49 protein-coding genes and 2 tRNA genes (1 of these 51 cut by a window edge) are annotated in these 57,671 nt (G+C 33.1%); 22 read left to right on the plus strand and 29 right to left on the minus strand.

What is annotated here, in order from left to right:
* Positions 1 to 123: GxxExxY protein (locus B0A66_RS23130; protein WP_244283405.1), on the minus strand; the 123-nt coding region annotated here is incomplete at its 3' end.
* Between the two features lie 760 nt (positions 124 to 883).
* Here B0A66_RS23130 and B0A66_RS06375 point away from each other — a divergent pair.
* The gene (locus tag B0A66_RS06375; protein ID WP_089049022.1) at positions 884 to 2,629 is read left to right on the plus strand and encodes an ABC transporter ATP-binding protein; all 1,746 of its coding nucleotides are present in this window, start codon (positions 884 to 886) and stop codon (positions 2,627 to 2,629) included.
* Between the two features lie 218 nt (positions 2,630 to 2,847).
* Here the strand turns inward: B0A66_RS06375 and alaS are convergent, their stop codons facing one another.
* Positions 2,848 to 5,484, minus strand: a complete 2,637-nt coding sequence (gene alaS / locus B0A66_RS06380; RefSeq protein ID WP_089049023.1) for an alanine--tRNA ligase — start codon at positions 5,482 to 5,484, stop codon at positions 2,848 to 2,850.
* Positions 5,485 to 5,704: 220 nt separating this feature from the next.
* On the opposite strand from alaS, the gene B0A66_RS06385 reads away from it, so the two are divergent.
* From B0A66_RS06385 to B0A66_RS06415, 7 genes are all read left to right on the plus strand, one after another.
* Positions 5,705 to 6,682 (plus strand): M23 family metallopeptidase, encoded by a 978-nt coding sequence (locus B0A66_RS06385; protein WP_089049024.1) that lies wholly within the window; start codon positions 5,705 to 5,707, stop codon positions 6,680 to 6,682.
* A 48-nt stretch (positions 6,683 to 6,730) separates the two neighbouring features.
* On the plus strand, positions 6,731 to 7,063 hold the full coding sequence (locus B0A66_RS06390) for a MerR family transcriptional regulator (protein WP_089049025.1): 333 nt from the start codon (positions 6,731 to 6,733) through the stop codon (positions 7,061 to 7,063).
* A gap of 33 nt (positions 7,064 to 7,096) precedes the next feature.
* Complete coding sequence (locus B0A66_RS06395; RefSeq protein WP_089049026.1) at positions 7,097 to 7,681, plus strand: LemA family protein; 585 nt, start codon at positions 7,097 to 7,099, stop codon at positions 7,679 to 7,681.
* Between the two features lie 87 nt (positions 7,682 to 7,768).
* Positions 7,769 to 8,206 carry a TPM domain-containing protein gene (locus B0A66_RS06400; protein ID WP_089049027.1) on the plus strand — a complete coding sequence of 146 codons (438 nt, stop codon included), beginning with the start codon at positions 7,769 to 7,771 and terminating at the stop codon, positions 8,204 to 8,206.
* A 3-nt stretch (positions 8,207 to 8,209) separates the two neighbouring features.
* Positions 8,210 to 9,034: a TPM domain-containing protein gene (locus B0A66_RS06405; protein WP_089049028.1), complete on the plus strand. Its 825-nt coding sequence runs from the start codon at positions 8,210 to 8,212 to the stop codon at positions 9,032 to 9,034.
* Between the two features lie 124 nt (positions 9,035 to 9,158).
* The gene (locus tag B0A66_RS06410) at positions 9,159 to 9,572 is read left to right on the plus strand and encodes an RrF2 family transcriptional regulator (RefSeq protein WP_012023964.1); all 414 of its coding nucleotides are present in this window, start codon (positions 9,159 to 9,161) and stop codon (positions 9,570 to 9,572) included.
* Positions 9,573 to 9,817: 245 nt separating this feature from the next.
* Positions 9,818 to 12,364: a TonB-dependent receptor gene (locus B0A66_RS06415; RefSeq protein WP_089049029.1), complete on the plus strand. Its 2,547-nt coding sequence runs from the start codon at positions 9,818 to 9,820 to the stop codon at positions 12,362 to 12,364.
* A 201-nt stretch (positions 12,365 to 12,565) separates the two neighbouring features.
* Here B0A66_RS06415 and B0A66_RS06420 read toward each other — a convergent pair whose 3' ends face one another.
* The 4 genes from B0A66_RS06420 to era all read right to left on the minus strand — a co-directional run bounded on the left by B0A66_RS06420 (position 12,566) and on the right by era (position 19,140).
* A complete protein-coding gene (locus B0A66_RS06420) occupies positions 12,566 to 15,313 on the minus strand; it encodes an outer membrane beta-barrel protein (protein ID WP_089049030.1) in 2,748 nt (915 codons plus the stop codon).
* A 147-nt stretch (positions 15,314 to 15,460) separates the two neighbouring features.
* Positions 15,461 to 16,771, minus strand: coding sequence for a ribosome biogenesis GTPase Der (der, locus tag B0A66_RS06425; RefSeq protein WP_089049031.1), 1,311 nt, complete (start codon positions 16,769 to 16,771; stop codon positions 15,461 to 15,463).
* 443 nt (positions 16,772 to 17,214) lie between these two features.
* Positions 17,215 to 18,231 (minus strand): hypothetical protein, encoded by a 1,017-nt coding sequence (locus B0A66_RS06430; protein WP_089049032.1) that lies wholly within the window; start codon positions 18,229 to 18,231, stop codon positions 17,215 to 17,217.
* 27 nt (positions 18,232 to 18,258) lie between these two features.
* Positions 18,259 to 19,140, minus strand: a complete 882-nt coding sequence (gene era / locus B0A66_RS06435; protein ID WP_089049033.1) for a GTPase Era — start codon at positions 19,138 to 19,140, stop codon at positions 18,259 to 18,261.
* A gap of 116 nt (positions 19,141 to 19,256) precedes the next feature.
* Here era and B0A66_RS06440 point away from each other — a divergent pair.
* A tRNA-Met gene (locus B0A66_RS06440) sits at positions 19,257 to 19,329 on the plus strand.
* Between the two features lie 222 nt (positions 19,330 to 19,551).
* Here B0A66_RS06440 and B0A66_RS06445 read toward each other — a convergent pair.
* The 3 genes from B0A66_RS06445 to B0A66_RS06455 all read right to left on the minus strand — a co-directional run bounded on the left by B0A66_RS06445 (position 19,552) and on the right by B0A66_RS06455 (position 22,459).
* The gene (locus B0A66_RS06445; RefSeq protein WP_089049034.1) at positions 19,552 to 20,148 is read right to left on the minus strand and encodes a hypothetical protein; all 597 of its coding nucleotides are present in this window, start codon (positions 20,146 to 20,148) and stop codon (positions 19,552 to 19,554) included.
* A gap of 183 nt (positions 20,149 to 20,331) precedes the next feature.
* Positions 20,332 to 20,892 carry a hypothetical protein gene (locus B0A66_RS06450; RefSeq protein WP_089049035.1) on the minus strand — a complete coding sequence of 187 codons (561 nt, stop codon included), beginning with the start codon at positions 20,890 to 20,892 and terminating at the stop codon, positions 20,332 to 20,334.
* A gap of 178 nt (positions 20,893 to 21,070) precedes the next feature.
* Positions 21,071 to 22,459: a serine hydrolase gene (locus tag B0A66_RS06455; protein WP_089049036.1), complete on the minus strand. Its 1,389-nt coding sequence runs from the start codon at positions 22,457 to 22,459 to the stop codon at positions 21,071 to 21,073.
* Positions 22,460 to 22,813: 354 nt separating this feature from the next.
* On the opposite strand from B0A66_RS06455, the gene B0A66_RS06460 reads away from it, so the two are divergent.
* Both B0A66_RS06460 and B0A66_RS06465 read left to right on the plus strand, forming a co-directional pair.
* Positions 22,814 to 23,287, plus strand: a complete 474-nt coding sequence (locus B0A66_RS06460) for a CAP domain-containing protein (protein ID WP_089049037.1) — start codon at positions 22,814 to 22,816, stop codon at positions 23,285 to 23,287.
* A 289-nt stretch (positions 23,288 to 23,576) separates the two neighbouring features.
* A complete protein-coding gene (locus B0A66_RS06465; RefSeq protein ID WP_089049038.1) occupies positions 23,577 to 24,335 on the plus strand; it encodes a GH12 family glycosyl hydrolase domain-containing protein in 759 nt (252 codons plus the stop codon).
* A 260-nt stretch (positions 24,336 to 24,595) separates the two neighbouring features.
* Here the strand turns inward: B0A66_RS06465 and B0A66_RS06470 are convergent, their stop codons facing one another.
* The 10 genes from B0A66_RS06470 to B0A66_RS06515 form a co-directional block, all read right to left on the minus strand.
* Complete coding sequence (locus tag B0A66_RS06470) at positions 24,596 to 26,044, minus strand: serine hydrolase domain-containing protein (RefSeq protein WP_089049039.1); 1,449 nt, start codon at positions 26,042 to 26,044, stop codon at positions 24,596 to 24,598.
* A 75-nt stretch (positions 26,045 to 26,119) separates the two neighbouring features.
* Complete coding sequence (locus B0A66_RS06475; protein WP_089049040.1) at positions 26,120 to 26,953, minus strand: helix-turn-helix domain-containing protein; 834 nt, start codon at positions 26,951 to 26,953, stop codon at positions 26,120 to 26,122.
* A 144-nt stretch (positions 26,954 to 27,097) separates the two neighbouring features.
* The gene (locus B0A66_RS06480; RefSeq protein ID WP_089049041.1) at positions 27,098 to 27,391 is read right to left on the minus strand and encodes a type II toxin-antitoxin system RelE/ParE family toxin; all 294 of its coding nucleotides are present in this window, start codon (positions 27,389 to 27,391) and stop codon (positions 27,098 to 27,100) included.
* Positions 27,392 to 27,395: 4 nt separating this feature from the next.
* Positions 27,396 to 27,635: a type II toxin-antitoxin system ParD family antitoxin gene (locus tag B0A66_RS06485; protein ID WP_089049042.1), complete on the minus strand. Its 240-nt coding sequence runs from the start codon at positions 27,633 to 27,635 to the stop codon at positions 27,396 to 27,398.
* A 258-nt stretch (positions 27,636 to 27,893) separates the two neighbouring features.
* On the minus strand, positions 27,894 to 28,601 hold the full coding sequence (locus B0A66_RS06490) for a DUF6090 family protein (protein ID WP_089049043.1): 708 nt from the start codon (positions 28,599 to 28,601) through the stop codon (positions 27,894 to 27,896).
* Between the two features lie 93 nt (positions 28,602 to 28,694).
* Positions 28,695 to 30,260, minus strand: coding sequence for a T9SS type A sorting domain-containing protein (locus tag B0A66_RS06495; RefSeq protein WP_089049044.1), 1,566 nt, complete (start codon positions 30,258 to 30,260; stop codon positions 28,695 to 28,697).
* Between the two features lie 46 nt (positions 30,261 to 30,306).
* On the minus strand, positions 30,307 to 31,122 hold the full coding sequence (locus B0A66_RS06500) for a DUF5694 domain-containing protein (protein WP_089049045.1): 816 nt from the start codon (positions 31,120 to 31,122) through the stop codon (positions 30,307 to 30,309).
* 273 nt (positions 31,123 to 31,395) lie between these two features.
* Positions 31,396 to 31,869 (minus strand): hypothetical protein, encoded by a 474-nt coding sequence (locus B0A66_RS06505; RefSeq protein WP_089049046.1) that lies wholly within the window; start codon positions 31,867 to 31,869, stop codon positions 31,396 to 31,398.
* Positions 31,870 to 31,874: 5 nt separating this feature from the next.
* A complete protein-coding gene (locus tag B0A66_RS06510) occupies positions 31,875 to 33,617 on the minus strand; it encodes a C15 family peptidase (protein ID WP_089049047.1) in 1,743 nt (580 codons plus the stop codon).
* Between the two features lie 180 nt (positions 33,618 to 33,797).
* Positions 33,798 to 34,346: a hypothetical protein gene (locus B0A66_RS06515; protein ID WP_089049048.1), complete on the minus strand. Its 549-nt coding sequence runs from the start codon at positions 34,344 to 34,346 to the stop codon at positions 33,798 to 33,800.
* A gap of 190 nt (positions 34,347 to 34,536) precedes the next feature.
* Between B0A66_RS06515 and B0A66_RS06520 the strand changes: the two genes are divergently transcribed.
* Entirely contained in the window at positions 34,537 to 34,941 is a 405-nt protein-coding gene (locus tag B0A66_RS06520) for a helix-turn-helix domain-containing protein (RefSeq protein ID WP_089049049.1), read from the plus strand.
* A 201-nt stretch (positions 34,942 to 35,142) separates the two neighbouring features.
* Here the strand turns inward: B0A66_RS06520 and B0A66_RS06525 are convergent, their stop codons facing one another.
* The 4 genes from B0A66_RS06525 to B0A66_RS06540 form a co-directional block, all read right to left on the minus strand.
* Positions 35,143 to 35,331, minus strand: coding sequence for a hypothetical protein (locus B0A66_RS06525; protein WP_089049050.1), 189 nt, complete (start codon positions 35,329 to 35,331; stop codon positions 35,143 to 35,145).
* A 449-nt stretch (positions 35,332 to 35,780) separates the two neighbouring features.
* Positions 35,781 to 36,290: a GNAT family N-acetyltransferase gene (locus tag B0A66_RS06530; RefSeq protein ID WP_089049051.1), complete on the minus strand. Its 510-nt coding sequence runs from the start codon at positions 36,288 to 36,290 to the stop codon at positions 35,781 to 35,783.
* Positions 36,274 to 36,567: a type II toxin-antitoxin system TacA family antitoxin gene (locus tag B0A66_RS06535; protein WP_089049052.1), complete on the minus strand. Its 294-nt coding sequence runs from the start codon at positions 36,565 to 36,567 to the stop codon at positions 36,274 to 36,276. Before B0A66_RS06535 ends, B0A66_RS06530 begins: the two co-directional genes overlap by 17 nt.
* Positions 36,568 to 36,955: 388 nt before the next feature.
* Entirely contained in the window at positions 36,956 to 39,340 is a 2,385-nt protein-coding gene (locus B0A66_RS06540) for an outer membrane beta-barrel protein (RefSeq protein ID WP_244283404.1), read from the minus strand.
* Between the two features lie 59 nt (positions 39,341 to 39,399).
* On the opposite strand from B0A66_RS06540, the gene B0A66_RS06545 reads away from it, so the two are divergent.
* Entirely contained in the window at positions 39,400 to 41,112 is a 1,713-nt protein-coding gene (locus B0A66_RS06545; protein WP_089049053.1) for a histidine kinase, read from the plus strand.
* The gene (locus B0A66_RS06550) at positions 41,109 to 41,804 is read left to right on the plus strand and encodes a LytR/AlgR family response regulator transcription factor (RefSeq protein ID WP_089049054.1); all 696 of its coding nucleotides are present in this window, start codon (positions 41,109 to 41,111) and stop codon (positions 41,802 to 41,804) included. The genes B0A66_RS06545 and B0A66_RS06550 overlap by 4 nt, the downstream gene beginning before the upstream one ends.
* Before the next feature lie 37 nt (positions 41,805 to 41,841).
* Here the strand turns inward: B0A66_RS06550 and B0A66_RS06555 are convergent, their stop codons facing one another.
* Both B0A66_RS06555 and B0A66_RS06560 read right to left on the minus strand, forming a co-directional pair.
* A complete protein-coding gene (locus B0A66_RS06555; RefSeq protein WP_165766588.1) occupies positions 41,842 to 42,234 on the minus strand; it encodes a HEPN domain-containing protein in 393 nt (130 codons plus the stop codon).
* Positions 42,235 to 42,248: 14 nt separating this feature from the next.
* Positions 42,249 to 42,749 (minus strand): hypothetical protein, encoded by a 501-nt coding sequence (locus B0A66_RS06560; RefSeq protein WP_089049056.1) that lies wholly within the window; start codon positions 42,747 to 42,749, stop codon positions 42,249 to 42,251.
* A 403-nt stretch (positions 42,750 to 43,152) separates the two neighbouring features.
* Between B0A66_RS06560 and B0A66_RS06565 the strand changes: the two genes are divergently transcribed.
* From B0A66_RS06565 to B0A66_RS06580, 4 genes are all read left to right on the plus strand, one after another.
* Positions 43,153 to 43,224 (plus strand) — tRNA-Glu (locus tag B0A66_RS06565).
* Positions 43,225 to 43,639: 415 nt separating this feature from the next.
* Positions 43,640 to 45,217 carry a hypothetical protein gene (locus B0A66_RS06570; RefSeq protein ID WP_089049057.1) on the plus strand — a complete coding sequence of 526 codons (1,578 nt, stop codon included), beginning with the start codon at positions 43,640 to 43,642 and terminating at the stop codon, positions 45,215 to 45,217.
* Positions 45,214 to 45,990 (plus strand): hypothetical protein, encoded by a 777-nt coding sequence (locus B0A66_RS06575; protein WP_089049058.1) that lies wholly within the window; start codon positions 45,214 to 45,216, stop codon positions 45,988 to 45,990. Before B0A66_RS06570 ends, B0A66_RS06575 begins: the two co-directional genes overlap by 4 nt.
* A gap of 288 nt (positions 45,991 to 46,278) precedes the next feature.
* Positions 46,279 to 46,815, plus strand: a complete 537-nt coding sequence (locus B0A66_RS06580; protein ID WP_089049059.1) for an STM3941 family protein — start codon at positions 46,279 to 46,281, stop codon at positions 46,813 to 46,815.
* Between the two features lie 73 nt (positions 46,816 to 46,888).
* Here B0A66_RS06580 and B0A66_RS06585 read toward each other — a convergent pair whose 3' ends face one another.
* Together B0A66_RS06585 and B0A66_RS06590 are read right to left on the minus strand one after the other, a co-directional pair.
* On the minus strand, positions 46,889 to 47,371 hold the full coding sequence (locus B0A66_RS06585; protein ID WP_089049060.1) for a helix-turn-helix transcriptional regulator: 483 nt from the start codon (positions 47,369 to 47,371) through the stop codon (positions 46,889 to 46,891).
* 85 nt (positions 47,372 to 47,456) lie between these two features.
* On the minus strand, positions 47,457 to 48,062 hold the full coding sequence (locus B0A66_RS06590; protein WP_089049061.1) for a hypothetical protein: 606 nt from the start codon (positions 48,060 to 48,062) through the stop codon (positions 47,457 to 47,459).
* Positions 48,063 to 48,332: 270 nt separating this feature from the next.
* Here B0A66_RS06590 and B0A66_RS06595 point away from each other — a divergent pair, with 270 nt between their 5' ends.
* Complete coding sequence (locus B0A66_RS06595; RefSeq protein WP_089049062.1) at positions 48,333 to 50,051, plus strand: alpha-keto acid decarboxylase family protein; 1,719 nt, start codon at positions 48,333 to 48,335, stop codon at positions 50,049 to 50,051.
* A 42-nt stretch (positions 50,052 to 50,093) separates the two neighbouring features.
* Positions 50,094 to 52,088, plus strand: coding sequence for a flavin monoamine oxidase family protein (locus B0A66_RS06600; protein WP_089049063.1), 1,995 nt, complete (start codon positions 50,094 to 50,096; stop codon positions 52,086 to 52,088).
* A gap of 139 nt (positions 52,089 to 52,227) precedes the next feature.
* Here the strand turns inward: B0A66_RS06600 and B0A66_RS06605 are convergent, their stop codons facing one another.
* The gene (locus B0A66_RS06605; RefSeq protein ID WP_089049064.1) at positions 52,228 to 52,629 is read right to left on the minus strand and encodes a hypothetical protein; all 402 of its coding nucleotides are present in this window, start codon (positions 52,627 to 52,629) and stop codon (positions 52,228 to 52,230) included.
* 31 nt (positions 52,630 to 52,660) lie between these two features.
* Positions 52,661 to 53,215 (minus strand): hypothetical protein, encoded by a 555-nt coding sequence (locus B0A66_RS06610; RefSeq protein WP_089049065.1) that lies wholly within the window; start codon positions 53,213 to 53,215, stop codon positions 52,661 to 52,663.
* A gap of 244 nt (positions 53,216 to 53,459) precedes the next feature.
* Between B0A66_RS06610 and B0A66_RS06615 the strand changes: the two genes are divergently transcribed.
* Both B0A66_RS06615 and B0A66_RS06620 read left to right on the plus strand, forming a co-directional pair.
* A complete protein-coding gene (locus tag B0A66_RS06615; protein ID WP_089049066.1) occupies positions 53,460 to 56,723 on the plus strand; it encodes a T9SS type B sorting domain-containing protein in 3,264 nt (1,087 codons plus the stop codon).
* A gap of 356 nt (positions 56,724 to 57,079) precedes the next feature.
* On the plus strand, positions 57,080 to 57,671 hold the 5' portion of the coding sequence (locus B0A66_RS06620; RefSeq protein WP_089049067.1) for a Ppx/GppA phosphatase family protein. 503 nt of this gene lie beyond the right edge of the window; only the first 592 of its 1,095 coding nucleotides appear in the window; the start codon lies at positions 57,080 to 57,082; the stop codon falls past the right edge of the window.

Below are 57,671 nucleotides of genomic sequence, written 5' to 3' on the forward strand. Positions count from 1 at the left end.
TCTTTGGGTTAACTCATAATATAAAATTGCTTCATAAACAGATTCCAGCAATCCTGGACCAAGTTTTACATGAATCTTATAACATACATCAACTACAATAGCTGAAATCTCATTTTCTGTCATTTTCCACTTTCTACATTAAAAAAGCTAAAAATATTATAAATCAAAAACTTATTTAGTAATAAAAAGCCATAAGTTAAACAGCAAACAAACGCGCTAAGACGTGAAGAACATACAAATACCAAAACTTAAAAAAGTTGGCAACTCTGCTGTTTCGTGTGAAAATATAAATTAAAAATAATTAGTAAATTAAATAGCACGCAAAGGCGCTAAGACGCGAAGGACACAAGTATAAAAACTTAAAAGACTTTGCGACTCTGCGACTTTGCGTGAAAATACAAACTAAAAATAATTAGCAAGCAAAGGCACTAAAACGAAAAGGGCACAAGTATAAAAACTTAAAAGACTTTGCGACTCTGCGACTTTGCGTGAAAAAACAAAATAAAAATAAATAACAAACAAAGGCGCTAAGACGCAAAGTACACAAGTATCAAAACTTAAAAACTTCGCGACTCTGCGACTTTGCGTGAAAAAACAAAATAAAAACAATTAACACGCTAAGACGCAAAGGACACAAGTATCAAAACTTAAAAGACTTCGCGACTCTGCGACTTTGCGTGAAAATCAAACTAAAAACAATTAACACGCTAAGACGCAAAGGACACAAGTATAAAAACTTAAAAACTTCGCGACTCTGCGACTTTACGTGAAAACACAAACTAAAAATAATTAGCAAAATAAAATTTAGTTTTTTAATAACGAAAAGGAACTTTACAAAGTCAAACTATTCACTACTTTTGCATCTCTAAATTTAAACTCACCTATGAAATTACTATATTCTTATATAATCAAACATAAAATGCTTTTGTTTTTTGCTTTGATTATGGCCGCTATAAACATTTGCTTCAGCTTATCAGACTCTATTATTACAGGTAAATTAATGCAGGATTGCGGTGTTGGACTGCACAAATACAAAGGAAATGAAATGGGATTTATAAAGTCTTTATCTTTCTGGCTTGGTCTTTCGCTTGGTGCAGCGATGATCTCGCGAATTACCAAAAACTTTCAGGATTATTTTACCAATGTGGTGATACAACGTACCGGAGCTCAAATGTATACTGATGGAATAAAAAAATCACTTGATCTTCCTTTTGCTGAATTTGAGGATCAGCGTAGCGGTGAAACGTTAAGCAAACTAACCAAAGTACGTTCTGATTCTGAAAAATTGATTACACTTTCGATCTCTTTGATTTTTCAAACTGTGATCGGATTCATATTTGTTATTCTTTATGTTGCCCGAATTGATTATCGTATTTCATTAATCTTTTTAGTTACAGCACCCATTATAGCTCTAGTAAGTTCTTATCTGGGTAAAAAGATAAAGGTTGTTTCAAGAAAAATTGTTAATCAGACAAACGCTTTGGCAGGTTCTACGACGGAAAGTTTACGAAACATTGAACTTGTAAAAAGTCTTGGACTAACGTATCAAGAAGAAAAACGTCTTAATCTGAATACCTTTAAAATACTTCAACTTGAATTACAAAAAATTCGTTTCATCAGAAGTTTAAGTTTTATTCAGGGTACAACAGTACATTTTTTAAGAACTTGTGTTGTCTTTACGTTGTACTATTTCTTATTTGGAGGAAAAATTATTGTAGGTGATTTATTGACAATGGTATTCTTTACTTTTTTCATTTTTGGACCTTTACAGGAATTAGGGAATTTTATTATCGCACTTAACGAAACTAAAGTTTCAATGGAAAACTTTAAAACATTATTGAGCGCTCCAAAAGAGTTTCGTCCAGCATCGCCTAAACATGTTGGTGCTATTCAATCTTTACTTTTCTCTAACGTAAGTTTTCAGCATAAAACTGCCAAATTTAAAGCGGTAGAAAACATTAATTTCGATATTAAACAAGGAGAAACAGTCGCTTTTGTTGGACCTTCCGGTTCAGGAAAAACTACTTTAGTTAAGCTTCTTGTTGGATTGTATACTCCTGCTGAAGGTAGAGTGCTTTACAACGGAATTGATTCCACAGAAATTGATTTACTGGATCTAAGAAAACAATTAGGATTTGTTACGCAAGATGCCCAATTATTCTCAGGAACAATCCGTGAAAATTTATTGTTCGTACGACCAAGCGCTACCGACGAAGATTTACACGACGCGCTAAAAAGAGCAAGTTGTGAAAAATTACTTCGACGTGCCGAGGATGGTTTAAATACCACAATTGGTGAAGGCGGAATTAAAGTTTCCGGGGGAGAAAAACAACGTTTGTCGATTGCCCGTGCTATTTTAAGAAATCCAAATTTATTAATTTTTGACGAAGCTACTTCTGCATTAGATTCTATTACAGAAGAAGAAATCAATGCTACGATCAGAAACATTTCTGACAAAAACAGAATCACAGTTTTGATTGCGCACCGACTTTCAACTGTTATGCATGCTGATAAAATATTTGTTTTAGAACAAGGTAAAATCATCGAATCTGGAAAACACAACGATTTAATTCTTGAAAAAGGATTGTATTACGCAATGTGGCGTCAGCAAATTGGAGAACGTAAATAGTTTTTTTATGCTTTGTTGTTTTGTTAACCTTGAAAAAGAAAAAATCACGCAAAGGCGCAAATTTTTTGACTCAGTCTTCCGATATTATCTATGAACTAATTTTATTCTCGGTCATACTTAAAAAAAAGCATAAACTTAAAAAACAACATCTATAAAATAAAAAAGTCGCAAAGCTTAAAAAACTTTGCGACTTTGCGTCTTTGCGCGAAATAAAAAAACTATTTCACAAACTCAACTGCGTGAGACAAAGCCTCAGCAATTCCATTTGCATTCTTACCTTTTCCGGATGCGAAGAAAGGTTGTCCCCCTCCGTTTCCATCAATATATTTTCCTAGTTCTTTAATAACTGCATTTGCATTTAAGCTTTTTGCGGCTACCAATTCTTTAGAAATAAAACAATGAATGTTTGGCAAACCATCTTCGATTGATGCTAAAACTATAAATGAGTCAGCTTTAGAATTTCCTAATACAGAAGCCAATTCTTTAGTCGATGCCATACTTAAATCAACTTGTTTCGCAAGAAAATTTATTCCATTAACTACTTCAAAATTTTTCTCAAGTTCGTTTTTAAGAGCTCCAACTTTTTCTTTAAGCAATTGCTCAACCTGTTTTTTCAATTTAGCATTATCATCTTGTAATGAAACCACCGCTTTGATAGTATCCTGTGGATTTTTTAACGCTTCGTTGATTTCCTGTAATGTCGATTCCTGCTTCGCAAAATAATCCTTTACACCTTGGTTGGTTATCGCCTCAATACGACGAATTCCTGCCGCAACAGCACCTTCACTTTTGATTTTGAAATGCCAAATCTCCGCTGTATTCTTTACGTGCGTTCCTCCACAAAGCTCCATACTTTCGCCAAATTTAATTGCACGAACAGAATCACCATATTTTTCACCGAATAAAGCCATTGCACCTTCGTCTAAAGCTTGTTGAATCGGAATGTTTCTTCTTTCAATTAATGGCAATTGCTCCTGAATTCTTGCGTTTACAAAATCTTCAACTTGTTTTAGTTCAGCATCTGTAACTTTACTAAAATGCGAAAAGTCAAAACGTAAATAATTTGGATTCACCAATGATCCTTTTTGCTCTACGTGTGTTCCTAAAATCGCACGCAATGCCTGATGCATTAAGTGTGTCGCAGAGTGATTACTTTGAGAATCAAAACGTAATGCTGTATCTACTTTAGCAGTAAAACTAGCATTTATATTTTCCGGCAATTGTTTTGCAAAATGCAAAATCAAATTGTTTTCTTTTTTAGTGTCAATAATTTCAATCGTTTCATTCGCAGAAACCAAAGTTCCTTTGTCTCCAACCTGTCCTCCTCCTTCTGGGTAGAATGGTGTGTTATCTAAAACGATTTGGTACAGAATACCGTCTTTTTTACTATCAACTTTACGAATTCTTGTAATTTTTACATCATTCTCTAATTGATCGTAACCTACAAATGTTTCTACATTTCCAGGAATCAATACAGACCAGTCTTCTGTTGAAACTTCTGATGCTGCACGTGAACGATTTTTTTGTTCCTGCATTGAGGCATCAAATTCTTCTTCATTAAAAGACATTCCCTTTTCTTTCAGAATCAAAGCTGTTAAATCTTTAGGAAAACCAAAAGTATCGTATAATTCAAAAGCTTTTGCTCCTGATACTTCTGAACCTGAAGTTTGTGCAATTACGTTATCCAATAACTGTAATCCCTGATCTAATGTTCTTAAAAAAGAAGCTTCTTCCTCACGAATAACATTGGTTACCAATTGTTGCTGTGATTTTATCTCCGGGAAAAATTCTCCCATTTGATTCGCTAAAACTTCAACCAATTTATTGATAAAAGGCTCTTTAGTGTTTAAGAACGTAAATCCGTAACGAATAGCACGACGCAAAATTCTACGAATTACATAACCTGCTCCTGTGTTAGATGGTAGCTGTCCGTCTGCAATTGCAAAAGCAACCGCACGAACGTGATCTACAATTACACGAATCGCAATATTGGTTTTGTTTTGTTCCTCGCTAATGTTTTTAATTTCATCAGCGGTATATTTTAAACCTGTAATTTGTTCTACTTTCTCAATAAGAGGTGTAAAAACATCTGTATCATAATTCGATGTTTTTCCTTGCAATGCCATACACAAACGCTCAAATCCCATTCCGGTATCAACGTGCTGCGCAGGAAGTTTTTCTAACGATCCATCAGCTTTACGGTTGAACTCCATGAATACATTATTCCAGATTTCTACCACTTGCGGGTGATCATTGTTGACTAAACTTTTCCCTGTAACCAATGCTTTTTCTTCCTCTGAACGTAAATCAACGTGAATTTCAGAACAAGGTCCGCATGGCCCCTGGTCTCCCATTTCCCAGAAATTATCTTTTTTGTTTCCAAGAATAATTCGATCTTCATCGATTAGCGTTTTCCAGATATCCCAAGCTTCCTGATCAAAAGGCACATTATCTTCTTTGCTTCCTTCAAAAACAGAAACATAAAGATTTTCTTTAGGGATTTTATATACTTCAGTCAATAAAGTCCATGCCCAATTGATTGCTTCTTTTTTGAAATAATCACCAAAAGACCAGTTTCCTAACATCTCAAACATGGTGTGGTGGTAAGTATCAAATCCTACATCTTCAAGGTCATTATGCTTACCTGAAACACGAAGACATTTTTGAGTATCGGCTATTCTTTTACTTTTTGGAGTTCCGTTTCCTAGAAAATATTCTTTAAACTGGGCCATTCCCGAGTTATTGAACATTAAGGTTGGATCGTCTTTAAGAACGATTGGAGCTGAAGGAACAATTAAATGTCCATTACTTTTAAAAAAGTCTAAAAATTGTTTACGTACGTCTTGTGATTTCATATTTAATTAGAAAATGTGTCAATTGAAATGTGATAATTTGAAAATGTGTCAGTTAGAAAATGAAATAAAATTTTAATTATAATTATTTATCTCCCTAATACGTTATCTAATTATCTAATTGTTTTTTATTATTGCGAAAAAGCTGTGGAACATCTGAAACATTTATTAAATTTGTTCGACTAACTACTTTACAAGCTGCAAAAATAGGGTATTTTAAAATATGGCGAAAGTAAAATATTATTACGACTCAGAAAATCTGGCTTATAAGAAAATAAAAACCAGAAAAAGAATTAAATTCGGTTATGCAGTGCTGTTTTTAGTGGCTTCGTCCTTGTTTGGATTTTTAGTATTTGTACTTTTAATAAATACATCTTACTTCGAAACGCCAAAAGATCGTCTACAAGCCCGCGAAATTGAAAACCTGCAATTGCAATATTCCATTTTAAACAAAAAGATGGATGAGATTGACGCTGTGGCAGAAGCCATAGAAGACCGGGATGACAACATTTACAGAGTATATTTTAATAAAACCGAAATTCCGGACTCGATCAGAAAATCCGGCTTTAGAGATATTAAGCGTTATAAAGATTTGGAAGGATATAATAATTCTAAATTAGTATTAACCACAACCAAAAGAATTGACAAGCTTTCGAAACAATTGGCAGTTCAATCTAAATCTTTAGATGAAATTTTGAAGCTGGCAGGTGCAAAAGGAAATTTATTGTTGGCCATTCCTGCCATTCAGCCAGTACAAAACGAAAATTTAAGACGCGTTGCTTCTGGTTTTGGATACAGAACAGACCCTTTTACTAAGGTACGTAAAATGCATAACGGAATGGATTTTGCCGCCAACACAGGCGCTCCCATCTATGCTACGGGCGATGGAGTTGTAGTACGGGCAGATAACGCGGCTTCCGGATTTGGAAACCATATTGTGATCAGGCACGGTTTTGGATATGAGAGTTTGTATGCACATTTAAGTAAATACAATTGCAAACCCGGACAACGTGTCAAACGTGGTGACATTATTGGATATGTTGGAAGTACAGGACGATCTGAAGGACCACATTGCCATTACGAAGTACACAAAGATGGTCAGGTTGTAAATCCGCTGAACTTTTACTATGGTAATATTTCTGCAGTAGAATACGTGGCGATTTCGCATTTAGCGAATCTGGAAAACCAATCATTGGATTAATACTGCGAAAAGTAGTAAGTTTGGAATAAAAATAGAAAAAATTAAATCATGCATATTGAGCTTTCAAAAGATAAAAGATATTACAGCATTGGCGAAGTTGCCAAAGCCTTTAATGTCAATGCATCTTTGATTCGATTCTGGGACAGCGAATTTGACATTTTGAAACCTAAAAAGAATGCTAAAGGCAACAGAATGTTTACGCCAGAGGATATTACCAACCTGCAATTGATTTATCATCTGGTTAAAGAGCGTGGTTTTACGCTCGATGGTGCTAAAACACACCTAAAAGAAGGGCAAAAGAAAACGTTAGATAAATTCGAAATAATACGTAAATTAGAGACCATCAAAACACAATTAACAGAAATTAAAAACGAACTATAACTAATCAATAAACAAAACTTAAATCAAACAAATATGAAAAAATGGTTAATCCTTGGAGGAGTTGTTGTGGCTTTTATCGCTATCATCGCATTTTGGTCAATCGGAATTAAAAACAACGGTTTAAAATACAACCAGGCTGTTAATAAAGAATGGGGAAATGTTAATACAGCATACCAAAGAAGAAATGATCTTATTGGAAATTTAGTCAATACTGTAAAAGGTGCTGCAGACTTTGAAAAATCTACTTTAACAGCTGTTATCGAAGCACGTGCAAAAGCAACAGCCGTAACAATTGATCCAAGTAATGTTACTCCTGAGCAATTAGCTCAATTTAACCAGGCTCAAAGTGGTGTGTCTTCATCATTATCAAGATTATTGGTTTCTGTTGAACAATATCCAACATTAAAAGCTAATGAAAATTTCTTGAAATTACAGGATGAGTTAGCGAGTACAGAAAATCAAATTCTTACTGCAAGAACTCGTTTTAACGAATCAGTACAAGAATACAATGGTTACGTTCTTGCTATACCTAACAACTGGTTCTTAAGTCAATACAAAGAAAAACCTTATTTTGAAGCTGTAGCTGGTGCTGAAAAACCGGTTGAAGTTAAATTCTAAAATTAGATTATCAGATTGTTAGACTTCTTAGATTATTAGATTTAGAAGTTTAAAGATCAATAAAACAAATAATCAAACATAACTCCAATGTCAAAAGTAGAAGATTTTTTAACCAAGGAAGAAGAACAAGAAATTGTTGAAGCTATTTGTCTGGCTGAAAAAAACACTTCTGGTGAAATTAGAGTACATATAGAAAAAACAACTTCTAAAGTCCCTTTTGACAGGGCTTTAGAAGTTTTTCATCAATTAAGAATGGATGAAACCCGTTTACAAAACGGTGTTCTCTTCTATTTTGCCATCGACGATAAAAATTTTATAATTTGCGGAGATAAAGGCATAAACGATGTTGTTGCTACGGATTTTTGGGATTGTACCAAAGATACCATGACAACTCAATTTAAAGCAGGACAGTTTAAACAAGGTATTGTTGATGGTATTTTGAATGCGGGAGAGCAATTAAAAAAGTATTTCCCAAGGTCTGAAGAAGACACCAATGAATTATCAAACGAAATCTCAAAAGGTTAACTAATGAAAATTTTTCCAAATAAAACATCAAATTCCAAAGGAATTTTTCGATTAAGCCTTTTGTTATTCACGTTGTTTACCTGTAATTGTATCTTTGCACAGTTTACAATTCCCGAAAAACCTAAATTTCAGACTTCTGTATACGATTACGCTAATGTGTTGAGTGCGACAGAGAAACAACAATTAGAAGAAAAACTAATTCGTTACTCTGACTCTACTACAACTCAAATTGTAGTCATTACGATCGAAAGTCTGCAAAACGAAGATGTAAGTCAGCTTGCCACCAAATGGGGGCAAACCTGGGGAATTGGAGGAACAGCAAAAGATGACAATGGCGTTGTTATTTTATTGGCTAAAAAAGAAAGAAAAATTGCTATCAATCCTGGATATGGCGTTGAAGATCGCCTGACCGCAGGACTTGGAGGAACAATTATTCGTAATATCATTATTCCGGAATTTAAGGCAGGAAGTTTTTACAACGGTCTTGACAAAGGAACAGATGCTATAATTGATGTTTTTAAAGGAAAATTTAAAGGCGAAAGAAAACAAACCAAAGGAAAAGATTTTCCAATCTTGCCCTTTATTGTTATTGTTGTAATTGTATTAGTTTTGCTTTCAAGAAATAAAAAAGGCGGAGGCGGCAATTCCGGAAATAACAGCGGAGGCGGTCCTAGTTTATTAGATGTTATCATTTTAAGCAATCTTGGCAGAAGCGGAGGCTTTGGCGGAGGAGGCGGTTTTGGTGGCGGATCATCTGGCGGCGGAGGCTTTGGAGGTGGTTTCGGTGGAGGCGGATTCTCCGGAGGAGGTTCAAGCGGAAGCTGGTAAAACATTAATTTTAAATTTATTTTATGTTTTTTTGTTTCAGGTTTCTTTTGTTTCAGATTAAAGCAAAAGAAGCTTTTAAATTAAAATTCATAATTTATAATTCACAATTCATAATTCAATATAGATGTTATCACATAAAGCAAAATACGCCCTTAAGGCCTTACTTTATTTAGCAGAACAAGACGAAAATCACATTTCCAGAACGGTGGAAATTGCTGATGGCGCCAATATTCCTAAAAAGTTTTTAGAACAAATTTTACTAGATCTAAAAAGAGGACGTTTTGTAAGCAGTAAGCAAGGAAAATTCGGCGGATATTATTTGATAAAATCCAAAAACGATATTACACTGGCAGAAATTCACCGTCTATTCGACGGTGCAATTGCCCTATTGCCATGTGCTTCTTTAAATTTTTACGAGCCTTGCTCCGATTGTAAAACCGAGTCTGAATGCAGTCTGAGACACGGTTTAATGCTGATTAGAGACAAAACTTTGAAGGCAATGGAAGGCATTACTATAGCTTCGTTGGTGAAGAAATAAAAAAATATTTTTTAATCCCTAGTAAATCGATAGAATTTATATGTATATTTGCAAAAATATTTAACTAACCATTTTCAAAATTTTAACTATGGGACTACATTACAGTTTATTCAGTGTGTCAAAAAATCTTTTGCAAAGCAATTATAGTCAATTCACTACGGTGAAAAACAATTTATTTTTAATGTGTACGTGTTGGTAAAAAAAATTTAATTTAAATTCTACTAATCACATATACATACTATAAAATGAAGACATCTATTAAAAACATACTTACACTATTAGCACTAATTACCTTCTCTTTTTCATTCGCACAAAACATCGAAGGTACCGTTACAACTACAGAAAATACGCCTCTACCCGCAGCCAATGTGGTAATAAAAGGAACTACTTTTAGCACTGTTACAGATACAGAAGGAAAATTCATAATTGATTCCAGAGGAAAATTACCTTTAACGTTATTAATCCAATACGTAGGTTATAAAACCACAGAAATAGAACTTACTGCTATTCCGGCATCCCCTTTAACTTTAACCTTAAAAGAAGAAAACGAACTTATAGAAGTGGTGGTTTCATCAAGAAGAAGAATCGAAAAAGTTCAGGATGTGCCTATTGCAATCTCTGTAATTACAGGTAAACAAGCAGAACAAACAGGAGCCTTTAATGTTAACCGTATTAAAGAATTAGTTCCTTCTGTTCAATTGTATTCATCAAACCCAAGAAATACAGGAATCAACATTCGTAGTTTGGGTTCTCCTTTCGGATTAACAAATGACGGTATCGATCCTGGTGTTGGTTTCTACGTAGACGGTGTGTACTATGCGCGTCCGGCAGCAACAACATTAGATTTTATCGATGTAGAGCAAATTGAGGTACTTCGCGGACCACAAGGATCATTGTTTGGTAAAAACACAACTTCGGGAGCTTTTAATATTACAACGCGTAAACCAAGTTTTACTTCTGGTGCAGACTTTGAAGTAAGCTACGGAAATTATGCTTTTTTACAAGCAAAAGCTTCGGTTACTGGAGCCTTAACTTCAAAAATCGCAGGTCGTATCTCTTTCTCAGGAACACAGCGCGATGGATTAATTGACAACGTGGCAACAGGAAGAGCTACCAATACCTTAAACAATCAGGGAATTAGAGGTCAGTTGCTCTATACACCTTCAGAAAATACAAATATTATATTCGCAGCAGATATTACAACCCAACGTCCTGACGGATATGCTCAGGTAGTTGCGGGTGTTGCGCCAACACAAAGAGCTGCATACCGACAGTTTGATGCTATTACTGCCGATTTAAATTATAAATTGCCTAGCTTAAATGCTTTTGATCGTAAAATTGATCATGATACACCTTGGCGTTCTGGACAAGACATGGGTGGTGTATCGCTTAACATAGATACTAAAATTGGAAACGGAACACTTACCTCAACTACCGCATGGCGTTTTTGGAACTGGGATCCGTCAAATGACAGGGATTTTACAGGATTACAGGTTTTGGCTAAATCTCAAAACCCAACAAGACAAATTCAGTTTACTCAAGAGGTTCGTTACGCAGGTCAGCTTGCTTCAAATTTAAGTGGTGTTGTAGGTGTATTTTTTATCGATCAAACCTCACAAACTGATGGTACAGAAGAATCCGGTAATGCGCAATGGAGATTTTCTAAAAGTTCAACAAGTGCGTTATGGGAAACTCCGGGTCTTTTTGAAGGATACGGAATCAAAACTGATGCACGCATCAGAGCATCGAGTGCTGCTGTGTTTGGTCAGTTAGACTGGGCTATTACAGATCGTCTGCACGTATTACCGGGTATACGCTACAATTATGACAAAAAAGATGCTGATTACGCTCGTACTACTTACGGAGGTCTTCAGACTACTGATCCAGCATTGCTTGCACTAAAAAGACAAGTGTATTCAGATCAGGCTTTTTCATCAAATACAGATGATACCGATTTTTCAGGAAACATTACCGTTTCTTATAAAGTATCAGACAAAATCAATGCTTACGGTACTTTTGCAAAAAGCTACAAACCTGTTGGGGTTAACGTAGCGGGACTTCCGTCGAATTCAGCCGGACTTCCTTTACTTGAACTTGCTGTAATCAAACCGGAAGAAGTAAATCATTATGAGGCGGGTATAAAAACGTCTCCTTTCAAAAATTCAATCTTTAACTTAACGTTCTTTAATACAGACATTAAAAATTTCCAAACGAATGTTCAGGCAGCTGAATTAGGCGTTAATCGTGGTTATCTTGCAAATGCTGGTAAAGTAACTGTAAAAGGTGCTGAATTAGATGCGAGCATTTTTGTAAATGAACACTTAACGCTTAATGGCGCTGCTACTTATACAGATGCTAAATACGTGACATTCGTTAACGCTCCGCTTCCATTAGAAGAAACGGGGGCTCCGGTATCTTTTAAAGATGTTTCGGGAAGTGCTTTGCCAGGGGCTTCAAAATGGGCAGGATCTTTAGGTGGAGAACTTTCTGATCATGCAAAATTCTTTGGAAATGCGGGAAGAATTTTCGTAGCTGTCGATTCGTATGCACGTTCTGAATTTTCATCGAGCCCGTCTGCTTCAAAATATTTAGTAGTACCTGGATATGCTATTTTCAATGCTCGTTTAGGATTCCGTGCTTCACAAGGACTATCTGTTCAATTCTGGGGACGTAACCTTTTAAACAAAGATTATTACGAGCAATTATTGCCTGCAGGTGGAAACACAGGACAATATGCTGCCGTTTTGGGTGATCAAAGAACTTATGGAGTAACTTTGAAATATTCTCTATAAGAATTTAGTTAGTTACACAAACATTAAGCGAGGTAAGTTTTTATAAACATACCTCGCTTTTTTTTATATTTTAATTTTTGAAATTCTATAATTAGACGCACAGCAGTGCGCCTCTACGGTAAAACATTTGAACCTAAAAAATATACGTATCGACAGAAAAACCTTTGTCCCTTTGAACCTCAGAACCTCAGAACCTTCCTCCTAACCTCTTTTCTTTCTCCCTTTTTCATTAGAGACAAAATTTCCTATTTTATACGCTAGTGAAAACATTACATAACGTTTCAAAACCGTATTTTCTTCATCGCGAATAGAAGTCGACGAAATAGTTCTTGTTGCACTTTGGTTTTGGTTTAAAACATCATATACTTTAACTTTTGCATACAATTTTTTATCAAAAAAACCATAAGACAAACTGGTATTCCACAGGTAGAAATCCTTTTTAAAATCACTTGAAATACTTGAATTATACGTATATCCAAAATCATTTCCGAAAATTAAATTAGACGGCCAATACGTTGTGGTCTGCAAATTGACTCTGTGAATAACATTCGAACTCGCATCTCTCGAATAATTCTCGTATTTGGTTTCATTATAAGACAAACTATACGATGGTGAAATCGTCAGCACGTCTCCGTATTCATACGTTAAATAGGCTTTTGGAGTAACAATTGCAGATTTTGCATTATACAAGACAGCATTCGTAAATCCTTTATCAAAAGAATAACTTCCTGCCAGTCCCAAACCATATCGCAAAACATGCGCATCAATCTTTATCGATTGGTTCCAATTTGCGCCAACAGATGTCATGTACGTTCCCGAAATATTAACATACGTTGTAGTTCGTTTTCCGCTATCATCATAAATAGAGGTAGAAACCACATCATTGTTATAGTAATCGGCTCTGGCGTAAACGCTGTAACCGGCGCGGGTACGGAAATCAAAGTTTTTGAAATCTATTGTTGCACTGTTTTTCTCAATCGGATTTAAGTCCGGATTACCTGTAATCGAGTTTAACGGATTGGTTAAATTGACTACCGGCATTAATTGCGTTGCAGACGGAAGCGCATTCGAATAATCGTATTTAAAAGTCAAATTTTTAGAGCGGCTGAATTTATAACGCAACTGCACATTTCCAAAAGGTAAAACATATTTTCTGTTCAGATCGGTTTGCTGGTTTAAGTACAACGAATGGTTGTCATACCCCACAATCGAAGTTCTGGAATTCATATTCAGCGTAAACTTGCTTTTCTGCCAGGTCAGTCCCATTTTCGGACTAACGCTGCTTTCTCTCGAAGTTGTATAATTCGTTAAAGATTCATTTAGAGAAGTGTACGATTGTGTACCGGCATCAAAATCAAATGTTTTTAAATCGTTTACCGTACTTGCCCAATCAAAATCAGATCCAAAGCGAATGCGCAACGAATCCGTTACAGGTTCTGTGTATTCAACATCAAATGAATAAGCATCATTGCTTGTATTATTTTTACTGTTTTGATTTCTTTCGTCATTAGGTTTATTGTCCTGATAAAAAATGGTTTCAGAAACATTAAATCCATCCGAATCATTTTTGCTGTTACTGTTATTAAAAACAAAACTTAGATTCCGTGCCTTCTTGTCAAAAGCTTTATTAAAATTAATGCTATTCGTAAAATTAGTGGTAGAACCTTCGGTGTACGAATCCGAAGTACTTTCGTTTAATTCATTTCCGTTTTCATCTTCAGAAAAAGACGATGATGATGCCCGATTGTTCGAACGCGACTGATTTAGCTTTGGCGCAATAACCAATCTTGTTGTTGGATTAATTTTATATTCTAACTGAAAATTGGCGTTGTTTCCGGTGTTTTCGTTTCGCGTAGTAGCATCGGCCAAAGTTCTGATGTTTCCTGTTGGTAAAAAACTCGTTTGCTCTGACTTGCTGTTGTTTTTATTAATCGAATTCGAAAAATTGTAACTGCTCATAAACTCCAAATCCTTAGTCCAATCATCAGAATAATTTATTCCCGCCAAATGCGATTGCGTAATACCTCGTCCGCTTCCGGAGTTTTGAGCTCCTCCTCCTTTGCTGTTTCTTCCACCTCCCATATTATCAAAAACATCATCCATAGAAAATCCGGTTGAGTTTATGTTGTTCGACGATGCCAGAACACTAATCTTTTGTTTGTTCTTAAAAAAGTTCATGATTAAACTGCTTTCGTAGCGATCGTCAGAACCATATCCACCCAGAATTTTTCCAAAGAAACCTTTATTCTTCTTTTCATCAATGGTGATATTAACACTCGAAAAATCCGAAGTCGATTCCTGTTTCGAAAGTTCTTCCTTCTTCGTTTTATAATCTGAAACCTGAACCTTCTTTATAATTTCAGCAGGAAGGTTTTTTAACGCTATGGCGCCATCTTTATCAAAAAAAGTCTTTCCGTTTACTAAAAACTGATTTACCTCTCTTCCGTTAACCGTTATTTTTCCGTCATTATCCACATCAAAACCAGGTAATTGTTTCAATAGCGCTTCCACATTCGAATCCGGACGTACTTTGTATGATGCTGCATTAAACTCTAACGTATCTTTTTTAATAGTAATCGGCGCTGCTTCGGTTTTAATGACCACATTGTCTAAGGCATTTACACTTTCCAGCAAATAGAGCTTTCCGAAATCTTTGTTTTCTGTAAGTCCTTTTTCTTCTTCAAAAAAAGGCTGATAACCCATATAATTTACTTTTAGAAAAACAGGCTTATCTATTTTTTTCATGTTGATGCTAAAAAAACCGTTTTTATCAGTTGTAGCATATTCAATAATAGTAGAATCTTTTACCGTTGTAAAATAAACAGTAGCCATTTCAAGAGGCAATTGTGTGTTGATATCTACTACCGTTCCTTTGACGATAATAGAATTCTGAGCACTTGCGGCAAAGCACACAAAGAAGAACAGGAAATACGAATATAATTTGGTCATATATATATTGGTTGAATCAATAAGACTGCAAAAGCGATAAATGGTTTAATTACGAGCCTATTTCTCTAACTGCAAAACGACACAAAACATTGCATCGTTTACAAAAAGACATAAAAAAAGTCCTCATTACTGAGGACTTCTATACTATTATTTTTCTCTGATATAAATATCGATTGGCACTCCTGAGAAGTCCCAATTTTCTCTAATTTTATTTTCAAGATATCTTTTGTATGGTTCTTTTACGTATTGTGGCATATTCGCAAAAAACACAAACTGAGGTGTTAGCGTTGGCAATTGCATACAATATTTAATTTTCACATATTTCCCTTTTGTTGCCGGTGGCGGATAAGCTTCGATTACCTTCAACATAAATTCATTGAATTTAGAAGTTGGGATTCTTTGCTTTCTGTTTTCAAAAACCTGTACCGTTGCTTCCAATGCTTTCAATAAACGTTGTTTCGTTAAAGCCGAAACGAATAATATTGGCACATCTGTAAAAGGCATTAATTCTTTACGAATTTTCTCTTCGTAATCACGAGTCGACATCGTATCTTTTTCAACCAAATCCCATTTGTTTACCAGGATTACAACACCTTTACGGTTTTTTTCAGCCAGCCAGAAAATACTCTGATCCTGACCTTCAAATCCACGTGTCGCATCGATAACCAAAATACAAATATCTGCATGTTCGATAGCACGTACAGAACGCATTACAGAATAAAACTCAAGATCTTCTTTTACTTTAGCCTTACGACGGATTCCCGCAGTATCCACCAAATTAAATTCAAAACCAAAACGGTCAAATTTTGTATCAATTGCATCACGCGTTGTTCCAGCAATATCCGTAACCATGAAACGTTCTTTACCAATCAAAGCATTGATAAAACTAGATTTTCCGGCATTCGGACGTCCTACAACAGCAAAACGAGGTAAAACTACTTCTTCCTGAACTGGTTCTGGTTTTTCCGGGAAAGATTCGATCAAAGCATCTAATAAATCTCCGGTTCCGCTACCTGAAATACTCGCAAAAGTAAAATACTCTCCTAAACCAAGGTTATAGAACTCAATTGCATCTTTCTCACGCATTGCGTTATCTACCTTATTTACAGCCAATAAAACCGGTTTTGTCACCTTACGCAATAAGCGCGCAACAACATCATCCATTGGTGTAATTCCTTCTTCTACATCAACCACAAAAATAATAACATCGGCTTCGTCGATAGCAAGCTCAACTTGTTTGCGGATTTCACCTTCAAAAACGTCATCAGATCCGCGAACGTATCCACCCGTATCTATGACAGAAAATTCTTTTCCGTTCCACTCGCTTTTACCGTAGTTTCTATCTCTGGTAACTCCAGAAACCGAATCTACAATAGCTTCTCTTCTTTGTATCAGCCTATTAAAAAGGGTTGATTTCCCTACATTAGGTCTTCCTACTATCGCAACAATGTTATTCATTTTTTTGAATTTTAGATTCCGGATTTTAGCTTTTAGATTTTTAGTTCCCTAAAATTCTATCACTTATAAATCCAAAATGCCTTATTTTAATTTTTTGCAAAGGTAGTCTTTTTTAGTTTGCAGTTATCAGTTTTTAGTATTCAGTTAAAAAACGGATTAATTCACTACCTCTTTTTCCATTATTTTTATTGGGGGATTGGGAAAATTATAGATTAAATGATTGAAAAATTTAATGATTGAAAGATTAAATAATCTATGCTGAAAAACTACAATTAAACAACTTAACGATTAACCGATTAAACCTTTTTTCAGGAGCTAATCCTGCTATCCGCTACAATCTTTTGTTCCGCTAAAGAAGCGTCACAAAAGGATTTCCGCTTCTATCAGGGCTAGGACATTCGTGTTTTAAAAAGTGATGTTTTTAATGTATTCCTAAAAAGTCATTAATTACATGAACTGTAAACATATATAGGCCTTGCTCCCATTTGATAAGACGTAAACGTTCCCTTATTTGATAATCTTAACGTGAAATTTTCCTTTTTACGGGCGTCATAAAACTCGATTTCTCGAATTTTAATTTTTTTAGAAAGCGCTGTAGCAGAATCGATCTTGTAACTTGTAAACGAAAATGGTTTGTCTCCAAAATCGCAATACGTCAATTCTTTTTTATCAAAATCAATATATCCTTTGTTTTCTATGTCACAAAACCTCTTGTTTTCTGCTAAAAATGCTTCAACCTCCGTTTTAGTATCAATTTTAATAAATTCTTTTTCCGGCTCCGTAAACATAACATCATCGACCGTATCCTGACTAATGGCTACTAATTGCTTTTTGTCTTTATAAATTCTAAAATACAAAGTCAAAACTCTGCTACCGTCTTTAGACATTGCATCTGCTCTGTAATTACAGGTCTTTTCAAGAATTCTGTACGGTTTTTTATCTTCATCAGATCGATTACTATAATCATCTTGGAAATCATCTAAACTGAATTTGTTTTTGTAATCCCTGTAAAAAAATCCCGTTTTCGCGAATTCAGTATCTCCAATATATTCCGGAAACTTCTCAAAAAATATAGCATCAGAAATTTTAAAATCGAACCATTCAATCCAATCATCAATTACAGTAGAAAAACTCAAAATAGGATAAACTCCATCTTTAGCAAATATTGCCAAACCATCATTTTTATCTACAAACCGATTAATTTTTGAAGCCTTGTTGGTATTAAATTCTTTTATAAAAGTACTTAAAAACAATTCTACATCCTTTTTAGAACATGCCGTAGTATCAAAAAACACCTCATTTTCAACAACTGTCGAATCTTCTTTTACTGCTAACTCCGTTTCTTTAACCAAAGATTCTGCCGCAACTTTTTTCTCTTCTGGATAAAAAAATTGCGCCAGACCGCAAACTACTACCAATACACAAAATATTTTCACAGAGTGCTTGTACGAAACTTGCATAATATTGTGTCTTTTTAAAAGAACTAGTTATTGGTTATATCCAAATCGTTTTAGCATATTGGCATTGCTTCTCCAGTTTTTATTCACTTTTACATAAAGTTCAATGTGAATTTGTTTTCCGAAGAATTTCTCTAAATCAATACGAGAATCCATACCTACTTTTTTCAAAGCGGCACCTTTGTGTCCAATGATAATTCCTTTTTGCGTTTCGCGCTCCACCATAATCACAGAACGAATTCTGATAATTTTTTCGTCCTCAAAAAACTCTTCTGTAACGATTTCAACCGCATACGGAATCTCTTTGCTGTAATTCAACAAGATTTTTTCACGAATGGTTTCGTTTACAAAGAAACGTTCCGGTTTATCTGTTAATTGATCTTTTGGATAATATGCTGGTGATTCTGGCAGTAATTCAATGATTCTTCCAAAAACTTCCGGTACATTAAAATTCTGTAAAGCAGAGATTGGGAAAATTTCAGCATTTGGCACTTTCGCTGTCCAAAACGCTACCTGCTCCTCTAATTGTTCCTGATTTGAATTGTCAATTTTATTCAACAATAACAAAACCGGAATTTTAGCGTGTATGATTTTATTAAAAAAAGCTTCGTCCTTTAAGTCCTGCTCGCCTATCTCGACCATGTAAACTAAAATATCAGCATCTTCGAAAGCCGATTTTACAAAGTTCATCATCGACTCCTGCATTTCATAAGCGGGTTTAATGATTCCGGGCGTATCCGATAATATAAGTTGAAAATCCTCGCCATTTACGATTCCAAGAATACGATGGCGTGTTGTTTGTGCTTTTGATGTAATGATCGATAATCTTTCCCCAACAAAGGCGTTCATCAATGTTGATTTTCCAACGTTTGGATTCCCGATGATGTTTACAAAACCTGCTTTATGTGACATTTGTGAATTATTTAATGCGCAAAGGTAATCATATCAACTCAATACAGAAAATAAAACATTTTTTAAAGTTTTCATTGGATTTCTCAAATATCGGCGTATCTTTGCACCCGAAACATCGCGGGATAGAGCAGTAGGCAGCTCGTCGGGCTCATAACCCGAAGGTCACAGGTTCGAGTCCTGTTCCCGCTACTAAGACAAAGCTTCAGAGAAATCTGGAGCTTTTTTTTATTATTATTTTTCCTGATTTAGATTGCGGGTACCAAGTCAGAGACGTTCACAAAGCTTTCTAAAAGAATACTTCGGGCAGCGAGTTTGGGAGTAAATTAAGCCCATTATTCGGATCTGCCAAATCTTCCAAATACAAAAATAACTTTTTATTAAGCCTAATGCCCAAATTGCTTGTAGCGTGTGTTAGCGGTAGTTATTTTCTATGCGTTGTTTTAAACTTTTTATTTTTTTATTGATTGAATAAAATATTCCAACGAAAACTAAAAACACAATGATTTTTAGAAATAATGAAAGCACCAAATTCGAAGGATAAATTCCAATTTCGTTATACATTGTCCAAGAACTTGGGAGATAATCTCTATGAAATGATGTAATTATTATAATCATTCTTTCTATTGACAGCATCAATAAAATACTAAATAATATTCGCAGAAAAATGTTTCCCCTAATAGTTTTGAATCGCAACAATTGGGTGATTATTACCCAAAGTAAAGGTTGAGTCCAAAATCCAAACCAATATTTTCCAAACATTCTATTCAAAAGTTCGATTTTGTATTCTTGGTTCAGAATATTTAATTCAACTAATATTCCGATAATCCATAGTATTAAATACAGTATTCCAATGAAGGAAATAAAGCGATTAGATTCTTCATCAATATTTTTGAGAATTGGTTTTCTAATAAAGATTGAGGAAATGAAGTATAGGAAAGTGAATAACCCAAAAGCTGTAAAAAAATCTATTTGAATTAGTTGTAATGTGAAAATTATTTCTTCTATCATTATTATGTCATTGAGTTTTTCATTCAGCGGGTTAATTACCGTTAACGTTCTGGCACTACAGCGGGTTTGGGACTAAATTAAGTCCTATTTTCGGATTTGCCAAATCATCCCAAATAAAAAAACTAACTTTCCATTAAAGCAATTGCCCAAATCCGTTATAGTTGCTGTTGTGCGATCACTTTTTTAAAATTTTATACTATCTCGTTGGCATGAATACCTTGAAAGTTCTATAGGAGTGTATTTTTCTTGTTTTAATTTAACATTTGACATATCATATACGCCGTTATCTATTTCTTTTGCTCCAACACCAATATACGGATTTGTATTTATATATATAATTTTGAATACTTTATCTGCTTTTTTACAAATTGGACAAATTACTTTACCTTTTAAATTTAGTTTGTACTTTACTGGTAGTGAAAATGCTAGATTTAAGGAATCTGTTTGGATATTTACTATTCTTTTTAGAAATATTGTGTCACTCCCAATTCCTATGCAATAAAAATCAATCTTATCATTCGTCTTTGAAATAAATTTCAATTTGAATTTACCAAAAGTGTCTGTTATTGTTTCAGCTAAAATAAGGTTATTAGTTTTTACCAAAATTCTCAATCGAGAAACATTGATTTCAGATTTTTTAGGTTTCAATTTACCGAAAATTTCCACTGAATTTTGACCGCATGTAAAGCTTAGTAGAATTAGAGCAACTAAAATTGAACTTATAAGCTTTATTAGTATTTTCATTTAATATATTTTATTAAGTTTCGCTCAGTTAAAGTGTCGCACAACGTTCTGTCGCTTGGCGAGGTTGGGGATTAAAGATGCGGGATTTTTCGGTTAAAGACAAATTTTGCAAATACAAAACCATTTTTCCATTAAGCCTAATGCCCAAATTGCTTATAGCATATGTTGGTGGCAGTTTCTATTTTGTCCGTTTTGCTTCTATCTTTTGTCCGTCCTGTAATAAAAATAAATTTGAAATTTCTCCTTTTTCGTTCTTTTCAAACTGAATTTGTGCATTTACTACTTTGTAGAAAAATAACATTTCACTTTCTGCAAATATCGGGAACGCATTTTGTTTTGTTAATTGTGAAAAAAGTTGGTCTTTATCTAATGAAATTTTGATTTCATAATCTTTTTTAACTTCATAAGTCCCCACAAACTTTTGAAGTTCTTCAGTTGTAATACTAATTTCTTTTCTGATTTTTTCAACAGGCAATGGTTTATTATATAGAATACTTCTAATTGCTTTAGAAGGAATTGAAACGTTGCTGTGATTTTGAAGTATTATTATTGTCTTATCATTTGTAAGATGTCTATCGATAAAAGTTACATAACCTGGCCAACCTCCATCATGGTTTGCAATTTTTCCAAAATCAGCACTTTCTTCAATTCCCCAACCAAAACCATAATTTCTTTTAGCTCCGTCTTTTAAAGTTGCTAATTCAAAAACGGCTTTCATTCCCTCTTTTGTGAGTAGTTTATTGGTATATAATGCTCTATCCCAAATCAATAAATCGTTTACAGTTGAATTAACTGATCCGTCTCCAACAACACCATCAAGCCAAATAACGATTTTAGTTTCTTTCAATTCCTCTGGTAAAACATATTTTTTCAAACTATCTGAGTAAACATAACCAAAAGCATAATTGTCAATTTTCTTTGGCGATAATCTACGATTGTACACAAAGGTATTTTTCATTTTCAAAGGTTGGAAAATAGCTGTTTTTAGGTATTCAGCGTATGTCAAACCCGATGCTTTCTCAATTATTGATGCCAATAGTGTATAGCCCGTGTTGCTATATTCCCATTTAGTATTTGGCTCAAATAATAATTTTGGTTGATGTTTACTAAATATAGTAATTATGTCTTTGTTAGTGGCAATTTTAGATTTATCAAATAAACTATCCATAAGCTGCATATAGTTTGGCAGACCTCCGGTATGATTTAATAAGTTTCTTATAGTTACACCTTTATAAAAAGAAAGTTCTGGTAAGTATTTATTGATGTCATCGTCCAGATTCAATTTCCCTTTTTCTTTAAGTATCATTATCCCCATAGCTGTGAACTGCTTTGAGCAAGATGCCAATTCAAAAATCGAATTTTCGTTCAATTTTTCTTTTGTTGTTTCGTTTGCAAGTCCAAAACTGTGGCTATAAATAACTTTGCCTTTTTCTGCAATTAGAACATTTCCATTGATTTTCTCTTTTGAATAAAGAGAATTAAGTAAACTGTCAATTTTTTGAATTCTGTCTTGTCCAAATGTAAAGTGTCCAATTAAAAGAAGTCCGATTGTAATTGTTAATTTCATTTTTTATTTCTGGTTAATTAATGTAGGTATTAGGTATCTCACAATTGCAACAAACTTATTTATATGCGTGATAAACTTCAATATATTATTATCAAATATATACTTTTTCACTTCACTTTGTATCACACGAAAGTAGTATTGCGGAAGCGAAGGATAAATTAACTGTAAATTTTATTTTCTATTTCGATCTCCAAAATTCAACCTTTTTTCTATAAATTAACAGTGCGTTTCTATTAAATCGGTTGAGTTCCTATTTTTTATTGTTTAGCGACTATAAAAAGACAAAATCCAATCTGCGTATCTTGTATCATAACCATTATTTATATTAGATTTTTAAGTAACAATTATTTTTCAATGTCTACAAAATATTTTATTTTTTTGAGTTTAATATCATTATTTTTTTCTTGTGATAATAATGATGATCTTGTTATTGATACAAATGTTACTGATCCTATTTTGATTGAAGTAAATAAATTAAGAATAACCGGATGTAAGTGTGGAGACGAAGATATGCCGCCTGTACCCGAACTAGTAAGTAACTCAATATTAGCTCAGACTGCAGTTAATTATGCTCATGATATGTATGTACGAAATTATTTTTCTCATATATCACCAGAAGGCACAAGTCCTGTTCAAAGAGCTAGTATATTAGGTTATACAGGAAATTACGTAGGAGAAGTAATTGCTCGAAATTATGATAATCCTGTAAATGTTGTAACTGGATGGAAGAATAGCATAGACCACTGCAAAGCCATGATGGACAGTACTTATGTTGAAATAGGAGCAGGAAAATCCGGTAATGTATGGGTTGCTAATTTAGGAAAATAAAGTAATCTAGTCTCCTATCCTCCTTTACGCTTATTTATACAAAAAATCTTCAACTTACAAATTACTTCGTTTAGGCTTCCTGTTAATTATGAAATTCGCATTTTTCCTGCTTTAATTATAGTCATTTTAACCATAACCAAATAAGATTAGTACTTTTAAAAATGAAATTAGCGTTTTTTTATAATAATAATTTAAAAATTACATCTTCTGTAATAAAATACTTAAACAAATAACCAAATATCAATATCTTAGTACATCCCTTATTTATCAACTATCAAACTACTAATTTATGAAGAAAACTCTTTTATTTGCTGCATTATGCAGTATGTTTATCAGTTGCGAAGCAACCGATGTTAACAACGAAGCTGAAGTTAAAGCAAACTGGTCATCATCTGCTCAATATGCAAACTGGTCAAATGGCGGTTATACTGTGTATAATAATATCTGGGGCTCTGGAGCTGGCAGCCAGTCTATATGGGCAAACAGTTACAGTCAATGGGGAGTTTGGGCAAATCACCCTAACACGGATGGAATTAAATCATACCCAAATTCTACCAAATATATTGGTAAAGTACTTAGTAAAATAAACACGCTTACTACTAGTTTTAATGCAACTACTCCTTCAGGAGGTGCTTGGGAAACCTCTTATGACATCTGGGATGTTGCTAAAGCGCATGAAATAATGCTATGGATGAATTATACCGGAAATGCAAATGGCACGGGTAATGTAAAACCAATTTCATACAATTATTCAGCGACTGGGGCTGCAATTGCAGTGTTTACTAATGAAACTATTGGTGGTCATACCTGGAATGTATACAGAGGAAATAACGGCTCTAATAATGTATATTCATTTTTACGCACTACAAAAACAAATAGCGGTACTATCGATGTCAAAGCGATTTTGAATTGGATAAAATCTAAGGGATGGATTGGTGATATCAATGTTGGTGATGTACAATTCGGGTTTGAAATTACATCGTCTTACGGCACAAATGCAAACGGATTAAATTATACCTGCAACAGTTATTCTGTTACCAGCAACTAATTTTTTTCTTTTTAATATTAAATAAAAGCCTGCAAAATAGATACTTCGCAGGCTTTACCATTTTTATAATAACTTTGACGGAGTTGTGAACTAAATGATTTACATTAGTTTTTTACAATATTACAATTAAGATGCTAATGCAAAATCGCATGATAATCATCAAAAAAACTGATGAAATATTGGAATGCTTCCCCCTATTAAAACAATATTTTATTTAGATCAAAAATGCGAAATCAGAGATATTCGCACAGCTCCAAAAATTATTTCATTAACAATTTATATTTTAATTTAGCATCATTGTCTTCCGGCTCTTTTTGCATGTATAACTTTAGATATTCAATCGCTTGTTTTTTTTGACCTGAAACTCTGTATGCTTCACTTATATAATAATAACCATAAGTTGAGTTTGGAAAAAGATGATTATTTAACTTAAATAAATCTATTGCCTGATTCGTCTTTTTTTCGAACAATAGTTTATAACCATATCTTTCAACAAGGCTTTCTCTTACTGAATGTTTCTTTAAATTTTGTTCTACTTCCTTAATGCCGGCTTCATAACCTTTATCGCATACTGTTTTAATTACCTGTTTAGTGTAAAAAAAATTATCCATTGAAGGTGTTGAACCCGCTAATTGCTTTTTAATTAGATTACTTACTTCCCAATAATTTTCGACTTCTCCATTTGTCAGAATAACAACTGTATAGCCCAAATCCGGATAAATCATTAGTTCACAAGCAATGCCATCATGCCCGCCAGTATGTCCAATAACGCGATGTCCGTTTATTATATCTTCCATAAAGCCGTATCCATACATTCCATCTCTAAATTTCACTCTGCCGGCAGTGTAAATAGCTGTACTTTCTTTGCTAAGTAAACGATTGTTTTGTAAAGCATTGGCGAAATTCAACAAATCGTCAACTGTTGAATAGCCTCCACCCGCAGGAGTTCCCTTTGCTAAATTGGAGAAAATATTGTTTTTCCATTGTCCAGGTTCTTCCAATGACATTGTATAGCCTGTAGCTAAATTTGGAATAGCATTGTTCAATTCGTAAGCATCGGTATTAATCATTTTTGCAGGCTTGTATATATGCTCTTTTACGTAATCAAAATAATCCTGACCCGACACTTTTTCAATGATTAATCCTAAAACCATATATCCGGAATTACTGTAATAGAAGTCACTGCCTGGAACAAAGGATAGTTTTGCGTTAGCAAACAAGGGAAGGTAATCAGAAACTGTTTTGAATTTTTCTTTTGCAACCTTGTCGTATTCCTCCCAAAAACTGTTCATTCCAGAAGTGTGCGTTAATAATTGATGGATTGTTACAGAGTCGGCAACCGCTTTATTCGGATAATCTAAAAGATATTTACCGACTTTATCCTGAAGCGAAATTTTGCCTGCTTCTACCAATTGCATAATAGCCATTCCTGTGAACATCTTGTTTATGGACGCTAAGTTGAACTTCGTGTCCGGTTTATTTTTAACGCTGTCCGGTAAATTGGCAAAACCAAATGCTTCTCGATATATTGGCTTTCCATTTTTTGCAATTAGAACAACTCCACTTAAATTATTTTCTTTTTCAAGATTTTTTAATTGAGACTTTATCGGATCGACTATACTTTTCAAATTTTGTGAGTTAACCACAATAGGTTGTAAAAGAGCTGTGAAGAAGATTGCGGTAATAAAATATAGTTGACGGGTTGTCATAGCGGTATCGATTTATGATTAAGTGGCAAAAGTACTTTACTCGTAAAATCAAAAATTGTACAAATGTAAACCTGGCTATAAAAACAGCCAGTGAATTTGCTTTTTTTCCAGCGCAGTCGTTTTATTAAAAAAGACTTTAGGAGAGAACCCAGTCAATGATTTGAATTCTCTTATCATGTGGGACTGGTCAAAGTAATCAACAGAATACGTAATATCGGTTAAGTTGTTTCTTGCGCTATTTGATGCATATTTATTTACGGCATTTCTAAATCGTAGTATTTTTTTGAATTCAGATGGTGTTTTGCAGATGTATCTGCCAAAGTGTTTGTTTAATGTGGTACGCGAAATAGCATTTTTTTTGCATAGTTCTGTAATGGTTAAAGCACCATTTTCTTCACTCATAATTTCAGACAAAACAGTTTCAAGGAAATTATGCTGAAACCCTGTTAACTTGGATAACCAATAATTTTCAAGAGCTTTAATTTTTTCAGTATCCTTTTGCAAAGAAAGAATTTCAATCATCGTTTTTCTATAATCTTCAAAAGGTGAAAATTCAGAAAAGCTTGAGCTGTTGTAATGGTTTAATTCATGCTTCAAGAACGAATTAATAGCTAACGGCTTAAAATAGATGGTAATTTCTTTTATTTCTCCTTTGTACTCGACATACACGGGTTTATCGAAATTAGACACCAAATTTGTTTCAAGCTTATTGTCATCGCATTGCCCGATGATTAATTTATTTCCTTTATTAATCGTTTTTGATTTTTCACTTATGGAAACAATGGTAAAAATAGATGGAAAGGTTATGTACTTGGCAGGTTCTTCTTCTGCTGTATGTGTGAGTATGTAAATACACTCAATGTATTTTTTAAGTAAAGGATTTAAAGGGGAATAAACTTTTATTTTCATATTTGAATTCTTCCCGCTACTTAGACAAAAGATTCAGAGAAATGTGGAGCTTTTGTCGTTTAAACGATGTTTGATTTAAATTACGAATGTGATCAGAGACGTTCGCACAGCTTTCGTGAGAACTCTTCGGGGAGCGAAATTCCTTTATAGTTTACTTTTTAAATCTAGCATTCCATGAAGAATTCTTGCGATTTCTATTTCGTTCTTTGATATAATTGAGTAGAAGATAATATGTTCACCTGATTTAAAACCTAATATTCCTTTCGTTACTATATCATAGTTTCTGCCTAGTTCTGGATTATTTGCTAAATCATCGCATGATGCCATAAGTAAATCATAATACTTTTCAGCTTGCATTTCAGACCAGGTTTTGATTGTATAATCCCAAATTTCAGATAAATCATCAACAGCTTTATTTGTTAAATAATATTTAGCCATTTGATTATTTTCTTGCTTTTAAAACTTTAAGATGTTTTTTAGCATCAAAATCTATTGCACGACCACTCTCGATTCCATCATTGATCGCTTTTCTTAAGACTACAATTTTATTTTCCTCCTCTTCCAAAAGACGAAGACCGGCTCTGACAACTTCACTTGCGTTATTAAATCTTCCATCATTTACACTCTGTTCGATAAAACTTTCGAAATGATTACCAAGCGATATAGAGGTATTTCTTCCCATATTTTTTTTAGCTAAGTTACCAAAAAATGGTAACTTTTCAAATTATTACGATTCTTTTTGGAATCTCATAGCGGAACTTACGTCGAAACGACATACTTGGTGTAAATTTACTAAATCAGCAGATCCCCTCCTATCTCATCTTGCTTGTGAATACATTACTTTCTCGTCCTGAAAAAAATCAAATATTTACATTTACCTAAATAAAGCATTATGTTCACAAGCAAGATACTGGAGCCAACAGGAGGTTGCGTCCCGTTTTTATTTATTCTCTTGCTTGTCAATTTCTTTTATAATTTCTCCTGCTTGCTTAATAGCGTCTGCATACGTTTTTTTACTGGATTGGGTAAAATTATCAATACCTGATAAAATAATCTTTGTCTTCTTTTTTAGTAAAGCTGCATATATATCCTCATCTTCTTTGCCATTTATTAACAAATCTACATACCTTGAAGTTAGTTTTTCGTATGACTTTTCTGTATACGCTATTTCTGGAATTGTTTGTTGATAATACTTCAAAATCTTATTTCTTATTTCTTGATTTTCTATAGTATTTATTTTTCCGCTAGATTTAAAACCTTCATATCGTCCATTATTAACTAATGTATTGATGAAATTTGTGCCTGAATTAATTTGTTTATTATTGGCTTTAATACTATCTATTTTTTGTGGTGTAATATGCAAAACAAATGATATTTGTTGTTGCGTATTATTTAATGTCTTTCTTGAATCTTCCAGATTTGAAATATCATTTTGTAAATCTTCTTTCAACCCAGTTAAAAATGTTTGTGCATCTTTATGCTGATGTCTTTCTTCGCTCCAAGAGTGAAGCCAGATCGAAAGCGATACTGCAAATACAATAATTAAAATTTCAGTAAGTACTTCTTTTACTTTTTCTTTGAAAGAATGTTCTTTATTACTCATAGCAGAATGTATTTTTTTTGAATGTTTTATTATTTCGTCTTGCATATTTTGATGTTGTAATTTTAAATGTTGATTTCTCCTCGCTTGTACGTAAAATAGATTTACACTCAATACGTGCACGGAGCAATGACCTCAACTCTATTTTATAATTTTTATTGTTTTAGTTAATTTACCATTGCTACTCAGTTTTAGAAAATAAATTCCCTTTGCTAAATTATTAGAAAGATTTAAAGCCTGAGTTGTAGAACCTTCTGCATAAGATTTATTTTTGATCAGACTAGAAACTAATATTCCTTTTGCATCATATAAATCTACCGAAAGATTTATTGCTTTTTGCAATTGTAAGTTAAGCACAGGAAACTCGTTTACCGGATTCGGACTTACATTAATAACGGTGCTATTTACAGTAAAATTATCTGTTGACAACACTTTCTTTGAATTGTTTACCCTGGCAATAACCTGATCATATTTTTGACCTATCATTACAATTTTATCATCAGGCTGAATTAACATTGTTTGAAAATAATCATGTCCTGCACCAAAATTAGTACTAAAATAACCATTGGTCCCAAATGAAGTATTTAGAACCCCATCTAAGCTATACGATTCTAAAGCAAAATCGTAATTACTGGTTGGCCCTACACCATAGCCTACAATTAATTCATTTTTAGAATCAATAGCGATATCGTCTCCAAAACTTGATATATTGTTACCAAATTCTTTAACAATTCTACCGTTGACACCAAAAGACGTATCTACCACACCATTAGAATCGTATTTACCAATAAATGCATTATACTTTGTACCATTAAATGATGCACCTGCCACATAAATATGATTGTCTTTTGAAACCACACAGTTGTTTAATAATGCAATTTGATTAAATTTTTCTTCAATAATACCATTGCCTTTTGATCCAAAACTAGTAATAACCTTACCTGTAGCATCATATTTAGCCATTAAAAAATTCGATATTATCAAATTGTATCCTACAGCTATAACATTTTCATTGTCTATGAACTTAATATCTTTTAAAACACCCCTGCTCATATTTGGAGTCTGTACGAATCCATTTGTACCATATGTTGTATCAATACTCCCATCTGAATTAAAACGTGCAAGCCCAAATGTTTGAAGTTCTGGATTATTAAGTGAAAATGTTCCTCCAACAATAATTTTACCATCTGCTTGCAATAAAATTGTGCTTCCGGACTGTGAATTTTTCAAAGGTGCTGTTGCAATACCATCTCCATCAAAAGTAGAATCAAGCGTGCCATCTTCGTTATAACGTATAAGCATAATATCCGATTCACTTACGCCATTAACCTTATTTTCGGTAGTTCCTACAACTACAATTTTACCATCTGGCTGGATTGCGATTGCTCCTGAACCAAAATCTTTTCCACCCAGAATCGTAGTAGCACCAACACGATCAAAACTGCTATCCAAATCTCCATTAGGCAGATACCTAACGATCACAAATTTCGAACTTTTTTCGAAGGGAGTAGCGGTGCCAATAACTATAATTTTACCATCTGACTGCAAAGCAGCATTCATAACGTGACTTGCTCCTCCAAAATTATTGGAAATTTGACCTCCAATTCCAAAAGTTTCATCTAGTGTTCCTTCCTGAGCAGAAATAGTATTTGTAAATAAAAAGGACAGCATTAGAGCGCTAATACTATAGAGTAAAGTTTTTTTCATAAATTTTGTTTTAGGTATTTGATTGCCAAAGGGCGATTTGTGGCTTTTATTTTAGTACGCTGCTTACTTCAACGACTTCAAAATCGTCATTATTTTGCAGCAAGTGTTTTAATATAGGAATATGTCCTTGTCCAAAAATTAAAACAACGTATTTGTCCGAAGGATCAACCTGAGTTACGATATTGGCATAAATAGCAAGGTTTCTTAAATACCAATCTGAAACAGATTCTGCTCCTGCAAAGTTTTTACCTGCCCCAATCTTTGCCATAAATTTTAAATAAATTGACAAATTTCTCTTTAATTCTTCAGGTTTATTGATGTGTTTTAAAACTTCGGTTATGGTACCTTTTTTCAACTGATCATCATAATCACTTATCAGTCCTTTTGCGGTGGTTCCTAAATCTTTCAGCAAATAAAGTTCATTATTTTCTTTTGCAGTCGCAACCATCAGACTATCACGCATTCCGTAGAATTTGTCTATACAGTTTACTTGCTTTAATTTTATTTTTTTAGCTAACCTAAACCCAATTTGTTCTCTTTCTGAAACGGGAAGTTTATACTGATCTTTTACATACAAGGTATACAAGCTATCGCTGGAACGCTGATCTTTAATTGGTCTTTCAATCATCACTTTAGTCGCTTTTGTTTTAGCAAGCACATTCGTTAAATCTTCTAACTCACTTTGTCGCTTAGCACTTAAAAAATCGTCTACTTTTAGTTCATATTGATCTGTATGCGGGGTTTCAAAATGAATAGTTCCTATTAGTAAAATTTTGGTTTTGGGTTTAGATGCTTGTCCAAAAGTTGTAGTTGCAATGAAAAACGTAATTAAAAATGTAGAAATTGTTTTAATGAAAGTCATTATTTAGTTTGTTTTTGGTTATTATAGTCCCTCTAAATTGCCGCCCCTTCATTTATAAGCGTGATAATTTTCACACATTATTCAGCTTCAAATATATACTTTTTTCATTATACTTTATTATCCGTATTTTTTATTTTACAGGATTTTTTTGACAGATAAAATGAGTGTGGAGATGTAAATAATAAGTAAGAGACACTTATACGAAGTAGGTGATATTCTTGTAGCTTTTGTGAGAACTCTTCGAAGAGCAAAAGTATCTTGAAGAAAACAAAACTACATTTTGTTTAATTCTAAAATTGGTTTTTCTCCTAATATAACAAATGTAGTTCTATTACATCCTCCAAATAAATTTGCCATTATGTAAAAAACATATTTATTAGTTTTTATTTTCAACAAACTAATCTTATTGGAGAGTTCTCTAGTTTTGAATTCTAATTTCCCTTTGGATATAGTACCTCTTCTCTCTAATATATTTTTGAAAGGTAATTGCTCAGATGTTGATTTACTTAAATTCAATTCGTTTATTAACTCAGTGTTAATTATTATACCATTGTAGATGGATTCGATTTTGTTATCAGACATAAGTACATTTAAATTATCATCATTCAAATCTATAACCTCATATGTTAATTTTTCTTTTTCTTCGTTTACAACATAGAATTCAATTTTAAAAATTCCGGAACCGCAAGCTTGCGAATAAGATTTTACAATAATAAACAGTAAAATAATTAAGAATATTTTTTTCATAAGTCCTACTTTAAAATTTTAATGATAATTTCATTTACAACATCAATTACTTCATTCATTCGATTAATATCACTTTTATTATGAGTTTTTAAATTACCTAAATGAAAATGTCCAACAGGTTTTTTAGATTTAGATCCTCTAACTTTTGTTGCTCTATACATTATTTCATTTGACAGATAATTTCCACCAGAACCATTTTCTTTGTCTTTTTCAATATCATATCGTACAGATAAATTATTTATTGTGATTATATTTTTTTCTTCAAAAATTTTGTCTTTAGGCAATGTGGTCTCTGTATAAATACTATTTATATTTCTTATCAATCTCTCCTCATCTCCGCCTTCACCTATATTCATATTATCAGTACCACCACCTCTAAACTCTATTGCATATTTTTCGATATCAAAAATTGAATTACTTCCGTTTAAACTTGTTGTTATAATCATATCAACTTCATCAATAAACTTTGCAACTATTTTTTCAACAATTCCATTGTCAAAATCTTCATATCTTACTGGAAATATACAAGTTTGTACAAATATATTTGCATCTAATAATTTTAGATTATTCTGAGAATTTAAAGCTACAATTCCTGATGGATTAAAAGTATCTTTTCCAAATTCTAATTGAAACGGATCAAATCCAGTAATCAAAACTTTTTTCTTACTACCACCTTTACTAAAATCTATTCCCGCATAATTTCTGCTTTTTCCTTCAAAAACCTGAATTATTTTGTCTAATTCTGTTCCTTTTTTCACTATGCTTTTTTCAAAATCAATGTCTTCTTCAAAAAGAAAATGACGTTTTATTTGAACTTGCATTTTATTTCTAGCCCAATATAACGGTCTGTCGTCAAGTTTACCAGACTGAACCTGTTTCATTGACATATCCCAAATACATTTTGCATCATGTTCAACTCTAGTTTTTATTTGCTCAATAGTAAGATCTTTTGTGTTGTTTATAAATTCAGAAAAGTCTCTTTCTATTTTTAATATTTCTAAATTGGAACTTATAAAATGATTTTCATAATTACTTTGTAAATCTTTAATCTCTAAATCATTTGTATTAAACAATCCGATTGATTCCTCATAATTCCTTAAATAAGCAATAGGAGCTAGCCAATCTTTTTTTTCAGGAAGTTCAAATGGTATAGCCCTTAATACTCCTTTTACGTAAAAGTTATTCAGATCCTCCGTTTTTATCTCCGTTTTATGCGTTTTATCATTGTATTTTTCTAAGTCCTCACTATACCATAATGGTTTTAATTCAAAAAAATCGGTTTCACAAATATTATCTTTTATTTCTAAATTCCATTTTAGTTTGTCAAGTCCAAAAAAAACCTGATTCATACTTTTAGTTTTTCCTTGAAGATTAAAACTTATTTTTGTACCATCTTCAACCTCTTTGGTAATAATTTTTATTTTTACTTTTTTGCCATATAAAATATCTGTGCCCTTTATTCCTCCAAAGTTTTTAATCAGTGATTGTTTTAAAACGGTGTTTTTGTCATTGATAAATTGAATTTCAATGATTTCAGGATGTTTTTTTTCTATTGAAGCAACATAATCCCCAAAAACAACTCCTTCTTTCCCTGTTAATATTACTTTTTTGTTTGAAACGAGATTAAGATTTCCTTCTGTAGCTGTTATAGTAATTTTTTCTGCTGTTACCGAATAAGTTTTTGCTATTATTGTACTAGTTTTATTAATTTTAACATACATATTTTTAGCTCTTTTGTATATTCCCATAATTTTAAAATTAGTTTTTTTACATTCTCCTATTATTTAACATGAAGATATTTTATATACTTACCTAATGATAAACATATGTTATACAATACATTTTAAAGCTACAATATTATATAAAAAAATAAGATAGAGATTACATTTTTCTTTAAAAACACTGAAAAATCATTGCACTCGCAATAACTATAACTCCTCACTAACCTCAACCCTCTCAACCTCACTCTCCAACAACAACTGACTCGCATCAAGCATTTTAATTACATGAATATAAGGCGTTAGCAAATCCGAATCGAATTCTACGATAGTGGGGCGTAACGAGAGGTGAACTATTTCGCAAAGGAAGAATTCGAAGTCGGCTAGGGAATGTTCTGCGAAGGCATTTTCAAACACGATAAAAGGATTTTCGTATTCTTCTGTTGTTAGGGAAGCTTGCGAAAGAATCGATTTTTTCTCGGCTGACACTTCCCTAACCTTCCATTTTTTGCTTTTGTATGATAAACTTGAACACGCTCTCAGAAAAGAACGAATCGCGGTGTAATTAAAAAACACATCTCCCGGACACTCTTTGTTGTAAATTTCGTCTTTACTTCTGTAAAAGACTATTTCGCTCAAAGTCTGCTTGTAGTAAGCAAGATTTTCAGAACCCAAAAAAGCATCAATAACTTCAAACGGGTTTTCTAACTCATGGTGTGCCCAAAAAGTAGTTTCAAAGGAGATTTTATTTTTTTTCATATAAAAACAATATTGGCTGATAAATTTCGATGATATTCTATGCGAATCTTCAAATATTCTGATGAAGAATCTCAAGTTTAATATCCATTAAATGAATATGTGGCAAATATAAAAAAACACTTTTTATAAATACATATCCATGTGTTAATTTTTTTTTTAATCCTTTTATTACTTAATTAAATAAAGCTTAATGATTATAGAAATTATTACATCAGAATTAGATTTTCATTTAATTGAAAAAGTTAGAGAGTTAAGAATAAAATCGAACTTATCACAAGTTACTTTGTCTCAAAAAATTGGAGTTTCAGAAGGGCATATTGGGAATATCGAAAACCATAAGTTAAGAACTAAACTAAACATTCGCATGCTAGCTAGAATTGCTAAAGGTTTAGAATTAAAGAGTTACATGGATTTTTTTCCTGATAAAATTTACTCAAACGATCTTGTTAAAATAAAAATTGAATTATTAGAAAGCTATAGAAAAAGAGGAGGCGACTTAAATGAGAAAATCAACAGATTTAAAAGTATTTCTATAATCCCTTTATCTGAAGAAGAAATCGCTGCTTATGATAAATATAAGCAACCTAAAAAATAATACGAAGAATAGAATAAAAAAGAGAGGAAACAAGTTCCTCTCTTCTTAAAAAAATATAAATCTATAGTTACAGATCGTATATTGGTATACAATCAACAATGTAAAAGCATTCGCTTAATTTTTTTAATTTGGTTACCGTTTTATGGGGGGTAGCTTACTCTCTTAAATTTTCCAGCTTTTACAATAAATATTTTTTATTAATTAAAATGGTGGGAAGCAACATCCTCCATCAGCTATAGGATAATCTGCAGGACATGGTCCATTTTTTAAAATAGCTTCTCCATTTGCAAGTGCATTAGCACAAAATTGAGTAACGCCACCTTTTACGAACTTTTGCTCATTTTTAGTCAATTCTTGAGTTCCGTCTAATTCTAAAATTTTTTTTAACATAATACAAGGTTTTAAGAATTTTGTTAATACCCCAATCGTTTTAAGACACTTGGGATTTGTGTCTATCCTCGCGCAGGAATTTTTTCTATATTTTAGAATTGAATTAAATTTCTTTTCTCAAATGCTTTAATTCAATTACGACTATTTCTTAGAAAACAATTTGTTTTGTACGAAGATACCCTATTTTAATGTTAAAATTTCACGACTCATCTCATTTTGTAACTTTTTTTCAATTTTTTAAATCAATATAGTAAGAATAACGCACTATTTTTAAACTTTTCATTTATTGTAATAATTTTGCAGAAAACATATAATTTCTCAAATACGAAGTGATAAGCTTTTAGATTTTTTATGTTTTATACGTACAAAAAAGGCTGAAAGATCAAGATCTTTCAGCCTTTTTTGTGATTCATAAATCGTTTGCAGAAAACAAGTTAAACCGGTAACTGTTACTTTGAAAATGAATCTTCTATTGTTTTTATTGTAATAAACATTTTCTTATTACTTGGTATCAATATAAAACCATAGCTTTGATAAAACGCAATAGCCGCGTCATCTAACGGATCTACTATTACGGCATAAAGTCCCATTTTTTCTGAAACCTCCAAACATTTTTTTAACGCATCAAACAATAATATTTCTCCCAATTTTCTTCCCTGATTGTTCTTGTCGACAGCAAGTCTTCCCAATAATGCAGTTGGTATAGAATACGATTTGGGTATTTTCTTCGTTAACTCTTCAGGAAATTCTGCCCAGGGTATAGAATTGTTTGTCAGCGTGTAATATCCTAATATTTTGTTTTCATCTTCGTCTGTATCTGTTACAACATAACAAACAGACAAATCTTTTCTGGCATCTTGTCCAGCCTGCTTGTGAAAATAATCATCTAATGCTATTTTTCCACAACTAAAATGCTTCTTTTCGTGATCCTTTCTAAGGACATCAATCTTTAGGTTCATTAGTTTTGACAAATTCAGAATGGTTCATTTGAGCCCTTTTAAGTTTATCATTAGCACGTGGGGGATTTAAAATTGCATCCATAAATATTTTCTTGTCCTCGTACGTCTGTAACACAATCTCATTTTCTTTAATGATCTTGTTTGCTTCGGCATTTGCACAATAAACAATAAATTCTGTTAAGCTTTTAAATCCTTTTAATACTGAAGCATACTTAATTAACTCCTTTTGCTCTTTGCTAATACGAACATCAATTCGGTCGTTAATAATTGTTGCCATAATTTTTGGTGATTTTCGTGACTGAATATTTTTACGTGTTTTTTTTGTTTTGTGTGTTTCCTATTTGGTGTGTCGTTCTTTTTGTATTTGTTTTTGTTTTATCACTTGGAGTGTGCGTGTCTTTTACCTTATAATTTAGCGTAATCGTGTATTACGCCTTTTTTGATTTAATTATTTTGACATTTGTACTCGACTTGTTTCCGAATTCTTCATCGAAGAGTAGACTTCATATTAGCTTTACAAATGTACGTATATTTTACGTACACAAAAATATTTGTCAAATCTTTTTGCAAATAAGCATCTGAATTTCGTTGCGCTCACGAGTGAAGCGCTTGCGTTGACAACAATCTATAAAAACAATCTATTACGTTAAACTACATTGCGATAATTAATTTCGATTGGCACTATTAGCTTGTCGTATTGCTTTTGGATCTGTTAGATTAAAGCGGTAAACAAAACTTAAGCGGTAGCGGGCAGCATTAGAAATACTGTTTTGTGAAACATAATAAGCTGTACCGGATGTGGTGTTTTTGTTTTGACGCAAGTTAAATGCATTGGTTATATCAAACACAAGAGTAGCTTTGTCTTTGAATAAAATCTTGCTTAAACCAAAATCAAGAGATTGCAAAGCATCGTTTTTGGTCTGTGCGTTTTGCTGTGCTCCGCGAAAGTTGTAACGTCCCTGAAAACTAAATTTTGCAGGCAGTTTAATTTGTGTGTTTAAGCGGCCTGTAAATGTTTGTCCTTCATAATCCAGATTCTCCTCCTGATAATTTCCTTTTTGATTAAAATGATAAAAGTTCATTTCCATATTTACCTGCAGCCATTTTAACGGATTGTACAAAGTCGAGACCTCTACTCCTTTTCGTATTTCATGCTGAATATTAATAGGCGTTGTAAAAAATATGTCGTTTTCACGATACATAAAATCCTGAATATACCCGCTTTCCCATTGATAATAAACCGAAGGATTGAGCGTAAAGGTTTTCCATGTTTTAAGAAATGTCAGTTCAAATACATCTGTAAAAGAAGGATTAAGCGCTGGATTACCAACATATTGCGAATTCAAATCGGTCAGTTCATTAAAAGGATATAAGGCATACAAAGAAGGACGTTTTATGCGCTTGCTGTAGTTTAACTGCAAAGTCGAAGCCTCAAACTTATAACTCAAATTTACTGTCGGGAATACTCTGTTGTATTTTTTATCAGCATTGTACGTTTTTCTGACATCAGCAATTGCAACTTCCGTAAATTCATTACGCAATCCGAGCATATAATTCAACCTTCCGATCTTATTGCTGTATTGTGCATAAGCGCTGGCAATGGTTTCGTTGTAATTCAAGTCGTTGTCGATATTTTGATAGGTATTCCAATCATCTCCTTCTTGCTGCTCCGCTAAAAAATTACTGGAAACTTTACGAATTTCTGTTTTAACTCCAAATTCAAATACCGAAACACTATCAAGCAGCTGTATAAAATCACTTTGAATCAGTAAATCTTTGCTGGCGCCAATCGAGCTAGTTCTAATCCCGGGATAAGTCACTACGTTCGGATACCAACGTTGTGTCGAAAGAGTCCAGTCTTTGTCGCTGTTCCACCAATCGTACTGCAAATCAATCGTCCATTTTTTAGACGGCTGTTTGAAGGTTTGTGTATAATTAAACTCAAATTGATTGTAATCTCTTTTTTCAAGTGATCTTCCTTCTCTTCTTAACGTGCTGTCTGTTGCATGCTGAGCATTACTGTAATCGTATACTAAATGCGTTTTGTCATTGTCTTTGGTAGCATTTTTTAGAAAAGCCGTTGTAATGGTGCGGTGCTCATCAATAAAATAATCGGCGCCGAGATAAATCAACTTTCCATCATCGTGGCGATCTTCATTCTGAATACTGTTTAAGTAGCTTGTTGTTCCGTTGCTTGTCGTCGCCTGATTGGTGGTATACAGCCCAACATAATCAGAAGAACGAATGCTGAAATTAGAAAAAATATTGATTTTATCTGATTTAAAATTAAGACTTGGATTAAGCCGGCTGTCATTGGGAGATCCCGCAACCAATCGAACCTGACCGCTAAAACCGCTTTTTTTGTTTTTCTTCAGAATAATATTGATTATCCCCGCCGATCCTGAGGCATCATATCGCGACGAGGGATTCGTAATTACTTCGATTCGATCGATTTGGTCGGCTGCAATTTGATCCAGGGCGTTAGTTTGGGTCAAACCCGATTGACGTCCGTTGACTAATATCAAGACGCTACTGTTGCCCCGAAGACTTATCGCCCCCGTTGGACTTACCGCAACAGACGGAACGCCATTCAGAACATCATGTGCAGAACCATTTTGCGAAAGCACATCTTTGCCCACTTCAAAAACTTTTTTATCGAGCTTCAAGCTGATGTTCGGTTTTTGTCCTTTAATTTCTACCGCGTTTAATTCTACCGCATCTGTAACTAAATCAATGGTTCCCAATTCGGTTTTCGGTTTACCCGAAATAACTTCAAAGGATCGTGTATAATTTTGATATCCTATAAAACTAAAAGAAACGCTCATTTTTCCGCTTAGCGATCCTTCTAAATTAAAAACACCCTGATCGTCTGTAACGCCAATTACTACAACTTTTTGATTGTTGTCTTTTACGGAAACCGTTACATACGGCAAGGCTTCTTTTGTGGTCTTATCGGCTACTTTTCCGGAAACACTGGCTTGTTGTCCGTATCCAAAAAGAGAAAAAAATAAAATTAGAATGCTTGTGATCAGCGTTATCAGGGTTTTCATGTTAGGTGTTTTTTACAGTACAAGATTAGCTGATAAAAGAAAACAGCGCCTTTTAAAACATGCAAACGGCTCCAAGAGCTTTCGAAATGCATTTCTCTCTTCGATATTTATACTACCTTTATCTTATGTATCGTCTACCCTTTTTTATCGCTTTTCTACTGCTTTTGTTTACATCATGTGAACCATATACTGATTACGTAAAATCGGATGTAACGTATTATTCCAATGATGAATACCTCCACGATTATCTCGGAAAATCTAAAGATGCTATATTCAAAGTCAATTTGCCTCTCGAACTGCTCAAACGCGAAAACATTGCTACTCCATTAGGCTTGCAGGTGAACGGTTTTGGCGCTTTTGATGTATATTGGGATGGCGTTTTGGTAGGAAGCAACGGTAAAATAGCGAAACACGGTCAAGCCGAAGTACCCGGAACGGAAATGACCTACTATCAAATACCCGAAAATTTAGCTACTATTGGCAAGCACGTAGTCACGATAACCGGAACACAGACTCAATTGCGAGAAGCACATCGGGGATTGAGTATCAAACTCGAAAGCTATTTAAGGCTTCATCGTTCACCGCTTATTGTTATGTCGTTTATGAATCTCATGGCTGGCGCTTTTCTTATTGCGGCTATTTATTACTTTTTTCTTTACATCAACAGTACGCGCAAAGAAACCACCGTTTTAGTTTTCGGAATAATCTGTCTGCTTTTCTTCTGTCTGTTGATTATTGAATATGTCAAATTTTATATCGACATTCCATACACCCAATATTATATCCGATTAAAGATCGTGGGCTGGCTTACCTTTTTCGTATCGATCCTGGTTCCCTGGTATTTTATGCTTCAGTTTAACTTCAAAAAAAAGAAATTATTTTTACTTCTTTTACTCCTCAGTTTGCTTGCGATCTACATTATTTATTACGGACATTATGATCGAACTGCTATCTATTTTAGTTACGTCATGTGCTTCTTTTCCATTATTATTGCCTCCAATGCAGCTGTCCGAAAAGTCAAAGGCGGATTAATTGTTGTCGCTGGCTTGTTGGCAAGTGTAGTTGTAAATTACTTTGTGTTTTTTGATTTTGGCTTATTTGTCGCTTTTACTATCATTGTATTATCGATGCTTTATCTTCATACCATAAGGGCAAAAGCTATCGAAGAAGCGCATAATGCATCGTTATTGCTTTCGTCCAGATTGCAGTTAGAATTGATTAAGAAAAATATTCAGCCTCATTTTCTCCGCAATACTTTAACTTCACTAATCGATTGGGTCGAAGAATCGCCACAGCAAGGTGTTGTGTTTATACGTGCGCTGGCTGATGAATTCGATATTATGAATACTATTGCCGAGGAAACACTTATTCCCATAAGAGAAGAGATTGCTTTATGCCAAAAACACTTGGAAGTAATGTCTTTTCGCAAAGAAATCTGTTATGATTGGGAAGAAAAAAACATTGATGATACAGAAGAAATTCCGCCTGCAATTATTCATACTATTGTAGAAAACGGTATTACGCACAGTATGGCTCCAAAGCAAGATTGTATTCGTTTTTGTTTGAGTTTTTCTAAAGAAACAAATTATAAAGAATATGCTTTGTTAGTGATAGCCGCAAACCGAAAATCTAAAAAAGACAAAAGCAACGGAACGGGTTTTAAATATATAAAAGCAAGGCTGAATGAAAGTTACGGTAACAATTGGCAGTTTGATTCTGTTGCTGTACAGGAAGGCTGGCTTACAACAATTAAAATTTTTGACATAAAATGAAGATTCTAATTATTGAAGACGAGGCTAGAATTGCCAAACGAATAGAAAGAATGACTAGGGATTTTTTTGACAAAGAAGTCCAGATTTTGCTTTCTGATTCCCTCGAAAATGGATTAAACACCATTGAAACGCAGAGTATCGATTTATTACTACTCGATCTGAATTTAAACGGCGAAGATGGATTTGATGTTCTGCAAAGTGTTACGGCAAAATCTTTTCAAACCATTATTATTTCTGCTTACACAGATAAAGCTATTACGGCATTTAACTATGGCGTATTAGATTTTGTACCCAAACCATTTGACGAGACCAGGCTTTCGCAAGCTTTTACGCGTTTTACCTCATCAGAAAAACAACCCAATGGAGCTATTCAGTTTTTAGCCGTTAGAAAAGTAAAAACGATTAAACTCATTACAATAAAAGAGATAAAATACATCAAAGGCGCAGGAATCTACACCGAACTACATCTAGCAGACGGACGTATTGAACTACATGACAAGTCTTTAGAATCATTAGAAAAACTGCTTCCTTCTTCGTTTCAAAGAATTCATAAATCCTATATTCTTTGCTGGCATGAAGCCGATAAATTAGTCGTAGAAGCAGGCGGAAGATATAATATGCTACTTAAAAATGGCGAACTATTACCCGTTGGCCGTTCTAAATATAAAGAAATACGACTTAGAATGATTTGAAAATGTAGTGAGATGTTGTTGTTTTATAAACTTTGGTTTAGATTTCAAGTCCTTGACCAATCAAATATTTTTTAAAATTTGCTAAATGTTTGACACAATACTCATAATCGGATTTCATAATCAGTTCAAAAGTTTCAAAATCTGTGTTTATACCATCATATCTTGAAGTTCTGGAATACTGTAAAAGTTTTTTATATTCACTCCAAGCATTTTTACTTATACGCATTACTGGTTTATGTCTGTCAGGATTGACATTCATTTCTATTTCATGATGTGTTTGTCCTATATCAATGCCTTTTTTTGTTGCTAAAGCTTTTAAATAATGTATAGCAGTGTAAAAAAGAGATGTTATTTTCCAATCATAGAATTTATCAGAAAAATTTTCGCAGATACAATTGTGGAATTCCTCATTATGAGAAGCTTGATTCAAAAATCTCTCCATTTTTACTCCAACTTAATTTCTTCGTTAAACTTAATTCTATCAACTAATTGCGAAGGAATAAACTGAAAATACACGTTGTGCTTTTGAGAGATATTTGCTAAATCAATTTTATTTAAAAATTCAAAAAAGATGTCTCTATTTTTACTATTATCTTCTTTTAAAACAATAGAATAATGTAAGTCGTTTAGACTTTCTCTTGTTTTAAAAACTTTTTCAAGGGCAAAGTAATTTTTTTTAAAGTAGCCTCTAATTATTTTATCAAGTATTTGATTAACTTGACTATCTATCTTATTAGAAAAGTGAAATATTTCTTTTACTGGATTTTCAAGTGTTTTTTCCAATTCTTTAGACAAAGGTGTTTTCTCTCCTATTTTTAGAAGTGCATAACTTGCGTCTACTTCATCTTTGAATTCTTCCAGATTTGTTTGTAACAAATATAAAATCGCCTTCAACTGACCAAGCTTACCATCATTTTTTATATCTAAGGCTTGACTATCATTCATCATTAACTAATTTACTTTGTAAAGATACAATAAAATTTATTCCTAAAAGATTGCGTTCACGAGCAAAATCCTCTCGCAAGCACTTCTGTCATTGCAAAGAAAACAAAAATCAAATCAAAAACTATCAAAATATTCTTTCATATCAAATAATTCTTGAAATATTTTGAAATTTTATTAAAAAATTTTCTTTGAATAAAAGAGGAAGAAAATCTTCTCTATTCTCTATTTACAATCCAAACAACCAATTATTAATCAAATGAATACACCATATAACAACGAAATATATTTATGCTGAATTATACCCAAAAATGATATTTTAACAAAAACGGACTAAAAGTTTTTTAAAGATGCTATTGCGAGTTTTAAAAATATTCTCTTCTTTTGCACCCGAATTAAGAAAGTAGGCCCGTTCGTCTATCGGTTAGGACGCATGGTTTTCATCCATGTAAGAGCGGTTCGATTCCGCTACGGGCTACTAAAAACAAAGCTTCAGAGAAATCTGGAGCTTTTTTCGTTTTTAGCTTTTTTATTTTCTTATATAATTTTTTTTATATATTAGCCAATAATTTTAGATGTAATTGTTAACGATACACCTAAAAAACATTTCTCATTATATCCTTCTTTTTATTATTTTTTTAATAAAAACTCAACAAAAAACCTTCTAAGTTTTTAACAATCTGCGCTTTATAAATTGTAAATTTAATTCTATTAAGTAAATTACAATAACAAGATTTTATTTATACATTTATGCCGTAAATTTAAAAAAATATCACTTACTAATTAAGATTATAAAAGTGACTCTAATATTCGAAATAATAGTAACTAGAGAAGAAAATTTAAATTTGATTTCAAATAAAAAAGTCCAATATAAAAGGTAATAAATAATTGATATGGCAAATATAGAATTTAATAACCCAAGGTTTGTAGTTCCTCCCGCAGGCGTAATTGATGCGCAAGCAACAGTGATGTTCAGGCCTAGCCCAACCTGGAATGCTGAATTTATGTTTGATTGGATGAGAACAGGTAACGGAACTAATCTTGGACAAACCAATCTTGATGGCGATGTAGATTACCAAACTATTTTGGGAACCTACAACAACAATTCAGTTGCCAGTCCATTTGTGGGAGACACAACAGATACCAACGGCAACGGCGTTAAAGATTTGTATGAGAAACTAAAAAGCGAATATCGAATTTTCACCTCATTGAATAGGTTAGATGCCTCAGGTGCAAGTATTGATTATTTAGAACCTAAATTATCAATTTATAAAAATGAAAATGAAAATGTAGATGCTGTTGCAATTTTGCAATTACAAATTGAAGTTATAGTTGCCCCGGAGGAGTTGATAATTGAATTTGAAAATGAATTTTTTGATATTACAATATTCACAGGCGCAACACCTCCACCACCTGCTGTACCAGCACTTCTTACCACATCAACAACCAATGCACCTGCAACCAATGCACCTGCGAATGGACCTGCGCTACCAGAAGACCGAATGAAACAGTTGCAAATAACCAAAACATTGACAGGTGCAAGTGCTTTTAACACCTTAGAAATACAAATAAAATGCAAAAAGACTTTTGTAACGGCTTACAAAGAAATTAAAGCCTACACCATTATGGCACACCCAGATCCTGCAAATACCACAAAAGTTAGAAAACTTGCAGGAGTACTCAAAGTTTTGCCCAACGCTGCCAGCAAACGAAAAGTAAAAAAAATAGTACTCATTAATGTGAAAACGGATATTGATAGCAATAGCACCACAGTCGAAGAAGGTTTTTTAATTTCTGGATTTACAGAAGCAGGACAAAAAACCATCATTCGAAAATTTTTGAGGCAAGCGCTCGTCGATCCAATCTTCAGCATTGAAGATTTAGATTTAAGTAGCTTTGGTCAGCCTAATACACTTGTTCGAGATGATTTTAACAGCAAATATGTTGATGGCGGACGATTAAAATGCTATATTATGCACGGCGCCACTGTGCCTAGTGGCTGGAAAAGTATAGATGATTATTTATACACCAAACTAAAGGCAAAAACAGGAGTTGGAAACAAATATGACAACTACATGAGAATTTTTTACTTGCCTCATCATGGTTTTTATATTGATCCGAGCAATGTTCAAGGACCTCCGACAGGATTTTCTCTTGGCGGTTTTACTAGCGGAAGTGAACCAAAAAATATTGTGATGCTAGACGGTGCTGCCCCTAACAGTTCTGCCCACGAAGTATACCATTCTTTGAAATTGCCTCATACTTGGGAAAGTAAAAACCACATCAATCCAATATTTAATAGCGCAACAAATCCACAAAGAAATGGCAGGCATTCTTTTAAAGAAAAAACAACCCGCAATTTGATGGATTATGGACCGTGGAATAAACAATACTTTTTGTACCATTGGCAATGTGTAGTTGCGAACAGCAATGCCACTGCAGAACCTGCACTTTATATACCTGCACCATGAGAACAACAACTTTACTAATGGCTCTTGTGATATTTGCCAGTTGCAAAGCACAAGTAGAAAACAAAAATGTTACAAAAACACTAAATCACAATACAATGGAACGACCTATCATTACTCCAGAATTTGAAAAACTGCACCTTGAAAATTACAAAGACGGTTTGAAAATTAGTAAAGCATTTATAGACGCTGGACCTGAAAAAGGAAATGAATTTAGCATGTACGACTATAGAAAAGTTGATGATACTGGAACTAAAATGTTTGGTGGTTCTTTTTTAGGAGGCTTTAGGGCTTCATTTACTAAAAAAGACTCTTATTATACTATCGCAAAAAGCTATTACAAAAATGGTAACATACATTTTAAATGTATTACATCAAGTCTCTTTAGACAAATTAAAATCGGTAAACAATACTTTTTTAACCAAGATGGTAAATTAGAAAACATAGTTGATCATGATAAAGGCTGGGATTATAGTTATGAAAAAGTGATTGAATATATTCTTGAAAGAAAATTACCTTTAGTGAGTGACAATATATATTATGGCGCAGAAATAACACAAGAAGAAAAAGAGAAAAAATATTGGCAATTAGCCTTAGACACTCGAAAAACTACCAATAAATCAACTTGGGAAATCGTTAAACTTGATGCTATGACAGGTGAAATATTGTATCAAATAGAATTCGAAGGCGATAGGATTTATCATTTAGATTTGGGCGATAACAATCCTCGAGCAATTGAGAAAATTATAGTTGCAGACAAAACGCTAAAAAAATAAAAAAACACTTTTAAACTAAAAATAAAGCTTCAGAGAAATCTGAAGCTTTTTTCATTTATAGCTTTTTTGTTATCTAAATATCATAAAAAACATACCTACAAGGTTTTGAAAACCTTGCAGGATAACACATCTCAACCAAATTTCCTAACAGGTCTTCAAGACCTGTTAGGTATTAAATTCTCCCTTATTTTACTGGCATTCTTAAACTCTTTTTCTAAATTTAGTTACCTTTGATAGAGATTATTCTAAATACCACTTAACTAAACTTAAACAGAAGAAAACAAAAAAATGGAGAAGGAAATACAATTATACCGAAATTCAAAAAAAACAAAAAACCTATTATTCTTTTCTTTAGGAGTTTGCATTATTTTACTCCTTGTTGTTCTTTATTCTGCAGGAATATTTGATGATGAATTTAAAACTAAGCCTCTTGTATTTTCATCTGCAGCTTTTTTAATCATGTTTATCCTGTTGCTAAAAACAGTTTTGAGCTTAAAAGATAAAAGTCCTTTAATTGAGTTAAACAATCAAAATTTCTATGGAAAAACGACACCTATGTCAAAATCTTTTGGTGTTGTTAACTGGGAAGATGTAGCAAATATCGAATCTCAAAAAACAGGAGGAGATACCTTAGTTGTTGTTACTATTAACAATCCTGAAAAATACGAAGGAAGACTTTCGAAAATGCTTTGGAATATGGCATATAACAAAGAAACCAATCAGTTAACGTTAATGTATTCAGCCTCTGAAATTGATATTGATGCTAATGCTCTTTTTACTTTATTTACTACTTTCTGGAAAGGAAAAACTTCTTTAAATAGTTAAATAAAGTGTTTATAAGATTTATAAATTCTTCGTTGAGTAGTCGTCAGATTTCACAGCGAAGAATTTATAATTTTTACCCTTCTTTTCTAAATTTATTTGACATGTCTTTAATAATAGGTTTTATTTTAGAGGAACCGTAAAACTTTACTATTTCCTTTTTCTCACTAATATTACCTCGTTCAAAAACTCTCCTAATTACTGAACTTGCTTGCTTATCCCAATTAATGGAATTAATATCAGTATCCCAAAATAAACTTTCTCTAAGATGATCAATATTAGGACGTTTTTGATGTAGTGATTTTTGTTTTTCTTTTTTAATATCATAATAAGCCTGCAGGACCAACAATGTACCTTCCTCTAAATCCAGCGCACTTTCGATTTTCAAAGCTATTGCTGTATTCATATCTCTTTTACCTTTAATAATAGCATTGATAGTTTGTGGATGTTCCATTAATGACAATGCAAAAGGACGCTGAGAAAGATTTCGTTTATCTAATTCCCTTCCCAATACTGCACCTGGATGAATTCCTTTATACTTTTCAAATTCTTTATTCATAAATACAATATAAACATTTTTATTTACATGCCGTAAACACAACTATAACAACATCAACAATGTACAAATTATACTTTCTAAAAACTTACTTCTTTTTACGTGAACCAATCTTTTTTGCGTCCTTATGAGTATAAAATAAATCAGAACATCTTTCGGCGTAATTAAAATAAGTTTCATCGCTAAAGTCTTCTAAATTAATTACTGCAAATTTCATTTTGGTTTTAATAGTTGGGATACTCACTAATTCTCCTTTCCCTTTATTTGCTGCTTCATCATAATAATTCCAATTCCCAATATAATCAGTTGTCAGGAGATTAACGCTGGATTCTCCGCTTCCGTCGTTTGCAGCGTTTCCAAATTCATATCGGCTCATACCTATCAGTTGTATTTTCTTGGTTTGGGCATTATACCTAAATTGATTTCTGTAACCAGCACGCATCCAATCATTAGAAAAGTAAAAACCATTTTTCGTTGAGTTTACACCACTCGTCTCATTCAAAATCTCAATAGGTTTACTTTGTATTGGTTTGTAATTATTTGTTGAAAGCCTACATACAATTGTCGATTTTGTCACGTCTACATATACCGTATCTTTTTTGCCATCATTGTCAATGTCTTTAACTAGTTTGTCTTGTCCAAAAACGACTATTTGTGCCAAAAGAAAAATTAATAGTAGTGGTGTTTTTTTCATATCTGTTTTTTTAATATAAAAATCTTTATAGCCTTACCTAACACGAAAGACCTCTGATTTACTCACGAAAGTTATACAAAAAAGATTAAGTTTTTTAATCACTCCACAAACTCTTTCCCTTTCCTCCATTTTGAAACCGTAAAACAAACTCGTGCTTCAATTTTGGTTTCCTGTGTATAAAAATTCGGCACTCATACCCTTTTTTTTATATAAGCTATTCCCTCGTAGTAGTTTTATAAATAAAAACGCTCAATTTATACTAGCAAAAACATGAAATCTACAAAAGAATTTACCGTTGCAGATTATCTGCTAACCCGACTTAAACAATTAAATGTTACGGAAGTTTTTCAGATTCCGGGTGACTATGTCAAACATTTTACCCAAGCCTTAGAAAACTTTGAAGGTATTCGAACAATTGGAACGTCTAATGAACTGGATGCTTCTTATGCTGCAGATGCTTATGCACGTACGCGCGGTTTAGCAGCCGTATCATTACAATATGGTGTAAGTACTTTTAGTGCCTTAAATGCTATTGCAGGTGCTTATGTAGAACGTAGTCCTGTTGTTGTAATTAGCGCTGCTCCCGGAGCAGATGCCCGACAAATTGGAAGTATGTACAATGTACTTTACCACCACTCTACCGGCAATCTCAACGCAGATCAGGAAGTTTATGAAAGAGTAACGGTTGCCGCCGAAACTTTGAGTAATTCTGTTGATGCTCCTGAAAAAATAGACCAATTAATTATTGCTGCCCTTACACATCAACGTCCTGTGTACATTGCATGTTATAAAGAAGTCTGGGGCGAACCTTGTCCAAAACCTTCTGATAAAAAACTAAAAGCTGAAATACCAAAGAGTGAAGTTGCAGCGCTGGAAAATGCCGTTTCTCAGGCTTGGACTCAAATTACGCAGGCCAAATCGCCACTGATTTTTGCAGGTGTAGAAATTTTGAGACACGGTTTGTCTAATCTATTAGAAGAACTTATTAAGGAAAGCGGAATATTGTACACCACAACTTCACTGGGAAAAACGGTACTGGATGAAAAAGGAGATAAATTTATTGGTACTTATTCTGATCAGGCTTCGATACCAGAAGTAATTAAATTGGTTGAAGTTTCTGATTGTATTCTGTCTCTCGGAACAATTATTACTGACGACTATTTATGGCTGGTAGAAAATAAGTTTTCGGATATGATTCAGGCAACTACGCAAGAAATGCGTGTTGGTTATTTTACCTATAATAATGTAACCTTAAAAGATTTTATCGAAGCACTAATTCAGCGTTTCAAAAAATCGAACTCGTATCCTTTAAAAACGATAGCACCACCTCAACCCAAATTTCCTGAACCATGGAGATCAAATTCGGATCCTAAATATAATGAAACGCCCAACGTTATAACCTTCAACCGCTTTTTTGAGCATACAGTTTCTTTTTTAGAGAAGCAAAAAATGTTACAGGATATCGTTTTGACTTTTGGTGTAAGCTCCTCTATGTATGTGGCTACAAATATTTATGGCTTATCTAAGAACGCCTATATTTCTTCTGCTGCCTGGCAATGTATTGGTTTTGAAACCGGAGCTGCTTCCGGAGCTCAGCTTGGCAGTGGCAAACAAGCTTGGACTGTAGCCGGAGATGGTGGTTTTATGATGATAGCACAATCTCTTTCAACGCTTGTAAAATACAATATCAATTCTGTCATTTTTGTAATGAGTAACGGAGTATATGCGATTGAGCAGGTATATGTCGATATGGATTCGTTTCAAGCCGGACCCGCTCATAAGTTTGATGAATTTGATATTCTTCCAAAATGGGATTATCAGGCACTTGCCAAAGCATTTGGTGCCAACAGTTACCGAGCCGAAACCGTTTCAGAATTAGACGATGTACTTCTTAAACTAAAGAAAAAAACAAATCTTCCTTCTTTGGTTGAAATTATAATCCCTCAAAAAGATCTTGCACAACAAATGTACAGATTGGGCAATGAATAATCTCCTATTAAAAACTAACAAACAACCTAAAAACATACAATCATGAGTAAGAAAACGTATTCTATTTTTGGAGCTGGTGCAGCAGGACTCTATACGGCCTGGAGGTTACTTAACGGAACTTCTAATGAAACAAAAAACGACAAAATGCTTATTAAAGGCGATGTACTAGAACTTTATGACTGGGGAAAATATGATTTTTCTAAAAAAAATCCAGGAACCAGAGAATCAGGTGCACGTGTCTGTACATGGCATTACAAGAATGATAAAAACAATTCGTACCTCGAATTGGGTGGTATGAGATATTCTTATTGGGACGGCACTCCACAAGGAGCCGGACATCGACTGGTTACCAAAACGATTGAGGAACTGGATTTAAAAAAAGATACTATTGAGTTCAACGAATCTGCTGATCCTCTAATGTCTTTGCGCTCTAAAAACATGTATATTTCTGACATTAATTCTAATAATCCTGCTCCCTACTTCGCTAACGATTATGCGCAGGACAGCCCACCCGATGATGGTTTTACAACAATACAATCTGTTGCAATAACAGCGACTTCGGGACCAACTACCCGAAGAGAATGGTGCAAGTTTTATGAAGAAGGAAAAATCAATATTGATATGCCTGACAGTTCTATTTTTCAAAAAGGAGATTTATTAAAAGAAATCGGATATTGGAATCTGGCTTATGATATGCTTGGACAAGAAGGTTTTAGTTATTTAGCTGATGGTAACGGTTATAGCTCGAACGTCGTAAATAGTCACAGTGCTCAGTCATTTAACGTTAATGATGAGTTTACACCGGGAACACAATATAAAACTTTAATAAAAGGATATTCCAGTTTATTTGACAGTTTATTTGAAGAAGTCGAAAAACTGGCCAAACAAAAAGGAATTACACTAAATTATTATCCAAATACGCGATTGCGTTCTATTTTGCATACTAAATCCGGTATTGAATTTACTACAGCAAAACGTGAAACGCCGGATACACTTGCTGAAACTAAATTTTGTGATGCTGCATTTCTTGCTATGCCAAGAGCATCTATCGAGTTGGTGGCTCAGGCAACCCGATATGCAGATAAAGAAGGTTTGGATGTATTGAATCACGAAAAAGTGCAACTATATTTAGAATCTGTCCTTATGGAGCCTTCGTACAAAGTTGGAATGTTTTTTAAAAGCCCTTGGTGGAGAGAAACTACTGCCGGAAGTCCAACTTATCCTGCCAAACTAACAAGTTATTTTCTGACTCAAGAGGGAATTGCCAAACTTAAAAAAGAAAAATTCCCAGCTAATTATTTAAAATCTATAGAATTAGCAAAAAATCCGGTTATTCTAAATATAGCTTTTAACGATAAAGGAAGTTTTATTGCTGCTGTAGAAAATGCAATTCAGGAACGTCTCACTTTTAAAGAAGAAAAACAAATTTTGGCTATTGCCGAATTGGATACTATTGGTCCGAGTATTACAGATATGCCTATCAGACAAGTGGTTTATTTTGGTGATAATGCTTTAAACCAAAAAGAGAAAAAAGTATACGGTATTCTTGCCAGTTATGATGACATTCAATACACTACATTCTGGAAAGCCTTAGAACTTGGTCCGGATACAACGAGAGAAATTCCTGAGTCAAGAGATTGTCAACCATTAGAAGGCCCGAAAGAAGCTACTCCGGTTATGATAAAAATGCTTCGCTCGCAACTGGCTGCATTGCACTTTGGACCAGAAGCTGATTATTCTGATGTACCGGAACCACTGGAAACCAGATATATGGATTGGTCTCTTCCTCCTTTTAACGCAGGTTATCACGCGTATAAATCGCATTATGATTTAGGTGATGTACAGCGAAAAATCAGAAAGCCATCACAACTTGTTCCAAAAGCAGATTGCGATATTTTTATAGTAGGCGAAACTTATTCTAATGATCAGGCATGGGTTGAAGGTGCTTTTTGTACTGCCGAATCTGTTTTGAATGACTTCTTTGGAATCAAACCTATCATAGACGAAAAATATTATCCATTTATCAGTCCGGAGTAATTTTTAAAGAACGGTTTTAAAATAACTTTAATACTCAATTGTACTTAAATTCACTACATATTTTAACTCGTTATTTATTCCGATTTTAAAACCTTCAAAGCTGTGCATTTTATTATAATGCACAGCTTTTTAACTTTTTCTAGTGTACAAGGTTAATTTTGACAGGCTGTAAAATATCCGTTTCATACCCTAGTTGGGTTAAGTATTCCAATCCATTTTGATTTGCAAATTTATTTGTTCCTTTCCAACCGTTTTTTTGTCCTTGCAGAATTAGTTCCCGAATATATTTTGGCTCATTAAGATTTACAGTATCTTCTATATTACGCATCCTGTTTATTAATTTAACACCCGATTTTAGAATTTGTCCCATAAAATAATGGTCGAGAGTTATAAAATCTATAGTTAAAGGTGTTGGCTTATATCCTTCTAAAAATACTTTTACAGTAAGTGTATTCGTTTGACTTTCTGAATTATATTTATCACTGACTATATATAAATACATCAAATTATCTATAACTATTTTTCTTAGTTTACTTTTCATTAATACATATTGACTTTATTAGTCCAAGAATTTAGATAAGTTTGATTTTAAATTTCGCATCAATAAATGTTAGCAACAGCAAAAATAAGCAGCACAAAATAAAACTTAGCATATTCAATTTCCAGTTTATTTTGAGTTCTTTTGTTGCATTTCGTACTAAAACAAAAAGAAACAAACAGACAAAAATTGAAATAGTGAGTAATCCTATTCCAAGCGAAAGCCCTAGCCTTCCTTCGTCGTTTGGACTTTTCAAATTTATCAATCCCGCTGCAAATCGCATTACAAGCGGAAAAAACAAAAAAGGGTAAATTTCAATTCGTTTATACCTGACTATCAAAAAGTAACACAAAATTGCCTGCAATACAGTAAATAATGGTCCTGCAAGGGTTATATAGTTTCTATGCCATTCCTGTAAATAAGATCCTGAAATTGGATTTGCCGTATTTAACGATACTGTCATTTTATTTCCAAGAAATTGTCCCATTCCCCAATGCGCTAATTCATGGGATATAGTACTTAAAAAAACGGCAACGAAAACTAAAAAAATGTATTTCAAATTTATGCTGTTGGTATTTTTTTCAATCATAGTTGGTGTTGTTTTTTTAATCTAATTTGGGGAATAATCTAAAAATTCATTTTCAAAATCATTTTAATTAAATAAAAACAATTATATTAACGCTATAACTATAACAAAAATTAAAACTTTTAGAAGTCAGAATTTCTGGTAACTTAGGTGTCCCAATTAAATAAAAATACAAATTAAAATGATAATTTTGCAAAAAAAACAGTAATGTTACAACCTATCAAAAACTACAAAACTTTATAAAAAAATGGTTAAAAACATACTCTTATTTTTGTTTTTTAGTTCCTTTCAATTTTCGTATGCTCAAATTACCTTAACTAATAATATCGGAAATACACTTATTAAAACTGATATGTATTCTTGTGAACGAGATGAAATTTGGTCGCGAATATTTAAGCTTTCTGATTTTGGCATAGCTCCTAACGAACAATTTATTATAAAATCCGGACAAGTAGGAATTAGTAAATCTGATAGTGGTTCAAGTTTTCAATTTTATATTTACAGTTTAGATGCAAGTTATCCTTCTTATACTTTTACCAGACTTCCTATAAAAGCACGGGGAGCACGTGGTTGGCAAAAAACGCCAGTAATTGAAGGAAATCCTAGAGTTATTCAAGTTGATTTTGACGAACCGGTAGTTATTCCTGCTGGCGTAGAAAGGATCATGGTTGCAATACAAAAAATTAAAGATTTCTACAATCCAGAACCTGGACAAATTTTTATAGCCGGTACACAACAAGATATTGGAGAATCATTGTATTATGGTTGCGATCCTTATAATTCTTTATCTCCTACTACAGATCTATCAATTCCAGTTCCTAATGCAAATTTTTTCATCAATGTTACTGGTGAAGCAGTCGACTCACAAATTATAGGAGAAAAAGTAAGGCTTTCTCATAATATTTGTGATGATGTAATAGAAACAGATATTCATTCTTGTTCTTCTTCAACTATATATTGGGCAAGGACTTTTACATTAAAAGATTTTGGAATATCCGACAACGAAGAATTTACTATTAATTCTGGTCAGGTCGCAGTAAATAAAACCGGATGGGGAGCAAATATTAATTTTAACATCTATAAAATAGACGATAATTTCCCCTCCTCTTTTTCCGAATTAGATTTAATAGGAAGCAGTCAGAAGAGACAGGTTCCACCAGCAATAAATCGTAATTCTGAAATTTTACAAGTAGATTTTAATACCCCAATAGTAATTCCTGCCGGTACAAAAAAAATTCTCGTAGAAGTTCAAAAAGGAATTGAATATGGCGAAGCATTAACTTTTATTGGAGGTACTGCCCAAGACAACGATGTTTCGTGGCAAAGAAATTGTACAAATTTACCTGGTCAGCCTACATTTAATGATGAATATGTACCTACTTCTGCTTTTGGTAAACCAAATGCTAATTTTTACATTAATGTAACAGGAAATGTAAAAAATGTAACCTCTCACTTCGAGATGAACTTCTCAAACATTTGTTCAGAATTTTTAAAAGAATTTAGTATTGATGATAAATCAAAAATTGCTTCCGTTATATGGAATTTTGGTGATCCTGCCTCCGGAACAACTAATACTTCTACAGACTTATCTCCTTTTCATGATTTTTCTGAAGATGGTAAATATATAATTACTGCAGTTGTAACGGCTAAAGATGGAACTGTAGAAGTTTTAACTGAGACAATTGATGTTACAGAGCCTCCTAAAGCTTACGGGATTAACAATATTTATGCATGTGAAGATAAATTCGGTACTGGTATTTCAACATCATTTGATCTATCAGGAATTACACAAAAAATTTTAGGTGGACAAATTGATAAAACTGTGACATTTATTGATGGTAAAGAAAAAAAATACAATTCATTACCTAGTCCTTTTACAAATACAGTGAGAGGTAGAGAATCAATTACAGTTAGAGTAAGTCATAAAAACAATTCATGTTGTTATTCAGAAACTAGTTTTGATCTAATCGTAAATCCATTACCTTATTTACCTGCCATAGTAGACATAAATACATGTGACGATAATTCAAATGGTTTTGCAGTATTTGATTTACAACCTTTAGTTAATTCAATAATAGGAATATCAACAAATTTAAAAGTAGAGTTTTATCATGAAAATGGTCAAAAAATACTAACCTCATTAAATTCTGTAAGTAACTTAGTAGCTAAGGAAGAAAAAATTAAAATAAAAGTAATCAATACGGATACAAATTGTTACAACGAATCTAACTTCAAATTAATAGTTAATTCATTACCTACCGCAAACATTTTAGATGAACTTATAGGCTGTGACGATAACAATGATGGTTTTTCTGAGTATTTTGACACTTCACATGTAGAAACCAATATTTTAGGAAATCAAGTTGGAATGAAAATTTCATATTTTGATTCTAATGGAAATTCACTACCCAGCCCACTCCCTAATCCATACACAAATACCACTAAAAACATTGAGGTAATAAAAGTAAGGGTTGAAAGTAAGATATCCGGATGTCAAACCGAAACTTCATTAGTTTTAAAAACTGCTTCTCAACCTCAAATCAATAAAATTTTAAGTAAATATTCTTGTGACGAAGGTAATGGTGTTGGTAGTTTTGATCTATCAAATATAGAAAAGGAAATTATAGGCAATCAATCAGGTTTAAAGGTTTTATATTTTAATAGTGAAGGAAAGTCATTACCAAGTCCTTTACCAAAATTATTCAACAATACCAGACCTTGGCTTGAAACTATAATTATTAGGGTAGAAAACACATTAAATAATTTGTGCTATTCTGAAACAAGTTTTGATTTAAAAGTAAATAGTGTAGCTAGTACAAAAATAGAAAAAACATATTATCTATGTGACCTACTACCATCAATGAAAATAAATATTGACAACAATTTTGACCATTACGAGTGGAAATTTGAAAATGGTACTATTATATCCAATACTTATGAGGCTATTCTAGTTAATGCTGGAAAGTATACATTAACAACTGGTAAAATTGAAAATGAAATATATTGTGAAAACAGTACCGAATTTAAATTAATACGCTCGACTCTCCCTGTTATTAAAGAAGTGAAATACAGTGAGTTGACTGATCATAATTTTATTGAAATTATTACAGAAAGTAATGGTGATTTTGAATATTCTATAGATGGAGTGAATTATCAAAACAGTAATTTATTCCAAAATATTCGAGGAGGAACTTATATTACTCACATTAGAGACAAAAATGGTTGTGGTAAAGATGCTAAAGAAGTTATTTTGATTGATTATCCCAAATTTTTTACCCCAAACAATGACGGGTACAACGATTTTTGGCATATCAATGATATAGAAAAATTTCAAAATTCAAAAGTAACAATATTTGACAGGTATGGTAAATTATTAAAAGAATTATCCGAAAAAGATCTTGGATGGAATGGATTTTATAATGGAAAACAAATGCCATCTGACGATTACTGGTTTAATGCTGAAATTAATAATAAGTCTATTTTTAGGGGGCATTTTTCTTTAAAAAGATAATAAGCAAATCACTTCCATAGTATATTTTTACATCAACATAGTACAAAAATATAATATATCAGAAGTTTGCACCACTATCTTAATAATTAATTAATGTTATTTCTTCACTATCAGGTTTTATTTTAGTAGATGTTTTTGTAAATTTGCAAAAAATATTAACAGTTATAGTAATCAGGATTTTAGTTCTGATTATCAATACTTTTTCGTTTTATCATGTACACTTACGTCAAACATTATGAAGCCTTCTCTACTTTATAAGTTACTAGTATAAGCTTTTTTAAGTTTACTACTACAATCATAGATTAAAAACAACACACACAAACCTCTACATTATTAAAACCCTACAATTAAACACAATGCTTAAAAAAAACAAAAACCAATTTTTAATATTTTTTCTTTTAAATTTATTTTTTTCCGTCAATTCATTTGCTCAGAAAAACTTTTATGCCGGAATTGAAATCGGACGCCGTGCAGTAAAAACTACAGTCCTTGATGTAAACAACATTAAAAAAGCCGAATATAAAATTGTTTACTTCTCCAATGACAGAATAGCTCTTGCAGACCATATTGCTGCCACTGGTGGAGTTCCAGAAGATGATATCAAAAAAGTAAGTAGTATAATTAATGAACAGTTGGCTAAAATTAGAGCCGATTATAAAATTCCCGAAGAAAACATCTTTATTGTAGCCGCTCCTGTTTTTGAATCAGCACGTAATATCGATGCATTGAGAAATAAAATTACTTCGTCAACAAGCAAGAGTCTTGACATCATTAGCGAAGATGAAGAAGCAAAAGTATTAGTAAAAGGTGCTATACCTCCGGCTGATTATGCTAACGCATTACTACTGGATATTGGTGGTCAAAGAACCAAAGGAGGTTATATCGATGTGCTTGCTGACAACAAATTAGAGTTTATTCCTTTAGAACTTGATTTTGGTACGATGACAC

It is taken from the genome of Flavobacterium hercynium, assembly GCF_002217285.1.
GTDB classification, from domain to species: domain Bacteria; phylum Bacteroidota; class Bacteroidia; order Flavobacteriales; family Flavobacteriaceae; genus Flavobacterium; species Flavobacterium hercynium.

Coding starts and splice junctions, on each gene's coding strand:
- B0A66_RS06375 (WP_089049022.1), top strand. CDS start 884: ATGAAATTACTATATTCTTATATAATCAAACATAAAATGCTTTTGTTT.
- alaS (WP_089049023.1), bottom strand. CDS start 5,484: ATGAAATCACAAGACGTACGTAAACAATTTTTAGACTTTTTTAAAAGT.
- B0A66_RS06385 (WP_089049024.1), top strand. CDS start 5,705: ATGGCGAAAGTAAAATATTATTACGACTCAGAAAATCTGGCTTATAAG.
- B0A66_RS06390 (WP_089049025.1), top strand. CDS start 6,731: ATGCATATTGAGCTTTCAAAAGATAAAAGATATTACAGCATTGGCGAA.
- B0A66_RS06395 (WP_089049026.1), top strand. CDS start 7,097: ATGAAAAAATGGTTAATCCTTGGAGGAGTTGTTGTGGCTTTTATCGCT.
- B0A66_RS06400 (WP_089049027.1), top strand. CDS start 7,769: ATGTCAAAAGTAGAAGATTTTTTAACCAAGGAAGAAGAACAAGAAATT.
- B0A66_RS06405 (WP_089049028.1), top strand. CDS start 8,210: ATGAAAATTTTTCCAAATAAAACATCAAATTCCAAAGGAATTTTTCGA.
- B0A66_RS06410 (WP_012023964.1), top strand. CDS start 9,159: ATGTTATCACATAAAGCAAAATACGCCCTTAAGGCCTTACTTTATTTA.
- B0A66_RS06415 (WP_089049029.1), top strand. CDS start 9,818: ATGAAGACATCTATTAAAAACATACTTACACTATTAGCACTAATTACC.
- B0A66_RS06420 (WP_089049030.1), bottom strand. CDS start 15,313: ATGACCAAATTATATTCGTATTTCCTGTTCTTCTTTGTGTGCTTTGCC.
- der (WP_089049031.1), bottom strand. CDS start 16,771: ATGAATAACATTGTTGCGATAGTAGGAAGACCTAATGTAGGGAAATCA.
- B0A66_RS06430 (WP_089049032.1), bottom strand. CDS start 18,231: ATGCAAGTTTCGTACAAGCACTCTGTGAAAATATTTTGTGTATTGGTA.
- era (WP_089049033.1), bottom strand. CDS start 19,140: ATGTCACATAAAGCAGGTTTTGTAAACATCATCGGGAATCCAAACGTT.
- B0A66_RS06445 (WP_089049034.1), bottom strand. CDS start 20,148: ATGATAGAAGAAATAATTTTCACATTACAACTAATTCAAATAGATTTT.
- B0A66_RS06450 (WP_089049035.1), bottom strand. CDS start 20,892: ATGAAAATACTAATAAAGCTTATAAGTTCAATTTTAGTTGCTCTAATT.
- B0A66_RS06455 (WP_089049036.1), bottom strand. CDS start 22,459: ATGAAATTAACAATTACAATCGGACTTCTTTTAATTGGACACTTTACA.
- B0A66_RS06460 (WP_089049037.1), top strand. CDS start 22,814: ATGTCTACAAAATATTTTATTTTTTTGAGTTTAATATCATTATTTTTT.
- B0A66_RS06465 (WP_089049038.1), top strand. CDS start 23,577: ATGAAGAAAACTCTTTTATTTGCTGCATTATGCAGTATGTTTATCAGT.
- B0A66_RS06470 (WP_089049039.1), bottom strand. CDS start 26,044: ATGACAACCCGTCAACTATATTTTATTACCGCAATCTTCTTCACAGCT.
- B0A66_RS06475 (WP_089049040.1), bottom strand. CDS start 26,953: ATGAAAATAAAAGTTTATTCCCCTTTAAATCCTTTACTTAAAAAATAC.
- B0A66_RS06480 (WP_089049041.1), bottom strand. CDS start 27,391: ATGGCTAAATATTATTTAACAAATAAAGCTGTTGATGATTTATCTGAA.
- B0A66_RS06485 (WP_089049042.1), bottom strand. CDS start 27,635: ATGGGAAGAAATACCTCTATATCGCTTGGTAATCATTTCGAAAGTTTT.
- B0A66_RS06490 (WP_089049043.1), bottom strand. CDS start 28,601: ATGCAAGACGAAATAATAAAACATTCAAAAAAAATACATTCTGCTATG.
- B0A66_RS06495 (WP_089049044.1), bottom strand. CDS start 30,260: ATGAAAAAAACTTTACTCTATAGTATTAGCGCTCTAATGCTGTCCTTT.
- B0A66_RS06500 (WP_089049045.1), bottom strand. CDS start 31,122: ATGACTTTCATTAAAACAATTTCTACATTTTTAATTACGTTTTTCATT.
- B0A66_RS06505 (WP_089049046.1), bottom strand. CDS start 31,869: ATGAAAAAAATATTCTTAATTATTTTACTGTTTATTATTGTAAAATCT.
- B0A66_RS06510 (WP_089049047.1), bottom strand. CDS start 33,617: ATGGGAATATACAAAAGAGCTAAAAATATGTATGTTAAAATTAATAAA.
- B0A66_RS06515 (WP_089049048.1), bottom strand. CDS start 34,346: ATGAAAAAAAATAAAATCTCCTTTGAAACTACTTTTTGGGCACACCAT.
- B0A66_RS06520 (WP_089049049.1), top strand. CDS start 34,537: ATGATTATAGAAATTATTACATCAGAATTAGATTTTCATTTAATTGAA.
- B0A66_RS06525 (WP_089049050.1), bottom strand. CDS start 35,331: ATGTTAAAAAAAATTTTAGAATTAGACGGAACTCAAGAATTGACTAAA.
- B0A66_RS06530 (WP_089049051.1), bottom strand. CDS start 36,290: ATGAACCTAAAGATTGATGTCCTTAGAAAGGATCACGAAAAGAAGCAT.
- B0A66_RS06535 (WP_089049052.1), bottom strand. CDS start 36,567: ATGGCAACAATTATTAACGACCGAATTGATGTTCGTATTAGCAAAGAG.
- B0A66_RS06540 (WP_244283404.1), bottom strand. CDS start 39,340: ATGAAAACCCTGATAACGCTGATCACAAGCATTCTAATTTTATTTTTT.
- B0A66_RS06545 (WP_089049053.1), top strand. CDS start 39,400: ATGCAAACGGCTCCAAGAGCTTTCGAAATGCATTTCTCTCTTCGATAT.
- B0A66_RS06550 (WP_089049054.1), top strand. CDS start 41,109: ATGAAGATTCTAATTATTGAAGACGAGGCTAGAATTGCCAAACGAATA.
- B0A66_RS06560 (WP_089049056.1), bottom strand. CDS start 42,749: ATGAATGATAGTCAAGCCTTAGATATAAAAAATGATGGTAAGCTTGGT.
- B0A66_RS06570 (WP_089049057.1), top strand. CDS start 43,640: ATGGCAAATATAGAATTTAATAACCCAAGGTTTGTAGTTCCTCCCGCA.
- B0A66_RS06575 (WP_089049058.1), top strand. CDS start 45,214: ATGAGAACAACAACTTTACTAATGGCTCTTGTGATATTTGCCAGTTGC.
- B0A66_RS06580 (WP_089049059.1), top strand. CDS start 46,279: ATGGAGAAGGAAATACAATTATACCGAAATTCAAAAAAAACAAAAAAC.
- B0A66_RS06585 (WP_089049060.1), bottom strand. CDS start 47,371: ATGAATAAAGAATTTGAAAAGTATAAAGGAATTCATCCAGGTGCAGTA.
- B0A66_RS06590 (WP_089049061.1), bottom strand. CDS start 48,062: ATGAAAAAAACACCACTACTATTAATTTTTCTTTTGGCACAAATAGTC.
- B0A66_RS06595 (WP_089049062.1), top strand. CDS start 48,333: ATGAAATCTACAAAAGAATTTACCGTTGCAGATTATCTGCTAACCCGA.
- B0A66_RS06600 (WP_089049063.1), top strand. CDS start 50,094: ATGAGTAAGAAAACGTATTCTATTTTTGGAGCTGGTGCAGCAGGACTC.
- B0A66_RS06605 (WP_089049064.1), bottom strand. CDS start 52,629: ATGAAAAGTAAACTAAGAAAAATAGTTATAGATAATTTGATGTATTTA.
- B0A66_RS06610 (WP_089049065.1), bottom strand. CDS start 53,215: ATGATTGAAAAAAATACCAACAGCATAAATTTGAAATACATTTTTTTA.
- B0A66_RS06615 (WP_089049066.1), top strand. CDS start 53,460: ATGGTTAAAAACATACTCTTATTTTTGTTTTTTAGTTCCTTTCAATTT.